Source organism: Streptomyces chumphonensis (assembly GCF_014779715.1).
Taxonomy (GTDB): Bacteria; Actinomycetota; Actinomycetes; order Streptomycetales; family Streptomycetaceae; genus Streptomyces; species Streptomyces chumphonensis.
On the sequence record NZ_JACXYU010000022.1, the window covers coordinates 1 to 47,527 of the forward strand.

The 47,527-nt window shown below is 73.2% G+C and carries 48 protein-coding genes, 1 tRNA gene and 1 pseudogene; 21 read left to right on the forward strand and 29 right to left on the reverse strand.

Translation table 11 applies throughout. The features are described 5' to 3' along the window. Nucleotides 1–284 precede the first annotated feature (284 nt). Together IF129_RS25470 and IF129_RS25475 are read left to right on the forward strand one after the other, a co-directional pair. Nucleotides 285–752, forward strand: coding sequence for an ATP-binding protein (locus IF129_RS25470; RefSeq protein WP_191212196.1), 468 nt, complete (start codon nucleotides 285–287; stop codon nucleotides 750–752). 115 nt (nucleotides 753–867) lie between these two features. Beyond that, nucleotides 868–1,821 carry a Yip1 family protein gene (locus IF129_RS25475; RefSeq protein ID WP_191212197.1) on the forward strand — a complete coding sequence of 318 codons (954 nt, stop codon included), beginning with the start codon at nucleotides 868–870 and terminating at the stop codon, nucleotides 1,819–1,821. 21 nt (nucleotides 1,822–1,842) lie between these two features. Here IF129_RS25475 and IF129_RS25480 read toward each other — a convergent pair whose 3' ends face one another. The 5 genes from IF129_RS25480 to IF129_RS25500 form a co-directional block, all read right to left on the reverse strand. Continuing rightward, nucleotides 1,843–2,382, reverse strand: coding sequence for a GNAT family N-acetyltransferase (locus IF129_RS25480; RefSeq protein ID WP_191212198.1), 540 nt, complete (start codon nucleotides 2,380–2,382; stop codon nucleotides 1,843–1,845). Nucleotides 2,383–2,424: 42 nt separating this feature from the next. Further along, nucleotides 2,425–4,644 (reverse strand): terpene synthase family protein, encoded by a 2,220-nt coding sequence (locus IF129_RS25485; RefSeq protein WP_191212199.1) that lies wholly within the window; start codon nucleotides 4,642–4,644, stop codon nucleotides 2,425–2,427. A 127-nt stretch (nucleotides 4,645–4,771) separates the two neighbouring features. After that, on the reverse strand, nucleotides 4,772–5,269 hold the full coding sequence (locus IF129_RS25490; RefSeq protein WP_191212200.1) for a phosphoribosyltransferase: 498 nt from the start codon (nucleotides 5,267–5,269) through the stop codon (nucleotides 4,772–4,774). Beyond that, complete coding sequence (gene dcd / locus IF129_RS25495; RefSeq protein WP_191212201.1) at nucleotides 5,266–5,841, reverse strand: dCTP deaminase; 576 nt, start codon at nucleotides 5,839–5,841, stop codon at nucleotides 5,266–5,268. The genes IF129_RS25490 and dcd overlap by 4 nt, the downstream gene beginning before the upstream one ends. A 66-nt stretch (nucleotides 5,842–5,907) precedes the next feature. After that, nucleotides 5,908–6,075: a hypothetical protein gene (locus tag IF129_RS25500; protein ID WP_191212202.1), complete on the reverse strand. Its 168-nt coding sequence runs from the start codon at nucleotides 6,073–6,075 to the stop codon at nucleotides 5,908–5,910. 274 nt (nucleotides 6,076–6,349) lie between these two features. On the opposite strand from IF129_RS25500, the gene IF129_RS25505 reads away from it, so the two are divergent. From IF129_RS25505 to IF129_RS26840, 3 genes are all read left to right on the forward strand, one after another. After that, a tRNA-Gly gene (locus tag IF129_RS25505) sits at nucleotides 6,350–6,423 on the forward strand. A 397-nt stretch (nucleotides 6,424–6,820) separates the two neighbouring features. After that, nucleotides 6,821–8,515, forward strand: coding sequence for an acetolactate synthase large subunit (locus tag IF129_RS25510; RefSeq protein ID WP_224755588.1), 1,695 nt, complete (start codon nucleotides 6,821–6,823; stop codon nucleotides 8,513–8,515). Nucleotides 8,516–8,709: 194 nt separating this feature from the next. Continuing rightward, nucleotides 8,710–8,865, forward strand: a complete 156-nt coding sequence (locus IF129_RS26840) for a hypothetical protein (protein WP_263576282.1) — start codon at nucleotides 8,710–8,712, stop codon at nucleotides 8,863–8,865. A 24-nt stretch (nucleotides 8,866–8,889) separates the two neighbouring features. On the opposite strand, the gene IF129_RS25520 is transcribed toward IF129_RS26840, so the two are convergent. Both IF129_RS25520 and IF129_RS25525 read right to left on the reverse strand, forming a co-directional pair. Beyond that, the gene (locus tag IF129_RS25520; protein ID WP_191212204.1) at nucleotides 8,890–9,156 is read right to left on the reverse strand and encodes a Txe/YoeB family addiction module toxin; all 267 of its coding nucleotides are present in this window, start codon (nucleotides 9,154–9,156) and stop codon (nucleotides 8,890–8,892) included. Then, nucleotides 9,153–9,431, reverse strand: a complete 279-nt coding sequence (locus tag IF129_RS25525; protein ID WP_191212205.1) for a type II toxin-antitoxin system Phd/YefM family antitoxin — start codon at nucleotides 9,429–9,431, stop codon at nucleotides 9,153–9,155. Before IF129_RS25525 ends, IF129_RS25520 begins: the two co-directional genes overlap by 4 nt. Nucleotides 9,432–9,659: 228 nt before the next feature. Here IF129_RS25525 and IF129_RS25530 point away from each other — a divergent pair, with 228 nt between their 5' ends. Both IF129_RS25530 and IF129_RS25535 read left to right on the forward strand, forming a co-directional pair. Beyond that, nucleotides 9,660–9,890 (forward strand): FitA-like ribbon-helix-helix domain-containing protein, encoded by a 231-nt coding sequence (locus tag IF129_RS25530; RefSeq protein ID WP_191212206.1) that lies wholly within the window; start codon nucleotides 9,660–9,662, stop codon nucleotides 9,888–9,890. Nucleotides 9,891–9,956: 66 nt separating this feature from the next. Then, nucleotides 9,957–10,274, forward strand: a complete 318-nt coding sequence (locus tag IF129_RS25535) for a type II toxin-antitoxin system VapC family toxin (protein ID WP_191212207.1) — start codon at nucleotides 9,957–9,959, stop codon at nucleotides 10,272–10,274. A gap of 8 nt (nucleotides 10,275–10,282) precedes the next feature. Here the strand turns inward: IF129_RS25535 and IF129_RS25540 are convergent, their stop codons facing one another. From IF129_RS25540 to IF129_RS25550, 3 genes are all read right to left on the reverse strand, one after another. Then, nucleotides 10,283–10,975 (reverse strand): 4'-phosphopantetheinyl transferase family protein, encoded by a 693-nt coding sequence (locus IF129_RS25540; protein WP_191212208.1) that lies wholly within the window; start codon nucleotides 10,973–10,975, stop codon nucleotides 10,283–10,285. Between the two features lie 11 nt (nucleotides 10,976–10,986). Next, nucleotides 10,987–11,229 carry an acyl carrier protein gene (locus IF129_RS25545; RefSeq protein WP_191212209.1) on the reverse strand — a complete coding sequence of 81 codons (243 nt, stop codon included), beginning with the start codon at nucleotides 11,227–11,229 and terminating at the stop codon, nucleotides 10,987–10,989. A gap of 83 nt (nucleotides 11,230–11,312) precedes the next feature. Then, nucleotides 11,313–12,170 (reverse strand): class-II aminoacyl-tRNA synthetase family protein, encoded by an 858-nt coding sequence (locus IF129_RS25550; protein ID WP_191212210.1) that lies wholly within the window; start codon nucleotides 12,168–12,170, stop codon nucleotides 11,313–11,315. A 236-nt stretch (nucleotides 12,171–12,406) separates the two neighbouring features. Here IF129_RS25550 and IF129_RS25555 point away from each other — a divergent pair, with 236 nt between their 5' ends. The 4 genes and pseudogenes from IF129_RS25555 to IF129_RS25565 all read left to right on the forward strand — a co-directional run bounded on the left by IF129_RS25555 (nucleotide 12,407) and on the right by IF129_RS25565 (nucleotide 17,896). Beyond that, a complete protein-coding gene (locus IF129_RS25555; RefSeq protein ID WP_191212211.1) occupies nucleotides 12,407–13,525 on the forward strand; it encodes a phytanoyl-CoA dioxygenase family protein in 1,119 nt (372 codons plus the stop codon). Then, nucleotides 13,507–14,793: pseudogene (locus IF129_RS26615) on the forward strand (DUF6271 family protein); the annotation flags it as partial. The gene IF129_RS25555 and the pseudogene IF129_RS26615, both read left to right, overlap by 19 nt. Beyond that, on the forward strand, nucleotides 14,776–16,605 hold the full coding sequence (locus tag IF129_RS25560) for a condensation domain-containing protein (protein WP_318153943.1): 1,830 nt from the start codon (nucleotides 14,776–14,778) through the stop codon (nucleotides 16,603–16,605). The pseudogene IF129_RS26615 and the gene IF129_RS25560, both read left to right, overlap by 18 nt. Continuing rightward, entirely contained in the window at nucleotides 16,592–17,896 is a 1,305-nt protein-coding gene (locus IF129_RS25565; protein WP_191212212.1) for an MFS transporter, read from the forward strand. The genes IF129_RS25560 and IF129_RS25565 overlap by 14 nt, the downstream gene beginning before the upstream one ends. 61 nt (nucleotides 17,897–17,957) lie before the next feature. On the opposite strand, the gene IF129_RS25570 is transcribed toward IF129_RS25565, so the two are convergent. From IF129_RS25570 to IF129_RS25590, 5 genes are all read right to left on the reverse strand, one after another. After that, the gene (locus IF129_RS25570; protein WP_191212213.1) at nucleotides 17,958–19,868 is read right to left on the reverse strand and encodes an alkyl/aryl-sulfatase; all 1,911 of its coding nucleotides are present in this window, start codon (nucleotides 19,866–19,868) and stop codon (nucleotides 17,958–17,960) included. Then, on the reverse strand, nucleotides 19,868–20,521 hold the full coding sequence (locus tag IF129_RS25575; RefSeq protein ID WP_191212214.1) for a sortase domain-containing protein: 654 nt from the start codon (nucleotides 20,519–20,521) through the stop codon (nucleotides 19,868–19,870). Before IF129_RS25575 ends, IF129_RS25570 begins: the two co-directional genes overlap by 1 nt. Before the next feature lie 14 nt (nucleotides 20,522–20,535). After that, nucleotides 20,536–21,306 carry a hypothetical protein gene (locus tag IF129_RS25580; RefSeq protein WP_191212215.1) on the reverse strand — a complete coding sequence of 257 codons (771 nt, stop codon included), beginning with the start codon at nucleotides 21,304–21,306 and terminating at the stop codon, nucleotides 20,536–20,538. Between the two features lie 338 nt (nucleotides 21,307–21,644). Further along, on the reverse strand, nucleotides 21,645–22,121 hold the full coding sequence (locus IF129_RS25585; protein ID WP_224755589.1) for a hypothetical protein: 477 nt from the start codon (nucleotides 22,119–22,121) through the stop codon (nucleotides 21,645–21,647). A gap of 86 nt (nucleotides 22,122–22,207) precedes the next feature. Further along, nucleotides 22,208–23,707 (reverse strand): SulP family inorganic anion transporter, encoded by a 1,500-nt coding sequence (locus tag IF129_RS25590; protein ID WP_191212217.1) that lies wholly within the window; start codon nucleotides 23,705–23,707, stop codon nucleotides 22,208–22,210. A 369-nt stretch (nucleotides 23,708–24,076) separates the two neighbouring features. Between IF129_RS25590 and IF129_RS25595 the strand changes: the two genes are divergently transcribed. Next, nucleotides 24,077–24,487, forward strand: coding sequence for a MerR family transcriptional regulator (locus IF129_RS25595; RefSeq protein WP_191212218.1), 411 nt, complete (start codon nucleotides 24,077–24,079; stop codon nucleotides 24,485–24,487). 37 nt (nucleotides 24,488–24,524) lie between these two features. On the opposite strand, the gene IF129_RS25600 is transcribed toward IF129_RS25595, so the two are convergent. The 6 genes from IF129_RS25600 to IF129_RS25625 all read right to left on the reverse strand — a co-directional run bounded on the left by IF129_RS25600 (nucleotide 24,525) and on the right by IF129_RS25625 (nucleotide 29,095). Further along, nucleotides 24,525–26,123: a peptide chain release factor 3 gene (locus tag IF129_RS25600; RefSeq protein WP_191212219.1), complete on the reverse strand. Its 1,599-nt coding sequence runs from the start codon at nucleotides 26,121–26,123 to the stop codon at nucleotides 24,525–24,527. Nucleotides 26,124–26,368: 245 nt separating this feature from the next. Then, entirely contained in the window at nucleotides 26,369–27,088 is a 720-nt protein-coding gene (locus tag IF129_RS25605; RefSeq protein WP_191212220.1) for a polyamine aminopropyltransferase, read from the reverse strand. A 90-nt stretch (nucleotides 27,089–27,178) separates the two neighbouring features. Further along, nucleotides 27,179–27,340: a hypothetical protein gene (locus IF129_RS25610; RefSeq protein ID WP_191212221.1), complete on the reverse strand. Its 162-nt coding sequence runs from the start codon at nucleotides 27,338–27,340 to the stop codon at nucleotides 27,179–27,181. A 54-nt stretch (nucleotides 27,341–27,394) separates the two neighbouring features. Then, nucleotides 27,395–27,751, reverse strand: coding sequence for a PRC-barrel domain-containing protein (locus tag IF129_RS25615; RefSeq protein ID WP_191212222.1), 357 nt, complete (start codon nucleotides 27,749–27,751; stop codon nucleotides 27,395–27,397). Nucleotides 27,752–27,879: 128 nt separating this feature from the next. After that, nucleotides 27,880–28,473, reverse strand: coding sequence for a Type-2Aa cytolytic delta-endotoxin (locus IF129_RS25620; protein ID WP_191212223.1), 594 nt, complete (start codon nucleotides 28,471–28,473; stop codon nucleotides 27,880–27,882). Nucleotides 28,474–28,579: 106 nt separating this feature from the next. Beyond that, nucleotides 28,580–29,095 (reverse strand): hypothetical protein, encoded by a 516-nt coding sequence (locus IF129_RS25625; protein WP_191212224.1) that lies wholly within the window; start codon nucleotides 29,093–29,095, stop codon nucleotides 28,580–28,582. A gap of 84 nt (nucleotides 29,096–29,179) precedes the next feature. Between IF129_RS25625 and IF129_RS25630 the strand changes: the two genes are divergently transcribed. The 3 genes from IF129_RS25630 to rpmF all read left to right on the forward strand — a co-directional run bounded on the left by IF129_RS25630 (nucleotide 29,180) and on the right by rpmF (nucleotide 30,472). Beyond that, on the forward strand, nucleotides 29,180–29,542 hold the full coding sequence (locus IF129_RS25630) for a PadR family transcriptional regulator (RefSeq protein ID WP_191212225.1): 363 nt from the start codon (nucleotides 29,180–29,182) through the stop codon (nucleotides 29,540–29,542). Beyond that, nucleotides 29,539–30,231 carry a permease prefix domain 1-containing protein gene (locus tag IF129_RS25635; RefSeq protein WP_191212226.1) on the forward strand — a complete coding sequence of 231 codons (693 nt, stop codon included), beginning with the start codon at nucleotides 29,539–29,541 and terminating at the stop codon, nucleotides 30,229–30,231. The genes IF129_RS25630 and IF129_RS25635 overlap by 4 nt, the downstream gene beginning before the upstream one ends. Before the next feature lie 70 nt (nucleotides 30,232–30,301). Beyond that, nucleotides 30,302–30,472: a 50S ribosomal protein L32 gene (gene rpmF, locus IF129_RS25640; RefSeq protein WP_191212227.1), complete on the forward strand. Its 171-nt coding sequence runs from the start codon at nucleotides 30,302–30,304 to the stop codon at nucleotides 30,470–30,472. On the opposite strand, the gene IF129_RS25645 is transcribed toward rpmF, so the two are convergent. Further along, nucleotides 30,439–31,371 carry a PaaX family transcriptional regulator C-terminal domain-containing protein gene (locus IF129_RS25645; protein WP_224755590.1) on the reverse strand — a complete coding sequence of 311 codons (933 nt, stop codon included), beginning with the start codon at nucleotides 31,369–31,371 and terminating at the stop codon, nucleotides 30,439–30,441. The genes rpmF and IF129_RS25645 overlap by 34 nt on opposite strands. A 31-nt stretch (nucleotides 31,372–31,402) precedes the next feature. Beyond that, complete coding sequence (locus tag IF129_RS25650; RefSeq protein ID WP_191212228.1) at nucleotides 31,403–32,041, reverse strand: GNAT family N-acetyltransferase; 639 nt, start codon at nucleotides 32,039–32,041, stop codon at nucleotides 31,403–31,405. A gap of 126 nt (nucleotides 32,042–32,167) precedes the next feature. On the opposite strand from IF129_RS25650, the gene IF129_RS25655 reads away from it, so the two are divergent. Continuing rightward, nucleotides 32,168–33,430, forward strand: coding sequence for a DUF418 domain-containing protein (locus IF129_RS25655; protein WP_318153942.1), 1,263 nt, complete (start codon nucleotides 32,168–32,170; stop codon nucleotides 33,428–33,430). A gap of 68 nt (nucleotides 33,431–33,498) precedes the next feature. Further along, nucleotides 33,499–33,867: an ArsR/SmtB family transcription factor gene (locus IF129_RS25660; protein WP_191212229.1), complete on the forward strand. Its 369-nt coding sequence runs from the start codon at nucleotides 33,499–33,501 to the stop codon at nucleotides 33,865–33,867. Nucleotides 33,868–33,921: 54 nt separating this feature from the next. Here the strand turns inward: IF129_RS25660 and IF129_RS25665 are convergent, their stop codons facing one another. Further along, on the reverse strand, nucleotides 33,922–34,932 hold the full coding sequence (locus IF129_RS25665; protein WP_191212230.1) for a glutathione S-transferase family protein: 1,011 nt from the start codon (nucleotides 34,930–34,932) through the stop codon (nucleotides 33,922–33,924). A 157-nt stretch (nucleotides 34,933–35,089) separates the two neighbouring features. Here IF129_RS25665 and IF129_RS25670 point away from each other — a divergent pair, with 157 nt between their 5' ends. Further along, a complete protein-coding gene (locus tag IF129_RS25670; RefSeq protein WP_191212231.1) occupies nucleotides 35,090–36,133 on the forward strand; it encodes a potassium channel family protein in 1,044 nt (347 codons plus the stop codon). A gap of 77 nt (nucleotides 36,134–36,210) precedes the next feature. Here IF129_RS25670 and IF129_RS25675 read toward each other — a convergent pair whose 3' ends face one another. Continuing rightward, a complete protein-coding gene (locus IF129_RS25675; RefSeq protein WP_191212232.1) occupies nucleotides 36,211–38,280 on the reverse strand; it encodes a PhoX family protein in 2,070 nt (689 codons plus the stop codon). A 179-nt stretch (nucleotides 38,281–38,459) separates the two neighbouring features. On the opposite strand from IF129_RS25675, the gene metG reads away from it, so the two are divergent. After that, nucleotides 38,460–40,064: a methionine--tRNA ligase gene (metG, locus tag IF129_RS25680; RefSeq protein WP_191212233.1), complete on the forward strand. Its 1,605-nt coding sequence runs from the start codon at nucleotides 38,460–38,462 to the stop codon at nucleotides 40,062–40,064. A 66-nt stretch (nucleotides 40,065–40,130) separates the two neighbouring features. Here the strand turns inward: metG and aspS are convergent, their stop codons facing one another. Then, nucleotides 40,131–41,906, reverse strand: a complete 1,776-nt coding sequence (gene aspS, locus IF129_RS25685; protein ID WP_191212243.1) for an aspartate--tRNA ligase — start codon at nucleotides 41,904–41,906, stop codon at nucleotides 40,131–40,133. Between the two features lie 200 nt (nucleotides 41,907–42,106). On the opposite strand from aspS, the gene IF129_RS25690 reads away from it, so the two are divergent. Continuing rightward, complete coding sequence (locus IF129_RS25690) at nucleotides 42,107–44,302, forward strand: SpoIIE family protein phosphatase (protein ID WP_191212234.1); 2,196 nt, start codon at nucleotides 42,107–42,109, stop codon at nucleotides 44,300–44,302. A gap of 48 nt (nucleotides 44,303–44,350) precedes the next feature. On the opposite strand, the gene IF129_RS25695 is transcribed toward IF129_RS25690, so the two are convergent. The 3 genes from IF129_RS25695 to IF129_RS25705 all read right to left on the reverse strand — a co-directional run bounded on the left by IF129_RS25695 (nucleotide 44,351) and on the right by IF129_RS25705 (nucleotide 46,784). Further along, complete coding sequence (locus tag IF129_RS25695; RefSeq protein WP_191212235.1) at nucleotides 44,351–45,325, reverse strand: pirin family protein; 975 nt, start codon at nucleotides 45,323–45,325, stop codon at nucleotides 44,351–44,353. 180 nt (nucleotides 45,326–45,505) lie between these two features. After that, a complete protein-coding gene (locus IF129_RS25700) occupies nucleotides 45,506–46,072 on the reverse strand; it encodes a hypothetical protein (protein ID WP_191212236.1) in 567 nt (188 codons plus the stop codon). Between the two features lie 169 nt (nucleotides 46,073–46,241). Further along, a complete protein-coding gene (locus IF129_RS25705; protein ID WP_191212237.1) occupies nucleotides 46,242–46,784 on the reverse strand; it encodes an SseB family protein in 543 nt (180 codons plus the stop codon). Between the two features lie 133 nt (nucleotides 46,785–46,917). On the opposite strand from IF129_RS25705, the gene IF129_RS25710 reads away from it, so the two are divergent. After that, on the forward strand, nucleotides 46,918–47,527 hold a 610-nt coding region (locus tag IF129_RS25710), incomplete at its 3' end, for an acyl-CoA dehydrogenase family protein (RefSeq protein WP_191212238.1).

The window sequence follows — 47,527 nt, forward strand, 5'->3', positions numbered from 1 at the left end:
GCCGCGGCCGCAAGCGACTCCGCCACGGGCGGCGGGGCCAAGGAGTCCGTCGAGGTCGTCGACGTCGCCCAGCTCCTCCTGCGCGCGCTCGTCAGGGAATCCGAGCCGACGTCGGGGGCCGCAGGGTCGGCGTGACGGACAAGGACGGGCAAGGAGGCAGTCACGCCCCGCCTTCGGTCAAGTTCAGTCCAATTCAGATCGTTTTCAGTCAGCTGTTGCGAGTTTCAAGACGCCATGTGCACCGGTCTGTCGGGCAGGGGGTGGCCACCCCTAGCCTCTGCCCTATGCCCGTTGACATGGCGGCTCCCTCCCGCCCCGGACGGCCGGAACAGCAGTTACTCAAACAGCGGTTCACGGCCCGCACGCTGCCTCAACTGAGGGTCGGCGTCGAGGTGTGCGCCGCCTCGGCCGGGCTCACCGAACCCCGCCGGGGCGACTTCGTCCTCGCCGTGGACGAAGTGCTGACCAACGCCGTCGAGCACGCGGGCGGCCACGGCACGCTGCTCCTGCGGCGCGTCGGGCACGAGCTGGAGGCCCAGGTCAGCGACGCGGGCCCCGGCTTCACCGCCGACGTCATCCCCGAACTGCTCCCCGGCCTCGACGGCTGTGCCGACGGCCGCGGACTCTGGCTGGCCCGCCTCACCACGGACCGGCTCAGCATCACCGCGGCCGACCCGGACGCCGTGGGCGCCGGCACCGTCGTCACCCTGGCCGTCGCACTGCCCGGCACCGGGACGACGCCCCGCCCGTGAACCGTCCCCTCCCCTTAGGGCGTGCACCTACGGGATGTACCGAACCCGCCACAAGCAGCGCCGATACCCGGCCCTCGCGCCCCGCCCGCCCACCGGACGCGGTACGTTCGAGGGCGTGGCTGGATTCAGGATGGGACGCGGCCGGGACGCGCGCAACGCACAGCAGGGGCAGCAACCGCCTCCCCACGGGCACCCCCCGCAGGCGCCCCACGGACGGGGCAGGGCGGGGCACGGGCAGCAACCGGTGACGTGGGGACAGCCCGCCCAGCCGGGCGCGGACCAGGGCGGACCGTACGGTTCCGGCCCGCAGCACCCCACAGCACCCGGCCACGGCCCGCAGGGGCGGGGTGGCGGGCCGGCCTACGGCGAGCCCGAGTACCTCAGTGCCCCGGGCCCTGCGGACCCGTACGCCAACAACCCCGGGCACACCCGGCAGTTCAGCATCCACGACGAACCGGACGGCGCGTCGGGACCGGACTACGGCGGCGGCTCCACGTACGCCGCAGGCCGCACCGGCCCCCCGTCCGGCCCCCGCCCGCACTGGAAGCAGCTGCTGTCCGGCATCGTCCTGCGGCCCAACGCGACCTTCTGGCAGACGCGCGACCACGCCGTGTGGGGCCCGGCGATCGCGGTCACCTTCCTCTACGGCCTGCTCGCCGTCTTCGGACTCGACGACGCACGGGAAGAGGTGCTGGCGGCTCCGCTCGGGAACGCGATCCCCCTCGTGCTCATCACGGGCCTCGCCGTCGTCCTCTCCGGACTCGTGCTCGGCTCGGTGACGCACACGCTGGCCCGACAGTTCGGGGGCGACGGCACCTGGGCCCCGACGGTCGGCATGGCCATGCTGATCGCCTCGCTCACCGACGCGCCCCGGCTGCTGTTCGCCCTCTTCCTCGGCGGCGACGCGACGTTCGTCCAGGTCGTCGGGTGGCTCACCTGGGCCGCCGCGGCCGCGCTGTTCACCTCCATGGTCAGCCGCTCGCACGACCTGCCGTGGCCGAAGGCGCTGGGCGCGTCCGCGATCCAGCTCCTGGCCCTGCTCTTCCTGATGAAACTCGGCACGTTCTAGCTCAGACACCGATCGAGCCCGCTACCCCGGCCCGTCGGCGGGGAGCAGGGAGAGGTGCGCCTCGACGGCTTCGGCCGTGACCGCCGTACGGGCGCCGAGGGCCGCGAGCAGCCGGCGGGCGCCCTGGTTGTCCGGCGTCGTGGCGGCGACGACGCCGGACCGGCCCGCGGCGCGAGCCTCCTCCACCAGCAGCCGGAACGCGGCCCCGCCCACGCCCGTCCGCCGGACCGAGCGGCCGAGCCACAGCCCGGCCTCCGCCTCCCCGTCGCCGGACGGCACGGGACAGAGCCGCGCGGCACCGACCACACGCCGCCCGCCCGAAGCCTCACCGTCCGGCCCGGTCAGGAGCACCGCGTACGTCGCCTCCACCGGGTCCGCCGCGAGGCCCTGCGCACGTCCCCGGTGGAAGCGCAGGAACGCCTCGCGCCGCGCGTCGGTCCAGCCCGGCGGGCCGGGCACGGGCGGCATGACCTCCTCCGGGTCGGCGTCGGCCACCGCCGCCTCCAGCAGGGCGGACAGGAGCGCCGCGTCGAGCGGCCGCAGCTGGACGTCTCCTCGCATGCCCGTAGCCTGCCCCACCGGCACGGCCCGCCGCACCGGGTTTCAGGCCCCGCGCAGCGCCTCCGCGAGCCGGACGGCCGCCGTGCCGATGCCGCGCGGCGTCGGGGGCGTGAAGGGCCGGTGCAGGTCCTCCTCCCGGTAGCGCCGGCAGTCGCGGTGCCACACGTGGATGCCGGAGAGCCAGTTCTCCAGGTCCCGCACGTAGGCGTCCAGCCCCGCACGCTGTTCCGTGCCGAGGTCGAAGTCGTCGCAGACCACGGGGAGCTGCGTGCGCACGATGTGCTGGAACTGGCTCATCCTGCCGCGCATCAGGTCGTCGATGATGCGCAGCCCCGCCGCGTAGTCGCAGTCGAAGAAGTTCTGCACGACGAGGATGCCGTTGTGCACCTCGCCCTCGACCTCGATCTCCTTCTGGTAGGAGAAGACGTCGTTGAGCAGCATCGCGTAGTCCGCCGCCGAGTTCTCCAGCGACCGGACGACGCCGCTGCGGTACACCTCGTCCGGCACGCTCAGCCCCCGGCGCAGCCGGCACAGGCTCATCGTCATGTCGGAGCCGAACGTGAAGCGGCGCATCTCCAGGTAGTCGACGGGGTCGGGCACGCGGTTCTGCGCCTGGTTGGCCAGCTCCCACAGCCAGCTGTCCGTCATGTCCTCGACCGACGTGCGGAACCGCCGCCGCGCCGTCGGCGTCATCGGCCCGGCCGTGCGGGCCCACAGGTCGGCCAGCCCCCGCTCCAGCGCGTTCACCGGCTCCTGCGCGGCGGCGGAGGCGGGGTCGTCCAGTGGCATGAACAGCCGCAACCGGTCGGTTGCGGCCTTCGCCCCGACGAGGTCGCGCGGCGCGCCGAAGACGACCGGGTAGTAGTCGTCTCCGTAGGTGCCCCAGGCCAGCCAGGCCGAGGAGAGGTCGAGCTCCTCGGGCGAGGAGTCGGGCCCGATGCCCGCCGCGCACAGCGGCAGGTCGATGTCGCGAATCCGCTGGTGGTCCCAGACGCCGGAGGTCGGGTAGCCGGGCTGCGGCTCCAGGATGCCCATCCGGTCCGCCCACTCCACGACGTGCTCGCGGGCCCGGTCGAGGTGGGGGCTGAGCCGGGCCGGGAACGGGATGTCGAACTCCGGCAGCCGCGACGGCCCCACCCGCTGGAACGGCGTGTGCGTGAACGTCCGCGCCCGCGCCCGCTCCGCCCGCCGCGTCGTCAGCCGGACGTCCGCGGCCGAGGTGCCGAGCCCCCTCGGGCCGAGGAAGAGCTGGCCGCTCCCGGACCCGTCCCCGGCGCCGTTCATGTAGCGGCTGGAGCGCATGTGCCACTCGTGCCCGCCCGACTGCCAGTCCTGCAGCCCCTTCACGTACGCCGCCACGTCCGCGCACTGCCCGGGCGTCAGGCCGTGCTCGGCGCAGAGCGCGGGCAGTTCGGTGAGCGCGGTGTTCTCGAACTGCTGGACGCGGGACGTCAACAGGTCGTTGACGGCCTCCGCGGCCTCCTGCGTCGAGCAGTTCAGGAAGTGCTCCAGGACGAGCACGCCGTTGCTGAGCTCCCCCTCCTCCTGCGTCTCCCGCTCGTAGGAGAACAGGTCGTTGCGCAGGTGGACGCCGTCGGAGAACGCGTCCCGCAGCACCCGCAGGGGGCGCGACGCGGCGACGACCTCCGGCACCTCGGCGCGCGCCGCGTACTCCACGAGCCCCGCCGACCACGGCGCGCCGCCGACCTTGCGGCGCATCTCGATGTACTCCACCGGGTTCGGCACCCGGCCGATGTTGATGTTGGACAGCTCCCACAGCGACTCGTTGAGCAGGTTCTCCGTGCTCTCCGCGAACCGGGCCCGCCACTGAAGGGACATCGAGGGCACCGTCCGCTCCCACAGGTCGGCCAGGCCCGCCTCCACCGGGTTCGTCGGCTCCGGCATGCCGACGGACCGGTCCATCGGCATGAACGCCGGCAGCCGGTCGAGGTACGCCTTCCCGCCCGCCCGGTCCTGGGAGCGCTTGAAGCACTCCAGGAAGTGGTCGTCGAAGAAGAAGACCCACACGTACCAGTCGGTGACGAGCGACAGCGCGGGGCCGTCGGCGTCGGGGTGCGTGTAGGCGCAGAGCAGGGCGTAGTCGTGGGCGTCGAGGTCGCTCTGCTCCCAGATGCCCGACCCCTCCAGCATCCCCATCCGGCGGGCCCACTCCGAGGCGTGCGCACGCGCCTCCTCCACGTGGGGATTCAGCCGCGCGGGGTACGGCGTGTAGAAATCGGGCAGGACGAACGGCTGTGACACGGAACCCTCTCCCGGCGGTCAACGCAACCCGGACGGCCCAGCCCTACCCCGCTCCTCCCCCGCAATCCGCCGACTCACTCAAACCACCGGTACGAGTGAATTCCGTTCGTGGGCAACGGAGTTGACCTCAGGCGTCGAGCACCTGGCCGGTCCGGCGCACCACCGGCGGTTCCGTCGACCACGGGAAGTTGATCCACGCGTCGGTCCGCTTCCACACGTACTCGCAGCGCACCAGCGACTGCGGCTTCTCGTAGATCACCGCGCTGCGGACCTCCGCGACGTGCCCCGCGCAGAAGTCGTGGATCAGCTTCAGCGTCTTGCCCGTGTCCGCGACGTCGTCCGCGATCAGCACACGCTTGTCGGAGAAGTCGACGACGTTCGGCACCGGCGCCAGCATCACCGGCATCGGCAGCGTCGTCCCCACGCCGGTGTAGAACTCGACGTTCACCAAGTGCAGGTTCTTGCAGTCCAGCGCGTAGGCGAGCGCCCCCGCGACGAACACCCCGCCGCGCGCCACCGACAGCACGACGTCCGGCTCGAACCCGTCGTCGGCGACGCTCTGCGCCAACTCCCGGACCGCGCCCCCGAACCGCTCGTACGTCAGCTCCTCGCGCTCGTCGCTCATACCTGCGTCCGGTCGAAGTTCAGGTAGGAGCGCGACGGCGTGGGGCCGCGCTGGTTCTGGTACCGCGAGCCGTACCGGGCCGCGCCGTACGGGTGCTCCGCCGGCGACGACAGGCGGAACATGCACAGCTGGCCGATCTTCATCCCCGGCCACAGCTTGATCGGCAGGGTGGCGACGTTGCTCAGCTCCAGCGTCACGTGCCCGGAGAAACCCGGGTCGATGAACCCGGCCGTCGAGTGCGTCAGCAGCCCCAGACGTCCGAGCGAGCTCTTCCCCTCCAGCCGCGACGCGATGTCGTCCGGCAGCGTCACGATCTCGAAGGTGGACGCCAGCACGAACTCGCCCGGGTGCAGGATGAACGGCTCGTCCCCCTCCGGCTCCACCAGCCGCGTCAGGTCCGGCTGCTCGACCGCCGGGTCGATGTGGGGATAGCGGTGGTTCTCGAACACCCGGAAGTAGCGGTCCAGCCGGACGTCGATACTCGACGGCTGCACGAGCGCCGCGTCGTACGGCTCGATCCGCACCCGGCCCGTGTCGATCTCGGCCCGGATGTCCTTGTCTGAGAGAAGCACCCCCCGAGGGTACGCGCACGGGCGGGACCAGGCGCAATCACCCCCGGCCCCGCCCGCGCGCCCGGCTCAGTGCCGATGACCGCCCTTCACCGGGACGGCCTGCCGCAGCCGCGCACAGCGCGGACACCGCAGCAGCCGACCCGGCCCGATCCGCTCGCTGCCGAGCTGCTGCATCGGGAACGTGCTGGTGCTGAACACATGGCCTTCGGCACAGCGCACGACGGTGGACTCCATCGTTCCCTCTCCCCAAGTACGTGGACGACGCGAGGACGAAGGCCACCATAGGGGACGAAACGGGCCACGCGACGACCGCCGCACCCGACCCCACCGTACGCCCCAACTCCCCCTCCCCGAACCTCACCCGCACCCCCGGCCACCACGGCCCCGAGCACGACGAAGGACCCCGCGGCCTGTGCGCCGGGGGTCCGGGATGAGGTACAGTGTCCCGCGATGAGCAAGCCGCCCAGGACGGTCCCGACGGACCTTCCCACCGGCGGCCTCGCTTCTCGCGGGCGTAGTTTAATGGTAGAACATGAGCTTCCCAAGCTTATAGCGCGGGTTCGATTCCCGTCGCCCGCTCCACGACAAACCCCCAGGTCACAGGCCCGGGGGTTGTTTGTTGTCTGGACCTCCTCACCGCCCGCGTGCCCGCTCCGACTTCCAGATTCACGGCCGCACCGCGCTGTGGAGTCCAGTGCGTCCGCTGATTCACCGACATCGACGGCAAGCACCAGCCCAACCTCACCGAAGTCGCACCGAGTCGCCCGGGGCTGAGTGATCCATAGGGGCAAGGGACATGAACCGCTCGAGGACCGGGTCGTATTCGCGGCTGTGAGGTGGACCAATCCAGCGCGTCGCTGTCATCGGTGCTGCCGACGGAAGTGCGGTTGCCAGGCGCTGTCGGCGACAGGGGCGGGCCGTCACCCGGTCAGCAGTGGCCGCGTGGCCGTGCAGCCATCCTGTCCCTAGCTTCGAAGGCATGGACACTCGATCCGCCCCCGGACCGCGAGACTCCGACGCGACGACGGACGACGTTGCCCACATGCTGGTCCGCTGCCTGGAGGCGGAGGGGGTGGAGTACGTCTTCGGCATCCCTGGTGAGGAGAACATCCACTTCGTCGATGCTCTGAACGGTTCCGGGATCCGGTATGTACTGGTCCGACACGAGCAGGGCGCCTCGTTCATGGCCGAGATCTACGGCCGGCTGACGGGCCGGGCCGGGGTGTGCTCGGCCACCCTGGGGCCCGGCGCGATCAACCTGCTGCTGGGCACGGCGGACGCCATGACCAACAGCACGCCGCTGGTGGCCCTGGCCGCACAGGGCGGGCTGAACCGTGTCCACAAGGAGTCCCATCAGGTCATCGACCTGGTGGCGATGTTCGCCCCGGTCACCCAGTGGGCGGCGCAGGTGCTGATCCCCGAGGCAGTGCCCGAGATGGTGCGGAAGGCGTTCAAGACGGCCGTGAGCGAACGCCCGGGCGCCGTCTTCCTCGCCGTCCCCGAGGACATCGAGGCGGAGCGGTGCGGCCTACCCCTCCAGCCGCTCCCCCGCGACGTGGTCCACGCCGACACGCCCTCGCCGTCCCAGATCGCCCGCGCCGCGGAGGTCCTGGCCACGGCGCGACGGCCCGTGGTCCTCGCCGGGCACGGCGCCGCCAGAGGGCGGGCGTCCGAGGCACTGGTGCGTTTCGCCGAGCGTCTGAACGTGCCGGTGGCGACCACGTTCCACGGCAAGGGCGTCTTTCCCGACGACCACCCCAACGCCCTCGGGGCGGTCGGATTCATGCGCCACGACTACTCCAACTTCGGCTTCGACACCGCGGACGTCGTGATCTGCGCGGGTTACGAGGTGCAGGAGTTCGACCCGGTGAAGATCAATCCCGAGGGCGACAAGCGCATTCTGCACCTCCATCGGTTCCCGGCCGAGGTGGATGCGCACTACGCCGTCACGGTCGGCGTCGAGGGCGACATCGGGCCGACACTGGACGCCCTCGCGGACGCCGCCCCGCGCGCGTTCGACGACGAAGGACGCACCGGTGCCCGCATCCGGACGCTGCTCGCCGAGGAGCTGGAACGAGGACGCGGCAGCGAGGCGTTCCCGATGCTCCCCCAGCGCGTGGTCGCCGATGTGCGCGCCGCGCTGGGGCGCGAGGACATCGTGCTCGCCGACACGGGCGCCGGGAAGATGTGGATGGCCCGCCTCTACCCGGCGTACGAGCCCAACACCTGTCTGCTCTCCAACGGGCTGTCGACCATGGGGTTCGCCCTGCCCGGGGCGATCGCCGCGAAGCTGGCCCGCCCGGAGCGGCGCGTGCTCGCGGTGATGGGTGACGGTGCGTTCCTGATGAACGCCCAGGAACTGGAGACCGCGGTGCGCGAAGGCATCCCGACGACGGTCCTGGTACTGGTGGATCAGGAGTACGGGTTGATCACATGGAAGATGGAGCTGGAGCTGGGCCGTCACAGCCACACGCGCTTCACCAACCCGGACTTCGTGACCTTCGCCGAGAGCTTCGGTGCCCGCGGCCACCTGATCACCGCGCCCGGCGAGCTGTTGCCGACCCTGGAGCGCGCGCTCGACGACGCGGCCGTCTCCGTGATCGCCTGTCCCGTGGACTATGCGGAGAACCTGCGGCTGACCGACCGGCTCGGAGCCCTCCACGGCCCCTTCTGATCCAGGCCGGGCGAGCTCGTCGCCATGACCTCGCAGCTCCGAGGCGTACTCCTCTCGCGCCATCCGTGCGCACCTGCGCAAACGTGGAATCGCGCGGTCATTCCTGGGCCTTACGCGTGCTCGGCGGACGAACCCACCACCCCGACACCCACCCGCCACGCCACACCCCTACGTCGTGAGCAGTTGCCTCCGCCGTGGACGCCGACACGGTCGGCCGACGTGTGCTCCCCGCCCACGGCAGGGGCGTCCTGGTCGTGGCCGCGAGCTATGGCAGCCATCTGACCATCGGCAACGTCAACCATCGCGCCCTACTCCCGCACGTCGTCGGCTTCGCCCACCCGTCTCCTTGAAGCCGTGTGCCTTCCCGTGGTCGTTCAGTGGTCGCTGTAGTGGAACCGAGCCTTGATGATCTTCACTGCTTTGTCGTCGAACCGGTAGACGATGCGGTTTGTGTCATCGATCCGCCGGGACCAGTAGCCCGAGAGGTTGCCCTTGAGGGGTTCCGGCTTACCAATGCCTTCGGCGGGGGTGCGCTGGAGGTCCTCGATGATGCGTACGATCCGGCGCAAGGTCTTGCGGTCCTGACCCATCCAGTACGCAAGGTCGTCCCAGCCTTCCGGGCTCCACGTGATGTCCCTCACGCAGCACCCTCGGCCATGTTCCACAGCTCGTCCATGGTGGTGGTGACCGTGGGTTCCTGGCCTGCCTTGTCGCGGGCCACGGCAGCAAGCAGGCGGGCGGCGTTGGCGGGCGTGGACAGCAGGTACATGGTTTCCTGCCAGGCCTCGTAGTCGTCCTCGGACATGAGCACGGCGTTGCCCTGCTTGGAGCTGATACGGACGGGGGCGTGGTCCTCGTTGACCTGCTTGATGAGCGGGTAGAGGTTGGTGCGCGCTTCGCTGGCGCTGATCGTCATCGAGGTCTCTCCTTCTCCCGATCCTTGCCGGTACTAGATACAGTACCAGTGTCGTACGAAATAACGTACCGGTGGGTGGCGGGTTGGCGGCTCCCGCCGTCAAGCCGAGTTCCCCCGCGCTGAGCCACATCAGCCCGGTGCGCTTCCGCTGCCACCGCCGAGGCCCCGACGCAGCGCTGGCCATCGGTGGTGAATGCATCATGACTGCATCGACGTGAGAAAGCAGTCATGACTTCACTCACCATCCGCGAAGTGCCTGACGATGTTGCTGCCCGGCTGAAGGTCCGCGCCGCTGAAGCCGGTCAGCCCCTCCAGGCGTACCTGCTCGGCCTCGTCACGCGGGAGGCCACCCGGCCCACCCTTACCGAGATCGCGCAGCGTGCCGAGCGGTACGCCACCGACGAGGTCGACAACGGCGAGGTCCTCGGCCTTGTGGACGAGGGGCGAGCCGCGCGGTGATCGTTATCGACTCCTCAGCCGTCGCCATGTTCGGCACCGACGGCTGAGCCATCGGTCGGCAGCTCCGTGTCCACATCGCCCGGGACGAGGTGCTGCACGCTCCTCGGGTTCTGGACACCGAGGTCGTGGGACGGCGTCCCGAAGCTCGGGAAGGCGGTTCTGGACGAGCACATCAAGACGTACACCGCCCTGCGTGTGGAGCGGCACGAGGCGATGTCCCTGCTGCCGCGCGTCCGCGTGCTGCACGCGAACCTCAGTGCGTACGACGCCACTTATGTCGCCCTCGCGGAGACGCTCGGGGTTCCCTTCGTCACCACGGACGCCAGGATCAAGCGTGGTGTGCAGCGGCCGCGCTGCGTGATCGACGTGGTCGGTGGCGTGTAGTCGGCTGTTCAGGCGTGCCCGGGCGACGGCGTGTGAGGCGGGCAGTCGCGGGCCGGCAGGGCCGTGAGGGTGGCGAGGGCGGTGCGGGTCGGCGACGGGCCGGTGGTGGCGGTGGTGGCGGTGCGGTGGGGGTCGGTCCACTCCAGGAGGGGGAGGTCGTCGCGGCCCGCTTTCAGTCGGGCCTCCCGGCGGACCCAGAGGCGAAGGAGTGCGGGGCCGGGGTCGGGGTGGGCGGTGGCGGCGCGGAGGTCGGCGGCGGGGAGGACGCGGGCGAGCATGCGCAGGGGGGCGGGGCGGCGGGTCGAGGGTTCGACGTCGATGCCGACGGGGCCGGGGCCGACGGCCGCCGCGACCAGGCCGTCGGCGTGGCTGAGGCTGACGCCGAGGTCCGGGTGGTCGGGCAGGTACGGGCGGCCGTGGCCGTCGCGTCCGCAGGTGGGGCAGTGCTGGGACGGACTCAGCTCGTGTGCGGGCCGGGCGGTGACGTGGGCGGCGCACAGGCGCAGCAGGAGGCGTGCCGCGGTGACGTCGTCGCGGCGGTGGGGCAGTCGGATGCGGGCGAGGCGGGCCTGCTCACCGGGGGTGAGCAGGCCCGCCTCGCCCGCGGGGTGGGCCAGGACCTCGGCCGTGGTCGCGACGACGGCCACCGTGCCGGAGCCGCCGGGGCCGCCTGCGAGGGCCGGCGACGGGGTGGCGGTCATGGCCGGGCCGCCTACGCCTTCGCCGCCTCGGAGGGCTTCAGGAAGCGCTCGCGGATGCGGTCCAGGGTGCGGAAGTCGTCGATGGTGATCGTCTGGAGGTCGATCGTCCGGCCGGAGAGGGACTCCAGCAGGTCGATGAACTCCAGGAAGTCCATCGAGTCGATGAGTCGGGCCTCGATGAGGTCCTCGTCGGGGGCGATGGGGCCGTCGAGGCCGGGATTGCGCTCGTGCAGCCACGCGGTGATGCGTTCCATGGTGCCGTGCCGTTCCTTGTCGGTGACGGGCCTGCGAGGGCGGGTCCTGGGGGTCTTCGGAGGCGTCGGGGCGGGCGGGGTGGTCAGGGCAGGGCGTCCCGCAGCCGGTGCAGGGCCTGTTCGGGGGTGCCGTGGGCGAGGGTCATGGCGTGGACCCAGCGCTCGACGCCGAAGGCGACGCAGGCGCTGTGGGCGGGGCCCGTCGGGCCCGCGCTGATGTCCAGGCGTTCGCCGAAGAAGTTGCGGTGCCGGTTGACGGAGGCGATGGCGGTGCCGTCCGGGGCGCTGAACTCGTGCTTGACGGGGTCGAGGGCCATCAGCCGGGCGCGGGAGCCGCCGCGGTCGTAGAAGGGGTCGTCGGCGGGGGCGCGGGTGAGGGCCAGGCCCAGGCGGTCGGCGAGGTCGGCGATGAACTCCGCGCCCTGTTCCAGGTGTTGGGCCGCGCCCTCCCGGGTGCCGAGGTACAGGACCTCGCGCATGTGGAAGCCCCACAGGCGGCGCAGCCCGTCGTAGTGGGTCTCGTTGCGGAAGCACCGTCCGGACGCCGAGAGCCGCGTCCCGTCCGCGCCGACGTCGGCGCCTTCCAGGGAGAGCAGCAGTCCGTAGCAGGTGGCGGACGGCAGCAGGTGTCCGCTGGGGCGCAGCGGCAGGTCCGTCGGGGGCTCGCCCGCGGCCAGGCCGTCGAGGGCTTCGGGGTGGAAGCGGCCGGCGGAGACGCCGAGGTGGGGGAAGTTGCGGAAGTAGTCGAGCCGGGTGAGGCCCTCGGCGGGGAGCAGCGGGGGGCCGAGCACTTCGGGGGCGGCGAGCCGGGTGGCCAGACCGGTGAGCAGGTCGTCGAGGCCGCGCAGGAGGGCGGTGTGGACCGGGTCCAGGGTGACCAGGCCCGCGCCGGGGCTCCGCAGGCCGGGGACGGGCGCGTCCGTGGTGCTGGGGGTGCTCATGGAACCGCTCCCGAGGGCGTCGGCCGGGTGGGCAGGAGGAGGCGTACCGCGACGTTTCGGAGACTAGTCAGCCGTCCGACCTCTTGTCTAGACCAAATGGACCAGACCAATTTGGGCACCGGGCACGGCCCGGACGGAAGGGGCGTACGGGTTCATCCGGCCGCCACCGAACGGCACTTGACAGGGGCTATGGTCTGGACCAATTGTGCTGAGGGCATCCGCTTGGAGGGTTCCGCATGACGACATCCGCCCCGCCCCGCCGCTCCCGACGTCCGTTCCTCCACCGAGCCGCCTCGGACACCCCGTACTTCAGCGCGGACGGCGAGAGCTACCTCGCGCAGACCACGCTGCGGGAGCTGCGCAAGACCCGGCCGCTGCGGGTGCTGTCCGAGCAGGACTTCGCCCACTGGCAGACCTACGGGTACGTCATCGTGCGGGAGGCGATACCGGCCGCGGCGGCGCGCCGTCTGCTGGACTTCACCTGGGACTTCTCCGGCCTCGACCCCGACCGGCCGGACACCTGGCACGAGGACCGGCCGTTCCGCTCCGAGCTGGACCGCCAGCTGCACATCTACGGCTTCGTCGAGGCCTACCACCACCAGCTCCTGTGGGACAGCCGCCAGACGCAGCGGGTGTACGACGCCTTCGTGGACGTCTGGGACTGCGAGGAGCTGTGGGTCACCCTCGACCGGCTGAACCTCAACCCGCCCAACACCGGCAACCGGGACCGCGCCCTCATCGAACCCACGGAGCAGGGGTTCGACATCGAACTGCACTGGGACATCGACACCACGCTCGGCGTCCCGCCGCAGCGCGTGCAGGGCATCATCGCCCTCAACGACACCCGGCCGGAGACGGGCGGCTTCCAGTGCTGCCCGGACCTGTTCCGGAGGTTCGAGGAGTGGAAGGTGGGCCGGCCCGCCGACCGCGACCCGCTGCGGCCCGCCGTGGACCGGGAGGAGTTCCCCGTCTTCCGGCCCGAGCTGCACCCTGGCGACCTGCTGATCTGGAACGGCCTGCTGGCCCACGGCGTGGCCCGCAACGCCTCCCGGGACGGGGTGCGCGCCGTCCAGTACCTCGCGATGATGCCCGCGCTGGAGGAGCACCGGACGCTGCGCACGTCCCGCGTCGAGTCCTGGCGGCACCTGCGGACGCCCCGCTGGAACCGGACGCTGGTCGGCGACCCGGTCCGGCCCGAGGCGCAGCGGTACGAGACCGCGACGCTCGACGCGCTCGGCTCGAAGCTGCTGGGGCTGACCTCCTGGCACGACGCGGACGGCGACGCGGCGACGGCCGCGCGGCCCACCGGCGTCCCGGCGACGAGCGGAGACGCCGCGTGCGCCGGATCTGCCTGACGCTCCCCACCAACCGTCCCTGCGCCGGGGCCCTCACGGCGGTGGGCGCCGAAGCGGCGTACGCGGCACGGCACTTCGACGTCGAGGTGTGCCTGCTCGTGCTGGACTCCGCCGACGCCGCGGCCCGCGCCGAGCACCGCGCGGCCGTCCTGGCGCTGCCTCCGGCGCCCGGCGTCACCGTGCACCACCTCGACGAGGCGGAGCAGCGCGCGTTCCTGCGCGAGGTGATCGCCCGCTCCGGAGTCGCCGAACCGGAGCGCGTGCTCGCCCTGATGCTGCCGTCGGAGGTGTCCTACGGCGCCTGCACCAACCGCGCGTTCCTCCTCGCGGCGGCGCTCGGCTGCACGTCCGTGCACCGCCGCGACTCCGACAGCGGCTACCGGACGCGGGACGGCGAGCCGGTCTTCCCCGTCCACGCGGAGCTGGAGTTCCTCGGCCGACGGGCCGCCGACGTCGCCGGGCGGGCCTCCCGCACCCGGCTCGACCCCGCGTGCGCGGACCGGCGGGTGGCGTTGGTCGGCGGCTCCTTCACGGGCGAGATGTCGGTGGACCTGGCCCAGATGCGCGGGCTCGATCCGGCGGCGTACGAGGAGGTCGTCGGGCTGTCGATCCCCGCCGACTGCCCGCCGCCGTGGCGGGCCAACGCGATCGGGGAGGCGTTCCGGGGCGCCGGGGACGGGCCGTTCACCGGCGACCGGACGACGCTCACCCGGGTGAGCCCGACGCGGGTGGACATGTGCAACATCGCGTTCGACCGCGCGGTGTACGGACGCGTCCCGCTGCCGCCCGCCACCGACACCATCGGCAGCGACTACTTCCTGATCCAGCTCGTCCACGACGCGCGGCTGCCCGGAGTGGAGCACGACCGCCACATCGTCAACCACATCACCGGCGAGCGCCGCACCGACGCCGGATTCCTGGCCTACCAGCGGCGGTTCGTGAAGTTCCTGCTGTCCAAAGGCGGTGACCACGCCGTGCAGGCCGCGACGGCGAAGGCGGGCGACGCGCTGCTCGACGACGCGGGCGGGCTGCGCCCGTCCGCCGTGGCCGCGCTCGTCCGGGACGCGGCCGGGGCGGGCCGGGACGAGAACACCGAGCGGCTGGCCGTCGTGGACCGCGCCTACCGCAGGCTCGGGGGCCGCTACGCGACGGTGGCGGAGATGCTGGCCGGGCAGGGCGAGCGGCTGCTGGCGGAGGCCGAGCGGGACCTGGCGGACTTCGCCGCGCTGATCGACGCCTGGGGGCCCCTCGTGCGGGCCGCCGAGGACACCCCGGCGGGTGGCGTCGGCGCCCCGGCGAGCAGCGCCCGCACCGTCGCGGTCCGCTACGCGGGCGGGGTGGCGCGGCGCGGCCCGCTCACCCTGGGGCAGGCCAACATGATCCGCTGCATGCTGCGGGACGACCCGGCGTACATCAACATCCACGCCGTGTGGCCCGTGCCCGAGGGCGTGGCGACGCGGGCGGTGATCGACGCCTTCCGGACGCTGGTCGTGCGGCACGAGGCGCTGCGCACCACCTTTCCGCACGGGCCGGACGCCGCCCCGCGCGAGCAGGTCGTCGCGGCGGAGGGACGGTTCGCCGTCACCGTCGTCGACCACGCGGAGCCACCCCCCGACGCGGAGCGGTACGCCGACGCCGAGCGGTACGCGGAGGCGGTGGCCGACCGCGACCGCGTCCGACGCTTCGGTCTGGCCGAGGAGTTCCCCTTGCGGATCTCCGTGCTCACCCGGCGCGGCACGCCGACCTTCGTGGCGCTCGCCGCCAGCCACGCCGCCACCGACGCGGGGGCCCTCGCCGTCCTGCACGAGGAGTGGCGCACCCTGCTCACCGGAACGGAGCTGCCCCCGCTGGAGGCCGTCACGCCACTGGAGTTGGCCGCCGAGGAGGCGAGCCCGGCCGGGGTGCGGAAGTCCGACGCCTCGTTGGGGTACTGGGAGCGGATTCTGCGCACGGGCCCGCAGGCGATGTTCGCGGAGCCGCACGCCGTCCCGCCGGAGGGACGCCAGCCGCAGCTCACGCTCCGCTCCCGGCGGGGCGCGCGGGCGCTCGCGCGCGCGGCGACGCGCACCGGCAACGCGCCGTCCACCGTGCTGTTGACGGCCTGGTGCGCGCTGCTCGCCCACCGCGCCGGGCAGTCGGCCTGCGTCATCGCCCTCCCGACGTCGAACCGCTTCACGCGTCGGCTCACCCGGGCCGTCACGACGGTGTCGCAGGACGCGCTGCTGCACCTCGACGTCCGGGTGCCGTCCTTCGACGCGCTGCTGCGCACCGCGTTCGGCGGGGTGCTCGACGCCTACCGGCACAGCCGGTTCGACGCGCTGCGGCTGTGGGAGATGGTCGAGCGGGTCACCGACGAGCGCGGCAGCCACTTCGCGCGGGACGCCGTGTTCAACGACGTCAGCGCGCTGGCCCCGGCCGCGCGGGACGCCGCCCCACCGCCGGAGCCGGGCACGGGGCCGGAATCGGGGCCGGAGCCGGGGCCGGAGCTCGAACTGTGCTGGGGGCCGGGTCAGGAGCTGCCCACCCGGGCCCTGGCGTTCGCCTACGCGACGACGCCCCTGCTCCACCTGAGCCTGTGGGCGGACCCCGCGCTGTTCCCGCGCGCGGAGGCGGAGGGCTTCCTCACCGGGGTGGTCCGGCTGCTGGAGGCGGTCGCCGCGGAGGACGTGCCGCTGAGCGCGCTCGGCGCGGTGACGGGCGTCCGGTCGGCCGAACGCGGCCCGCGGTGGCGGCGCGTGGACGGGTGCTGGGTCTCGCCGCCCGCCGTGGCGGACGCCCTGGGCCGGGCGCTGGACGGCCGGCCCGTCCACGTCACCGTCGACGAGGCCCCGGACGGGGGCGCGGGGCCTCGTCTGACGGCGTACGTCGCCGCCGGTGGCGACCCGCTCACGCCCGAGCGGGCGCACGCCGGGCTGCGGGACGTCCTCCCGGGGCGGCCGGGGCTGCTGGCCCCGCACCGGTACGTGATCGTTCAAGGCCCCCCGCCGGACGGCGGCCCGGGGAGCGCGTGGACCGGGCGACCCGTCCTCGCGGAAGGCGACGGCAGGAAGAAGCGGCAGGTGCGGCATGACGGTCGATGAGGTGCGCGTCCCCGGGCAGCCGGAGGAGAAGCCGGCGGCGCTGCCGAGCCCGTGGCGGTCGGGCCGCTTCCGGCTGTTCTTCACCGCCCGCAGCGCCTCGCTGCTGGCGGACGGCATGCTCATGGTCTCGCTCACCACCGCCGTGCTGGGGGCGGGCTACGGGGCCGGGGGCGTGGGCTACGCGCTGGCCGCGTGGATGGCGCCGATCGCGCTGCTCGTCCTGTTCGGGGGCGTGCTGGCCGACCGGTTCACGCCGCAGGTGATGATGGTGGGCGCCGACGTGGCGCGGATGGTGGCCATGCTCACCCTCGCCGCGCTGCTGCTCGGTGGGGACGTGCCGCTGTGGCAGATCATGGCGCTGATGGCGCTCAGCGGCGCCGCGACCGCCATGTTCCAGCCGGGACTGGCGAGCATGGTGCCCCGCGTGGCCGAGGACATCCAGCGGGCGAACGCGCTGCTGCGGGTCTCCGAGGCGATGAGCGCGCTGATCGGGCCGGGGCTCGCCGGGCTCCTGGTGGCCTACTGGAACGTCGCCGGGTCCTTCGCGGTGATCGCGGGGGCGTACGCGCTGAGCGGGCTGGTCCTCGCGCCGCTGCGCAGGCTCAGCGTCACCCGGGACGAGAGCGACGACCCGATGTGGCGCCGACTCGTCACCGGCTGGCACGAGTTCCGGTCGCGCTCCTGGCTGTGGGGCGTCATCGTCATCTGGGCCGTCTACGGCCTGTTCGTCTTCGGTCCGGCGATCCCGCTGGGCGCGGCGCTGATCTCGGAGCAGCACGGGGCGAGCGGGTACGGCTGGATCGCCTCGGCCGACGGCGCGGGCACGATCATCGGCGGCCTGATCGGCATGCGGGTGCGGCCCCGGCGTCCGCTGGTCGCGGGGGCCTGCGCCATGCTCTTCTTCGCCCTGAACCCGCTGGCGCCCGCGCTGGGTTGGTCGTTCACCGCCACGGCGCTGACCAGCGTGGCGGCCGGGTGCGGCTTCGCCTTCTGGGGGGTGATGTGGGCGACGAGCGTCCAGTCCCACATCCCGCTGGCCGTCCTCAGCCGGGTCTACGCCTACGACGTGGCCGGGTCGATCATGGTGATCCCGCTGGGCCGGGCGCTGTCCGGCCCGGGCGCCGAGGTCTTCGACGCCGACCGGGTGCTGCTGTTCTCCTCGGTCATGGCCGTGGTCTGCATCCCCGTCATGCTCTGCGTGCCCGCCATCCGCCGCCTGGGCCGCACGCCGAAGCCCGTCGACGGGACGGCGGGCACGGCCGCGACGGCCGCGACGGCGCCCTCCGGCTGACGCGGCCGGGCTGACGCGGCCGGGCTGACGGGCGCGGCGCGGGCGGGTGCGGCGCGGGCGGTCAGGGGGTGACGAGGGGGAAGTCCTGGTCGCCGGGGTCGAGGACGGCGGCGAGCCGGTCGAGGACCGTCGTGTCGCCGTCGACCCGGATGCCCGCGTCGGTGAGCGCCTGCGGCGTCAGGTCGCCGAGGGCGAGGGCGGGCAGGTGGCGGGTGGTGGTGGTCAGGGTGGCGTCGGCGGTGTCGCGCTGCGGGGCCGCCGTGTGGCTCAGCACGCCGTTGGCCAGGCGCACCCGGAGGGTCTCGCCGGTGTCGGTGAGGGCGATGTCGAAGGTGAGCTGTTCGTCCCAGGCTTCGGGGCCGTTGATCTGGACGGCGAGTGCGTCGAGCAGGAGCCGGGGGCCGAGGTTGGCGATGATGTCGGCGGAGGCGGTGACGGTGGGGGTGCCGAACCGGCCCCGGCGCAGTTCGGTCGCGCCGGAGAGGAAGAAGTTGCGCCAGGTGCCGTTCTCCGATCCGTAGCCGAGCTGTTCGTAGGTGTCGGCCAGCAGGTCGCGCGCCGGGGCGTGGTCGGGGCGGGCGAAGACGACGTGGCTGAGGACTTCGGCGGTCCAGCGCAGGTCGCCCGCCGCGAAGGAGGTCCGGGCCTTGGCGACCACGGCGTCGGCGCCGCCCATGAACTCCACGTAGCGCTTGCCCGCCTCGGTGGGCGTGTGCTGCCACAGGTGCGCCGGGTTACCGTCGAACCAGCCCATGTAACGCTGGTAGATCGCCTTGAGGTTGTGGCTGACCGAACCGTAGTAGCCGCGCGTGGACCACGCGTTCTCCAGCGCCGGCGGCAGTCGGAGGTGCTCGGCGATCTCGGTGCCGGTCCAGCCCTTGTTGATCAGCCGCAGGGTCTGGTCGTGGAGGTAGCCGTACAGGTCGCGCTGGACGCTCAGGAAGTTCCGGACCCGGTCCCGGCCCCAGGTGGGCCAGTGGTGCGAGGCGAACGCGACGTCCGTGGTGTCGGCGAACAGGTCGATGCACTCCGTGAGGTAGCGCGACCAGTTGTGCGGGTCCCGGACGACGGCGCCGCGCAGCGTCAGGAGGTTGTGCAGCGTGTGCGTGGCGTCCTCGGCCGTGCACAGCGCTCGCAGGTCGGGGAAGTGGATGAGCATCTCCGAGGGGGCTTCGGTGTCCGGGGCCATCTGGAAGACCATCCGGACGCCGTCGACGGTCTCCTCCTGACCGGTCGTCGTGATCTCCACGGTCGGCGCGATGAGGCTCACGGTGCCCGTCGCCGTGGTCTGGCCGAGACCCGCGCCGACCTGTCCCCGGGGGCCGGGGGCCAGGGCCGCGCCGTACATGTAGGCCGCGCGGCGGGCCATGGCCGTGCCCGCGTACACGTTCTCCGCGACCGCGTGCGCGGTGAAGCCCTCCGGCGCGAGCACCGGGACGCGGCCCGCGTCGACGTCCCGCTGCGTGGTGACGCCCTTGACCCCGCCGAAGTGATCGGCGTGGGAGTGCGTGTAGACGACGCCCGTGACCGGGCGTTCCCCCCGGTGCTCGCGGTAGAGCGTGAGTGCCGCCCCGGCGGTCTCCGTCGACAGGAGGGGGTCGATCACGACGACGCCGGTCGTCCCCTCGACGAACGTCACGTTCGACAGGTCCAGGCCCCGCACCTGGTAGATGCCCTCGACCACTTCGAAGAGGCCGTGCCGCGCGACGAGCTGGGACTGCCGCCACAGGCTCGGGTTGACGGTGTCGGGGGCCTCGTCCTCCAGGAACGCGTAGGCGTCGTTGTCCCACACCACGCGCCCGTCCGCGTCGGTGACGGCGTTGGGCTCGCGGCGCGCGATCAGCCCCCGCGCCGCGTCCTCGAAGTCCTGCCGGTCCGCGAACGGCAGGCGCTCCCGGACCTCGGCCTGCCGCCGGGCGACGAACGGCTGGGCGGGCTGGGAAGGCTGGGCGGGCTGGGCGGGTGGAGCCATCACGACACCTCTGTCCTTGGTCCGCTTCCGTCGGGGACCCGCGCCAGGCGGGCGGTGAGCACGAGGTTGGCGCGGTAGGAGCGCCGTTCGGCGTCCCAGCCCGCGCAGGTGATGAGGGTCAGGCGCGGCTGCGTGCTCGGCCCGTAGACCTCGCCGGAGGGGAAGGCGTCCCGGTCGTACACGGTGGCCGTGGTGACGGTGAACTCCGCTCCGGGGCCGTGGGCCCGTTCCACGACGACGCGGTCCCCCGGGCGGACGGCGCTCAGGCCGTGGAAGGCGGCCGGTCCGGACGCGGAGTCGACGTGCCCGACGAGGACCGCGTTGCCGCGCTGGCCCGGCGTGGGGCCGTGGGTGAACCAGCCCGCGTGGTCGGGGTCGTCCGGCAGGGCGACGGAGCCGTCGTCGTCGAGGCCGACCGGCGTGGTGACGACGTCCAGGCCGAGAGCGGGCACCCGCACGCGGCGCGGTCGGGCCGGGGGCAGGGGGCGCGCGGTGCCCTCCGGCGACGCCGCCCGGGGTGCGGTCGGTGGCCGCTCCGGCGGGGGCACCGCGCCCGTGGTGGGCAGACCGAGGGCGATGAGGACGCCGCCCGCCGCCGCGCAGGCGGTGGCCGCCGCGGTGCGCGCACCGCGGCGGCCACCGGCCCTGGACACGGCCCGGTTCCCGTTCAGGCCGCGCGACCGGGGCGGCGGCGCAGGAGGAACACGCCTCCCGCAGCCGCGAGCAGCCCGGCGCCGCCGGCCACGGCGAGCGTGTTGCCGTCGGTGCCCTGGCTGCCGCCCAGGCCGCCCTTGACGGGGCCCTTGGCGGCCTGCGTCAGGGGCCCGCACAGCGCGGGGTTGGTGGCCTCGGCGGGGAGCTTCGGGTCGAGGTCGGAGGGGCCGAGCACGTCGTCGTACTTCCCGTTGCCGTTGACGTCCGTGCCGTGGACGACGACGACGGCCGTGCCCGCCCGCAGGCTCTCGGCGGCCTCCGCGCTGACGGTGATGGTGCGGTGGTAGGTGACGTCGGGGCCGACGGGGAAGCGGTCCACGGCCAGGCCGGAGGCGGGGCTCGTGTCGCCCTTCGTGGTCAGGGACGTGCCGATGCCGCCGTAGAAGGGGGCGCCGTCGGTGGTGAAGACGGACTTCATGCCGTTCACCGTGCGGGCGGCGGAGGCCGGCGGGCACTGGCCCTTGGCCGCGATGTGGAAGTGCTGGGCGTGCGGGGCTCCGGCCAGCAGGCCGTGCGCGGTCACGCTGACGGTCGCCCGGTGGCCCGTGAGGGTGACCGTGGCGGTGCCCGAGCCCTTGACCTTGCTGAAGGGCACCGGGTCCAGGTGCGCCTGGAGGCGCAGGGTGTCCCGGGTGCCGGAGTCCGCCGAGGCGGCCGGGGCCAGGGCGCCGCCGGACGCCACGAGGGCGAGGGTGGCCAGGGCGACGGCAGGGGTGCGGTTCATCATGTCTCTTTCCGCCGAGGGAGGTTCGGCGCGCGACGGCGAGGGGCTGTGAGAGCGCGTCGCGTCGGGGTCTGCACGCCGTGAAGGTCTGCTCGCTCAGCGTGGGGGCTTCGGCGGGACGCCGCCACCGCGAGCCACCGCTCCGGCCGACCGGCCGGCGCCCCGGCACACCCGGGCGGTGCGGGCGCAACGCCGCTTCCGTGGCGGGCCGTTGGGTGGTCCGTGACCGGTGGACGTGCCTCCCGGAGCCGGGTCGCCCGCCGCTCGTCCGAGCGGGTGAGACGACCGGCCCCGAGGGCCGGCCGGACCGGCGTCCGGGTGGGCGACGGGGCACGGGCTCAGGTCGCGGTCCAGGGGAGGGGCGGGCGGCGCTTGTCGGAGCCGGAGCCCGGGCCCGGGCGGCTGTTCCACATCAGGAGCAGGTCGCGCACGTGGAAGCGGGCCCTCGGATACCACCGCAGGCCGTCGACGGTGTTCGGCAGGGTGTCGGGGCGGTCGTCCTTGATCTGCGTGACGCTGCGGCCGTCCACGCCGATGAGTTTCGCGAAGCCGACGAGCGTCACCTCGCGGTCGAGCAGTTCCTCGGGCAGTTCGACGGGGCGGGGGCGGCGCGGACGGAAGGGTTCCAGCTCGGCCGGGTCGTACAGGGCGCTGCCACCGCCGCCGCCCCGGTCGGTGACCCCGCGACGCCGCCGCTTGGGGGCGGGGAAGTCCGGGTAGGCGCGCGGCATCACGTGGACGACGTAGCCGTGGGTGTACCCCACCTCCGCGGCCCACTCCCTCAACGTCACCCAGTCCTCGTCCGGTTCGACCACGGCGCTTCCCCTCTCGGCCCGGTTGGACGACATGATGAGGCGCCCGCCGGGAGCCTGTCACGCGCCGTCGGGCGCCGGTGGGCGGGTCAGTGGCCGGCGAGTTCGCCGGCGAGCTTGTCGTGCATCGCGGCGCTGGGCTGGTTGAGGCCGATGATGGTGACCTTCTTGCCGCGTGCCGCGTACTTGGTCTCGATGGCGTCGAGGGCGGCGACGGAGGACGCGTCCCAGATGTGGGCGTCGGAGAGGTCGATGACGACGTCGTCCGGGTCGCCCGCGTAGTCGAACTGGTAGACGAGGTCGTTGGAGCTGGCGAAGAACAGCTCGCCGGTTACGGCGTAGACGGCCTGCCTGCCGTCCGGGTCGACGACACCGGAGACCTCGGCCAGATGGGCGACGCGGCGGGCGAAGGCGATCATCGCGGTGAGGACGCCGACGATCACGCCGATCGCGAGGTTGTGCGTGGCGACTACGACGGCGACGGTGACGGCCATCACGACGGTCTCGCTGACCGGCAGCTTCTTCAGCGTCCCGGGCCGGATCGAGTGCCAGTCGAAGGTGGCCACGGAGACCAGGACCATCACGGCGACCAGGGCGGCCATGGGGATGTCGGAGACGATCGGGCCGGTCACGACGACGAGGACGAGCAGGAGGCTGCCGGCGAGGAACGTGGACAGGCGGGTGCGGGCGCCGGACGCCTTCACGTTGATCATCGTCTGGCCGATCATGGCGCAGCCGCCCATGCCGCCGAAGAAGCCGGTGACGATGTTGGCGATGCCCTGGCCGATGGACTCGCGGGTCTTGTTGGAGTGGGTGTCGGTGATGTCGTCGACCAGCTTGGCGGTCATCAGCGACTCCATGAGCCCGACGAGCGCGAAGGCGAAGGCGTAGGGGGCGATGACGCCCAGGGCCTCCAGCGTCAGCGGCATGTCCGGCAGGCCCGGCACCGGCAGGGAGGACGGCAGCTCGCCCTTGTCGCCGACGGTCGGGACGGCGATCCCGGCGCCGACGGTGATGAGCGTGAGGATGACGATGGAGACCAGCGGCGCGGGCACGGCCTTGGTGAGCCGGGGGAAGAACACCATGAGCGCCAGCCCGCCGACGACGAGCGGGTAGACGGCGAACGGGACGTTCTCCAGCTCGGGCACCTGGGCGAGGAAGATCAGGATGGCCAGGGCGTTGACGAAACCGACCATCACCGAGCGCGGCACGAACCGCATGAGCCGGGCGACGCCGACCGCGCCGAGCACGACCTGGAAGACGCCGCCCAGGATGACGGCGCCGACGAGGTAGCCGAGCCCGTACTCGTGGTTCAGGGGGGCGATGACGAGGGCGATCGCGCCCGTCGCCGCCGAGATCATCGCCTTGCGTCCGCCGACGATCGAGATGACGACGGCCATCGTGAAGGAGGCGAAGAGGCCCACCGCCGGGTCGACGCCCGCGATGATGGAGAAGGAGATCGCCTCGGGGATGAGCGCGAGGGCGACCACGAGGCCGGCCAGCACCTCGGTGCGGAACACCTTCGGGGAGGCCAGGAAGTCCGGGCGGGACAGGCGCGGCTTGGCAGCGGCGGGCAGCGTCGAGGACATGCGACCGTTTCTGTTTCGGGCGCGCGGAGACGGCCGCGCGCGCTGCGTGCGTCGACGGCGGGCCCCTCCGTGCGGGGCGTGCCGGTCGGCCTCGGAGGCCGGTCGGGCATCATGGCCCGGAAGTCCGTGGGCGCCGCGGGGCCCCGGGCGGGGCCGCTGCGCAGCGGCGGTGGCTGTGGCCTGGCCGCCACCGGTGCACGGCGGTTCGGACCACGTCACAACTCTACCCTGACGTAAGGGCAGAGAGCGCCTCGGAAGCTGTGAATCCCAGGTGAACAGGCGCCCACACCTGGTGATTCGCGTCACGTACGGGGTTTCGTTCGCCCGGTGCTCAGCACCGGCACAGAAGTCGAGGGAGAGCGGCAGACGATGGCGGAGCGGCAGATGCAGATCGGTGAGGTGGCCGAACGGACCGGCCTGTCACTGCGCACGATCCGCCACTACGAGGAGGTGGGACTGGTCACCCCCTCCGCCCGCAGCAAGGGCGGTTTCCGGCTGTACAACGAGGCGGACGTCGAGCGGCTGATGGTGGTGCGGCGGATGAAGCCGCTGGACTTCTCCCTGGAGGAGATGCGGGACCTGCTCGCCGCCACCGACGCCCTGCACGCCGACGACGCGCCGCGCGGCGAGGAGCTGGGACGCCTGCGGGAGCGGGTCGAGGCGTACCGCGAGGTGGCCGAGGCGCGGTGCGAGGCGCTGCGCGCGCAGCTGCTCGCGGCCGAGGACTTCGCGCGGACCCTGCGCCGTCAGCTCGACGAGGCCGACCGCCACACGGCGTGAGCGACGGCGCGGCGCCTTGGCCCCCGGCCGCCCGTCGTCAGCCGTGGGCCGCGACCAGGGGGTCGAGGCGGGCGTCCGGGAACTCGCGGGCGAAGGAGTTGGCCTGCCACAGGTCGGGGAAGAGGGCCAGCACGTCCTTGTCCCGCAGCCGCGTCATGGCCTCGCCCCGCACCAGGCGGGAGCGGTTGAGCTGCTCGGCGCCGGCGGCGTCGGTGGCCCGGGCCAGGTGGTAGGGCAGCGGTTCCAGCCGCACCGGGGCCGAGAACTCCCCGGCCATCCGGTGGGTGACGACGTCGAACTGCATGGGGCCCACGGCCGCCAGCACGGGCGCCTGCTCGCCGCGCACGTCCGAGACGAGGACCTGGACGACACCCTCCTCGTCCAACTGCGCGATGCCGCGCCGGAACTGCTTGGTGCGGCTGATGTCGGCGGGCCGGGCGACGGCGAAGTGCTCCGGGGCGAAGGTGGGCATGCCGGGGAAGACGGCGGGCCGTTCGGCGTAGAGCGTGTCGCCGACGCGCAGCGCCGAGGCGTTGACGAGGCCGACGACGTCGCCGGGGTAGGCCGTCTCGACGGCGGAGCGGTCCTGGCCGAAGACGCTGTGGGCGTACTTCGTGGCGAACGGCTTCCCGGACGCCGCCCGGGTCACCGTCATGCCGCGCTCGAAGACGCCGGAGCACACGCGCAGGAAGGCGATGCGGTCGCGGTGCGAGCGGTCCATGTTGGCCTGCACCTTGAAGACCAGGCCGGAGAACGACTCCCCCACCGCGCGGGTGCCGCCGCCCTCCAGGGGCCGGTCGCCGGGCGGGGGCGCGAGGTCCACGACGGCGTCCAGCAGGAGGCGCACGCCGATGTTGGACAGGGCGGCGCCGAAGAAGACGGGGGTGCTGCGCCCGGCCAGGAACGCCGCGTGGTCGTGCACGGCGTCGTCCGCCGCGAGGAGTTCCAGCTCCTCGACGGCCTGCTCCCAGTCGGCGCCCTCCTCCAGGGCCGCCCGCTCGGCCGGGACGCTCTCCTCGACGGCCTCCTTGGCGCCGCCGGGGGCACGGGTGTAGCGCAGGAGCGTGCCGGGCTCGCGGACGTCGACCAGGCCGCGCAGGTGTCCCGCGATGCCGACCGGCCACGTCACCGGGGTCGGCTTCAGCCGGAACTCCTGCTCGATCTCGTCCAGCAGCTCCAGGGCCTCACGGCCGGGACGGTCCCACTTGTTGACGAAGGTGATCACCGGGATGCCCCGGTGGCGGCAGACGTCGAAGAGCTTGCGGGTCTGCTCCTCCAGGCCCTTGGCCGCGTCGATGAGCATGACCGCGCAGTCGACGGCGGCCAGCACCCGGTAGGTGTCCTCGGAGAAGTCGGCGTGGCCGGGGGTGTCCAGCAGGTTCAGCACCTGGCCCCGGTGGGCGAACTGGAGCACGGCGGAGGTCACCGAGATGCCCCGGGCCTGCTCCATCTCCATCCAGTCCGACGCCACGCCGCGCCGGTTGCCCTTGCCGTGCACGGCCCCCGCGGAGGTGATGGCCCGCGCGTGCAGGGCGAGCGCCTCGGTCAGCGTCGACTTGCCCGCGTCGGGGTGGCTGATCACGGCGAACGTCCGCCGCCGCGCCGCCTCGGCCCCGGCGGTCGTGGCGGCGCTCATCGCGCGCCCTCCGGCCCCGCGGCCGTCACCCGGTCCGGTGTCGTCCCGTTCGTGCGCAAGCTCGCCACCCACTCGTCCCGCTCGTCGTGCGTCCGTCGTCTCCGTGGGGCCGGGGCGTCCACTCCCCCGTAGTGTCGCACCGCGTGGGCGGGTCGCGTCACGCGTCCCCGCCCGGCCCCCGGCCGCACGACAAAGCTACCCTCCCGTGAGGGGAGGTTCGCACCGCCGGAGCCGGCGCCCCCGGGTCAGGCGGCGGGGGTGCGGGCGACGTAGACGGTGTTGGTGGCGGTGCCGCCCTGGAGCGGGTTGTCGAAGGCGACGACGTGGGCGGCCGACTGCGCGAAGACCTCCGCGAGGACGCGGCCGAAGGACTCGCTGGGCGGGTCGTTCGACCACAGCGCGAAGACGCCGCCGGGGCGCAGGCGGGCGGCGAGGGCGCGCAGCCCGGCGGGCTCGTAGAACGGCGCGTGGTCCGGGTGCAGGACGTGGTCCGGCGCGTGGTCGACGTCGAGGAGGACGGCGTCGAAGCGGCGGCCCGGCGCGTCGGGGTCGAAGCCGGCGTCCTCCACCATGGCGAAGAAGTCGCCGTGCACCAGCCGGCAGCGGGCGTCGGCGGTGAGCTCGGCGCCCAGCGGCACGAGGCCGCGCTCGTGCCAGTCGATCACCTCGCCGAGGGCGTCGACGACCAGCAGCGACCGGACCCGGGTGTCCTCCAGCGCCGTCCGGGCGGTGTACCCGAGGCCCAGGCCGCCGACCACGACGTCCAGCTCGGCGCCGCGCGCGGCCTTGAGCCCCAGCCGGGCCAGCGCCTCCTCCCCGGCGGTGAACAGGCTGGACATGAGGAACTCCTCGCCCAGCTTCACCTCGTACACCTCCACGCCCGAGACCGGCTCGCGACGTCGGCGCAGGCTGATCTCGCCCTTGGGCGTGGGACGCCAGTCGATCTCCTGGAAACGCGCGCTCACGCCGCTCTCGCTCTCTGCCGGTACCGCTGGGGCGGGACGGGGACCGTCACCGCCGCGCCCGCACCGTACCGGTTCCGGCGCGGCGACCGCTCAGCGCGGCGTCCTGCGGCGCCCCATGCGCAGGCCGAGGATCAGCACGGCGCCCAGGAAGACGACGACGCCGATGATCAGCAGGTAGAACAGCCCGTCGATGAGGACGCCGAGGAAGCCCAGCACGACGGCGATCAGGAGGAGGAACAGGAAGAGAGACATGCGGTGTCCCTTCCGGGTGAGGGGGTCCCGGCCGGCCGGGACCCCGGGGGCGGGTCAGCGCCGGGCGAGGCGGCGTTCGCCACCGCTGCCCGGCCGGTGTTCGAGTCCGTAGTGCTGGAAGACGGCGGGTTCGTCCTCCGCGAGCAGCTCCCCGTCGACGTCGATGCTGGGCGCGGTCTTCACCTGCTTCTTCTCCACGGCGACCTTGAGGTACTCCGGGCCGACCCGGGCCTGCGCCAGCGGGACGAAGACGAGGCGGTGCCGGGTGGGCAGGCCGGTCTTCACCGTGCAGAAGGCGGGCGCGTCGGAGGCCGTGTCGACGTAGACGGCCTCCAGCGTGCCGACCTTGTCGCCCTTCACGTCGACGACGTCCCGGCCGCGCCACTCCCGGATGTCGGTGCTGGGGATCACGGGCACTCCTCTCCCTGCGGGTCACCGCACGCGGTACCCCGGAAGCGGCGCGTCATGCCGGGCCGGGAGGGCCAATCCGACGGCGGGGCCGCCGCCCCGGCGGCACCGTGACGCCGGGGCGGCGGGTCTCACGCGGCGGGCGGCTGCTGCCGGAGGGCGATCGCGTTGAGGCGGACGGTGAACCGCGCGGTGTCCTCGACGCCCAGGGCCCGGACCCGCTCCCCGTCCGACGCGACGCGGACGTCGAAGCAGAGGGCGACGGCGTGGACGGCGTCTCCGGTCTCCTCGTCCTGGAGTGCGAGCAACAGGTTGTAGTAGTAGCTCGTGCGCTCCGGGGTGTCCTCGTAGAAGGAGAGGTGGGTGCCCTCCTGTGTCCCCAGGCCGACGAACACGCCGGTGAGCGCCTCCTCGACCCGCGCCCGGAAACGGGCGTTGGTGAACGGCTCCGGGAGGGCCTGGCGCACGGCCTCCATGAGCGAGAGGACCACGACGCTGACGGGGACCGTCTCCTGAAGACCCCAGCCGCGCACGTTGCGCACCGTCGTCGCGTCGGGGACGCGGCTCGCCGCCCGGCTGATCTCACCGAAGTCGAAGTCCACGGTGGCCGGGGCGATGGCGTGCTGGAAGGTGTCGGCGATGCCCTGCGCCCGGCCCTGAGCGGCCGGGCCCACCTCGAAGAGGGTGGTGAACGTGGTCTTCTCGGCGGCGGGCTGGTCGATCATGTGCGTCTCCTCGCTTCGGAACCGATCGCGCCCAGTGGGGAGGAGTATGCCGCCGCACGCCGGGGCGCCCGCAGCCGGGCGGACGCCGCTCTTTTCGAAGCACCCTCTACGCGGAGCCGGGCCGGGCGATCATGAGGACGACCACGATCGCCCACAGCAGGTTGAAGACGCCGGTGCGCATCGCCAGGCTCGCGGCGGTCGCGGCCGGCGTGGGGCGCGGCGTCCCGCCGTCGCTGTCGGGCGGCGGGCCGTCGGCGGGGTGGCCGAGCAGGTGCCGCTGGACCGGGAGGATCGCCAGCGCCAGCAGCAGCGCGGCGGCCGTGGTCAGGAGCATCGACGCGATCAGCCAGGCGTCGGTGAGGACGCCGAGCGCGGACCCGGTGGCCATGCCGAGGACGGGCACGGCGAGCCCGGCGACGGCGTAGGTGCGGCAGACGCGGTGGAGGAACGCCGCGACGCCGGCGGCACGCTCCCGGCCCTCCTCCGCTACGTCCTCCCCCGCTCCGCCCCGCGCCCGCAGCGCGTAGCGGGGGAAGAGGGAGGCCGCGACCGCCAGGGTGCCCACGGCCAGGATGGCGGCGAGCACGTGCAGGGACAGCAGGAGCGTCGGGAACGCGGCCATGGGGCACCTCCGAGGAGTACGTCGGCAACATATTGGCTCCCAATAGATAACATGCCTACCTTCTGCCGGGTAGAGTGGCCCGCCATGAGGACAGACGCGGTGCGCGGCCACCTGGACGGAATCCTCCTGGCCGTGCTCGAACCGGGCCCGCTGCACGGCTACGCGATCATCACGGCCGTGCAGCGGCGCAGCGGCGGCGTGCTGGAGTTGCGGACGGGGACGATCTACCCGGCCCTCCAGCGCCTGGAGCGGCTGGGTCTGCTGCGGAGCCACTGGGACGCGGTGGGCGAGCGGCGGCGGCGCTGCTACGCCCTGACCGACGCGGGCCGGGCCGCGCTCACCGAGGAGCGTTCGGCCTGGCGGGAGTTCACGGCGGCGATCGGCGCCGTCCTCGATCCGGCCACCCCCGGGGCCGCGGGCGGCCCTGCGGCCGGCCTCGCCACGTGACCGCCCCCGCCGAGGCGCCGGACCCCGTCGACGCCCACGTCGCCGCCCTGTCGGGCCTGCTGCGGGGGCCCCGGCGGCTCACCACCCGCATGCTGGACGAGCTCCGGGACGGCCTGACCGACGCCGTGGCGGCGCACCGCCGCGACGGGGTTCCGCCGAGGCGGGCCGCCGAACTGGCCGTCCGCGCGTTCGGCGCGCCGGAGGAGCTCGCCCCCGCCTTCCAGCGGGAACTGACGATCGCCCAGGCCCGGCGCACCGCGCGCTCCGCCGCACTGGCCGTGCCGTTCGCGGCGGCCTGCTGGCTGCTGCTGCGGACGGCCGGCTCCGGCGCCTGGGCCGCCACCTCCGGAGCGTCCCACGCCCTCGCGCTGACGTCCGGGCTCCTCCTCGGCGTGGCCGCCGCCGCGTCCGCCCTGGCCGGCGTCGGCCTGGCGCTGAGCGGACCCCTGGGGCGCCGGCTGCCCACACCCGCCCGACTGCCGAGCATGGTGGCCTGGGCCGGCACGGCGGCGGGCCTCGCCCTGGCGGGGGCCACCGTCGCCCTGGCGCTGCTCGCGCTCCTCGGCGCCACCTGGCCCGCGGCGGTGGCCGCCGGGGCGGTGGCCGCCGCCTCGCACGGGGTCGTCGCGTCGTCGGCCCGCGCCTGCCGCCGGTGCGCCCGGCTGCCCGTGCAACCCGTGCACACATGACAATCGTTTTCAGTTAACCTCGACGGGTCACCCACCCGGCCGTCCGGCCGGTCGTCGAGGAGGTTTCGCCATGGCCGTTCCCAAGCGGAGGATGTCCCGCAGCAACACCCGGCACCGCCGGGCGCAGTGGAAGGCGTCCACGCCCGCACTCGCCCCCGTCACCGTGGACGGGTCGACGTACCTCGTTCCGCAGCGGCTGCTGAAGGCCTACGAGCGCGGGCTCCTGCGCCCCGAGGGCTGACCCGCGCCCCGGGCGGCGGCCTCGGCGAGGACGGGACCGTAGGCACGGAAGAGCCGTGGCCCGGTGGCCGGTTCCGGCGGTGTCAGCCGGGACCAGCAGGCGGCGGTGAGCTCCCGGGCCCGGGGGCCGGGCCACCGGGCGGGGAGCAGCTCCGGGGGGAGGAGCGGGTCGGGCTCGTGCGCCCGGGTGAACTCGCTGATCAGCGCGACGGCCATGGCCAGACGCTCGGCGCCGTCCGGCGCCGGGCCCGCGTCGAGGCGGTCGAGTTGCCACCGGGCGAGCGCGGCGAGCCGTTCGTGGCGCGGGGCGATCTCCTCCAGCGGCCAGAGCCCGGCGGCGAGGTCGCGAGGCTCGGTCAGCGCACCGACCCGCAGGTCACGGCTGGTGAGGACGGTCAGCCCGGCGGCCGCGCCGAGCCGCTGGGCGGCCTCCTCGACGAGCGCCGTCACGGCGTTGGCGCAGACGTACAGGCCGCCCTGTACCGCCGCGGCACCCAGGTACACCAGAGTGGAGCGGAGTTCGTCGCGCACGGCGCGGGCCGACTCGGGGATGGCGAAGGCGAACAGCCGCCAGGTCCCGTCCCAGGGGGCCAGGCCCTGGTCCTGACGGTAGGCGTGGCGGACGAACTCCAGGTTGACGGCGAGGGTCTCGGCGGTCCCCGGAGAGGCGTGCAGGACCGCCCTGCGGCCCCGGCCGTGCTGACTGAAGCGACCCTCGGCGACCAGCCGTTTGACACACAGCCGCACCTGCTGGTCGGTCATGCCCAGGGCCCCGGCCACGGCGTACAGCTCGTCGGCGGGCACCGTGGAGTCCGGGCGGACCAGGGCGTGCACCAGCATCCGGGTGGAGACCTCGGGGACGGGGGCCTCGGGGACGGATTCCGTGCGCGGCGTGGGCATGGGGTGAGGATAGGCGGGCCGCCGGGCCGGTTCAGCCGTGGCCATCGGCCCCGCGGCCCGTCGGGCGGCCGTCGGTGGAGCGGCGCATGGTCGTGACGGCGGTGAACCCCATCAGGCGGCGCAGGTACGGGGTGCGCTGGGTGGGCCCGGCGGTGAAGCCGCGCCGCTCGTAGAGGGCGCGGGCCCGCGGGTTGGTGTCGATGACGTCGAGCCGGACGGTGGAGCGGCCGTGGTCGGCGGCGAGCCGGACCACCTCCTCCAGCAGCATGCCGCCGATGCCGCCGCCCCGGTGCCCGGCGTCCACCGCGATCCCGTCCATCACCAGTTCCCCGGCGGCGGGGGTGCGCTCCAGGAGGGCGAGCAGCGCCAGGCGCGGCAGCCCCCGGAAGAGGCCGTAGGCGTCCAGGACGGCCCGGGTGTCGCCGCCGGTGAGGCCGCGTCCGTCGAGCTGGTATCCGGCCACGCCCACGACCGCGCCGCCGACCAGGGCCACGACGGCGCGGTCCCGGTGCAGATGGGCGGCGAGGAAGCGCCTCCCGGCCTCCGGGGGTCCGAGGGCGGGCCCGAGTTTGCGCCCGAAGGCCTCCCAGTACAGCTCGGCCACCCGTTCCTCGGCGCCGGCCGGCACCTCGCGTCCGATCACGATCGGCCCGCCTGTCGCCTCCGCCATGACCCGCCCTTCCTCGTTCCGCTCACCGCGGCTGGTTTCCGCTTCCATGATGACAGCCAAACTATCACTGCGCTACGTTCGTTCCGAAAACGATCGTAGCGAGCATGAGCGAAAACAGGAGGGGATGTGCTGCCCGCACCCCGCACGAAGCCGACGGAACCCGCCACCGCGCAGGCGGAACCGCGCCGACTCGTCCACCTGGACGCCCTGCGCGGATTCGCCCTGTTCGGGATCCTGATGGTGAACATCACCTACCTCGCCTCGACCTACCACGGCGGAGCGGTGCCGGACCCCGCCTTCACCGGCGCCGTGGACCACGTCACCCGCTTCCTCGTCACGATGCTGTTCGAGGCCAAGTTCTACCTGCTGTTCTCGTTCCTCTTCGGGTACGGCTTCACCCTGCAACTCAACTCCGCCGCCCGCTCCGGAGCCCGCTTCACCCCCCGGTTCCTGCGCCGCCTCGGCGGGCTCTACGTCCTCGGCACCCTGCACGCCGTGCTCCTCTTCCCCGGTGACATCCTCACCACGTACGCCGTGCTCGGCCTGGTGCTCCTGTGGCTGCGCCGGCTGTCCCCGGCGGCGGCGGTCCGGATCGCCGTCGGCCTCTTCGCCTGCGCCGCGCTCCTCTACCTGGCCCTGGGGACGTACCTGGCGGCCACCGGCGCGGGCGGCCCGGCCCCGGCCGAGGTCGCCGCCGCGTCCGAGCAGGCCGCCGAGGCCCTGCGGGGCACTCCGGCCGAGGTGGTCGGCGCCCACCTGGACCAGCTGCCCGACGTCGCGTTCCTGCTCCTCTTCTTCCAGATGCCCGCCGCCCTCGCCTGCTACCTCCTGGGCCTGGCCGCCGGACGGCGCGAGCTGCTCGCCGTGATCACCCGCCACCGGCGCACCCTGGCCCGCGTCCAGTGGGTCGGCTACCCGGTGGGCCTGGCGGGGGGCGCCTTCTACGCCTACGCCTCCCTGCACCGCGGCGACGACGCCGCCCACCTGCTCGCCCTCGGGGTGGACATGATCACCGCCCCCGTGCTCGCCGCCGCCTACGGGGCCACCGTGCTGCGGCTGCTCTCCACCCTGCGCGGACGCCGGCTGCGCAGGGTGCTGGCGCCGGTCGGCACCATGACGCTGACGCACTACCTCACCCAGTCGCTGGTCTGCGCCCTGCTCTTCACCGGCTACGGCGCCGCGCTGGTGAACAGGGTCTCCCCCCTCATGCTGGTCGCGGCGGCCGTCGCGCTGTTCGGCGCCCAGGCGCTCGCCAGCCGCCGGTGGCTGCGACGCCACCGCTACGGGCCCGCCGAGTGGCTCCTGCGCGCCGTCACCCTGGGCGCCAGGCCCCCCGGCCGGGGCCGTCACGCGACCCGCCCCGGCGGCGGAAGCGGCACCGGGGCGTAGGAGCGCGGTGCGGACGTCCGGCCGCCGGGGTCGGACCGGCCCGGCGCGGATCATGGGAAACTGGCCGCATGACGAAGGCCGAGGCACGGGTGCGGGCGCCCGAGGAGTCCGGACAGGACGCCGCCCCGTGCTGCCCCCCGCTGAGCGAGCGCCCCCTCACGGCCGAGGAGGCCGAGACGACGGCGGCGATGTTCAAGGCACTCGGCGACCCCGTCCGGCTGCGGCTCTTCTCCCTCGTCGCCTCGCACCCCGGCGGGGAGGCCTGCGTGTGCGACATCTCGGACGTCGGCGTCTCCCAGCCCACCGTGAGCCACCACCTGAAGAAGCTGCGCCAGGCCGGGCTGCTGACCGCCGAACGGCGCGGCACCTGGGTCTACTACCGGGTGGCCCCCGCCGTCCTGGCCGCGCTGTCCGGCGCCCTCACCCCCCGCCCCTGACCGACCCCGCCGCCGCGCCACCGGCCGCCCCGCCGGGACGGCCGGTGGCGGGGGTCAGGGGTGGTGGTCGGAGGGGATGCGCTCCTCGGCGGGCGGCGGGCCCGGCGGCGTCCCGTCGCCGAAGGGGCGGCCGCCGAGCTGTTCGCGGTGGTGGGGGGTCGTCCAGCCGGAGAGGTCGGGTCCGGCCGGGAGGATGCCGGTCGGGTTGATGCCGGTGTGCACGAGGTAGTAGTGCCGCTTGATGTGGTCGAAGTCGACCGTGTCACCGAAGCCGGGCGTCTGGTAGAGGTCCCGCACGTACGCCCACAGCACCGGGTCCTCGGCGAGCTTGGAGCGGTTGCACTTGAAGTGGTTGTGGTAGACGGCGTCGAAGCGCACCAGGGTGGTGAACAGCCGGATGTCGGCCTCGGTGAGGGTGTCGCCGACGAGGTAGCGGCGGTCGCGCAGCCGCTCGGAGAGCAGGTCCAGCCGACGGAAGACGTCGGCGTACGCCGTCTCGTACTCGCCTTGCCGCGTGGCGAAGCCGGCGCGGTAGACGCCGTTGTTGACGTCGCGGTAGACGCCGTCCATAACCGCGTCGATCTCCTCGCGCAGCGGCTCCGGGTACAGGTCGGGGGCGCCGGGCCGGTGCAGGGCCGTCCATTCGGTGGCGAGGTCGAGGGTGATGCGCTGGTAGTCGTTGGTGACGAGCCGCCCGCTGGGGACGTCGACCACCGCCGGGACGCTCACGCCGCCCGTGTACTCCGGTTCGCGGGCGTGGTAGGCCTCGCTGAGGAAGCGGATGCCGAGCACGGGGTCGCGGCCTTCGGGGTCGAGGGTGAAGCGCCAGCTCCGGTCGTCCTGGATCGGGTCGGCGACGGCGAGCGGCAGGGCCGCCTCCAGGCCGAGGAGCCGCCGGGACACCAGGGCGCGGCTCGCCCACGGGCAGGCGCGGCTGACGACGAGCCGGTAGCGGCCCGCCTCCACGGGCCAGCCGTCCTCACCGGCGGCCGTGATCCGGTCGGTGAAGTGGCTCGGCGCCCGCTTGAACGCCTTCCGGCCGTACTCCGTGTTGCCGTCCGTCATCGGCCGCCCTCTCCTCTGCGCTGTACGGGATGGTCCCGGTACGTGTTGCCCGGCGGCGTGACGTGACACATGGAAGCGGAATCCGTCCTGCCGTACGATGCGGTCCGGTCCGTCCCGCCTCGCCCGTGCCGCGGGTACGCCCAGCCCAGGAGTACAGGTGCCGATCTTCCTCGCCCGCTTCGTGTCCGTACTGCGGGCCCGGCTGCGCGGCTGGCGCGCCGCGCTCACGGTCGCGCTCACGGTCTTCGGCACGAGCTGGATCGCGATGGAGCTCGTGGAGCCGGAGGCGAACGGCATCACCGCGCCGGGCACCTACTGGTGGTGGTTCCTCATCACCGCCTCGACCGTCGGGTACGGCGACTTCTTCCCGGAGTCGGCGCCCGGCCGGATCGTCGGCGCCTACGTCATCATCGGCGGCATCGCCACCCTGACGATCCTGTTCACCGAACTGTCCACCCACATCCAGACGCTGCGGAGCAAGCGCTTGAAAGGCATGGTTGACGTGGACCTCAGCGGCCACATCGTCGTGCTCGGCTACCTGCCGGGCCGCACCGAGCGGATCGTGCACCAGCTGCGGGTCGAGGACGGGCACGCGGTGGTGCTGTGTGCGTGGGACGAGGTCGCCGAGCACCCCATGGCCGGGGAGGACGGGGTGGCCTTCGTCCGGGGCGACCTGGGGGACGCCGCGACGCTGGAGCGGGCGGGCGTCGGGCGCGCCCGGACCGTCGTCGTCGACGCGCGGGACGACAACGAGGCCCTCGCCCTCGCCGTGACCGTCGACCACCTGGCCCCGGACGTCCACCTGGTCGTGGCCCTGCGGGACATGAACCGCTGTGAGCGGCTGCGCTACGTCAGCCCGAAGGTCCAGTGCGTGCAGTGGCACATGCCGAACCTGGTGGCGGACGAGGCGCTCGACCCGGGCATCACCGAGGTCTACAGCGAACTGATGGACAGCTCCGGGGGCGGCAACACGTACTCCGTGACGCTGCCCCCGGCGCTGGAGGGCCGCACGTTCGGCGCGTGCCAGGCCCACTTCGGGGAGCGGTACGACGCCACGGTGATCGCCGTCCGCCAGGGCGACCGCACGGCCGTCAGCCCGCCCTGGAACGAGCCGCTCCGGCCCGGGGCACTGCTCTACTACCTGGCCGAACGGCGCATCGACGTCGGCGGCCTCACCGGCGCCGCCCCCGGCCGCCGCTGATCCCACCACGGCGACGCGCCCGGCTCCCCGTCGGGGGCCGGGCGCGGGCGCCGGGCGCCAGGTCGGGCGGGCGGGTGTCAGCGGCCGATGGCGCCGCCGTCCTTGCGCCAGACGGCGACGACCGAGGGACGGTTGAGGCGGCCGGGGCCGTCGGGCCACTGCGAGAGCGGGTTCTCCGCCGAGGCGCCGTCGATCTCACCGGGGTGCTGCACGGCGACGAGCACCCGGCGCTCCTGCACGATCGGACCGCAGGTCTCGGCCCCGGCGGGGACGGTGAGGAACTGCTTCACCTCGCCCCGGTCGCGGCCGTGCGTGGCCACGCCGAAGAGGCCGTCGTGGTTGCCCAGCGCGTTGCCGTCGGTGGAGATCCACAGGTTGCCGTAGGCGTCGAAGGTCAGGTTGTCCGGGCAGGAGATGGGGCTGACCCGGTCCTTGGGGAAGCCGCCGTAGTACGTCGACTCGTCCGCCGGGTCGCCGCAGACCAGGAACAGCCGCCAGGAGAACCGTTCCGCCCCCGGGTGGTTCCAGTGCTCCGCCAGCTCCAGGACCTGGCCGTGCTTGTTGCGGTTGCGCGGGTTGGCCTCGTCGGGTCCGGGACGGCCGGCGGTGCCGCGCTGGGAGTTGTTGGTCAGCGCGACGTAGACGCGGCCGGTGCGCGGGCTGGGCTCGACGTCCTCGGGCCGGTCCATCGCGGTGGCGCCCACCTTGTCCGCCGCGAGGCGGGTGAAGACGTACACCTCCTCGGCCGTCATCCCCTCGACGTAGGAGCGGTCGCCGGAGGCGAGCTTGATCCACTCCCCGGAGCCGTCGAACGCGCCGTCGCGCGGGAGTCCGCCGTCGCCGTCGATCTCGCCGGGGCTGTCGCCGGTGAGCCGGGCGACGTAGAGGGTGCCCTCGTCGAGCAGCGTCATGTTGTGCTCGCGGGCCCAGCGGCTGTTGCCCCGGCGCATGCGCTTGCTGGAGACGAACTTGTACAGGTAGTCGAACCGCTCGTCGTCGCCCATGTAGACGACCGGCCGGCCGTCGGCGGTGAGCTGCGGCTCCGCACCCTCGTGCTTGAAGCGGCCCAGCGCGGTGCGCTTGCGCGGCGTGGACTCGGGGTCGTACGGGTCGACCTCGACGACCCAGCCGAAGCGGTTGGCCTCGTTGGGCTCCTTGGCGAGGTCGAAGCGGTCGTCGAACCGCTCCCACTTGCGGCCGGTGGTACCGCCGGTCATGCCGTAGCGGGCCAGCCGCTCCTTGGTGGCCGGGTCGGTGACCGAGGCCGCGTTGGCGAAGTACTGGTTGAAGTTCTCCTCGCCGCTGAGCACGGTCCCCCACGGCGTGGTGCCGCCCGCGCAGTTGTTGAGCGTGCCGAGGACGGTGCGGCCCCGCCGGTCGGCGGAGGTCTTCAGCAGCGCGCTGCCGGCCGCCGGGCCGGTCAGCTCGAACGGCGTGCCGTTGTGGAAGCGGCGGTTCAGCCGGTGCCGCCGGACGGGCGTGAGGCGGCCGGAGCGGCGCTCCTCCTCCACGACGACGACCGACAGGCCGTGGGCGGCCCAGGCGATCTCCACCTGCTCGCGGGTGGGGTTCTCCGGGTCGTACCCGGCGAACATGATCTCCTCGTTGGTGTACTCGTGGTTGGCGAAGAGCACCTGGCGGTGCCGCTCGCCGCGCAGCGGCAGCAGGGTGAGGAAGTCGTTGTTGTAGCCGAACTGGCCGGCCTGCGCACGGGCCGTCTGACGGTCGGGGTCGAAGGCCGGCGCGCCGCGCAGGATCGGGTCGCCCCAGCCGATCACGAGGCCCTGCTCGTACCCCTCGGGGACGGTGACGGCGTCCCGCGTGTTCGGGGCCACCGGCTCGAACCGCAGGCCCTTCGCCCCGTGGCCCCGCCCTCTCCCCGGCCATCCGCCGTCGCCACCTCTCCCGTGCGCGACGGCCTCCGGGGCGGCGCCCAGCGTCGCGCCCCCGGCGGCCGCGGCGACGGTGGCCACCGCCCCCGCACGCAGCATCGAGCGCCGGGAGAGGCCGGCGACGATGTCGCCGAAGTACGCGTTCCCGCTCCGGTTCGGCACCTCCTGGAAGCAGGCGTCCCCGCAGCGGTAGTGACAGGTCATGGCGGACCGACCGCCGGGGTGGGTGGTGAGCAGCGGCAGTTGCTTGCGCATGGGCAGACCTCTCCGTCTTCAGCCGTACTCGGCGGAAACTAGGTCCTCACCCCTACCCCCGGGCGTGGTGGCGGTGAACCCGCCGTGAACCGGAACCGGCCAACGCCGCCCCCGGGAGGCGCCCGGCCGCCTCTTCGGAGCGCGCGGGCGCGCCGTCGCGGACCGTTAGGATTTCGCATATGGCGGCCACTGGAACAGAGCAGCGGGGCGGGGCGTACTACGTCACGACCCCGATCTACTACGTGAACGACGCTCCCCACCTGGGCCACGCCTACACGACCGTCGCAGGCGACGTGCTCACCCGCTGGCACCGCCAGCGGGGCGAGAAGGTGTGGTACCTCACCGGCACGGACGAGCACGGTCAGAAGATCATGCGCACCGCCGAGGCGAACGGCGTGTCGCCCCAGGAGTGGTGCGACAAGCTGGTGGAGGAGGCGTGGAAGCCCCTCTGGCAGCACCTGAACATCGCGAACGACGACTTCATCCGGACGACCGAGCCGCGGCACACCGCGCGCGTCCGGGAGTTCGTGCAGGACCTGTACGACAAGGGCGAGATCTACCGCGGCGGCTACGAGGGCCCCTACTGCGTCGGCTGCGAGGAGTACAAGGCCACCGGCGACCTGCTGGACGGCGAGGACGGCGCCAAGCTGTGCCCGATCCACAAGAAGCCCGTGGAGATGCTCCAGGAGGAGAACTACTTCTTCAAGCTCTCCGAGTACGGCCCGAGACTGCTGGAGCACTACGAGCGGAACCCCGGCTTCATCCAGCCGGAGTCGGCGCGCAACGAGGTCGTGCAGTTCGTCCGGCAGGGGTTGCAGGACCTGTCGATCTCCCGGTCCACCTTCGACTGGGGCGTGCGCGTCCCGTGGGACGAGAAGCACGTCATCTACGTGTGGATCGACGCCCTCCTCAACTACGCGACGGCCGTGGGCTACGGCGCGGACCAGGAGAAGTTCGAGGGCACCTTCCCCGCCGACGTGCACCTCGTCGGCAAGGACATCCTCCGCTTCCACGCGGTGATCTGGCCCGCGATGCTGATGGCGAACGGCCTGCCCCTGCCGCGACGGATCGCCGCCAACGGCTGGCTGATGGTGGGCGGCGAGAAGATGAGCAAGTCGAACCTGACGGGCATCTCCCCGCACCAGCTCACCGACCACTTCGGCGTCGACGCCTACCGGTGGTACTTCCTGCGGGCCATCGCCTTCGGCAACGACGGCTCCTTCTCCTGGGAGGACTTCTCCGCGCGGTACACCTCGGAACTGGCCAACGACTACGGCAACCTGGCCTCCCGCGTGGCGGCCATGGTCGGCAAGTACTTCGGCGGGACGCTGCCGGAGGCGACGGCCCCCGGGGCGGCCGAGCGGCCCGTCGTCGACGGCCTCGCCCACGCGGTCGCCGAGGCCGACCGGCGCATCGGCGACGAGATGGACTTCGCCGGCGGCATCGCCGCGGTCTTCGACTTCGTCAAGCAGGTCAACGGCTACCTGACCGAACAGGAGCCGTGGAAGGTCGCCAAGGACGACTCCGAGGCCGCGCGCGCCCGGCTGGCGACGATCCTCTACACGGCCGCCGAGTCGCTGCGGGCCACCGCCGTCCTGCTCAACGCCGTCATGCCGGAGACCTCGCAGAAGCTGTGGGAGTCGCTCGGCGCCGAGCCGCACCTCGGACCGCTCGCCGACCAGCGCGTGCGGGACGCCGGCCGCTGGGGCCTGCTGCCCCCGGGCGCCACGGTCACCAAGGGCGCGGTGCTCTTCCCCCGGCTGGAGGAACCGGCCCGCGCCTGACCCCCGCCGCACGCACACCGCGGGGGCGCCCTCCCGGGCCGGGAGGGCGCCCCCGCGGCGCGTCGGTCAGCTCTGCGGCGGCTTCCGCGTGGGCTGCCGCGTGGAAAGGTGCAGCTCCTTCAGCCGCGCCTCGTCGACCTCGCTGGGCGCGCCCATGAGCAGGTCCTGGGCGTTGCCGTTGAGCGGGAAGGCGATCGTCTCGCGGATGTTCGGCTCGTCGGCCAGCAGCATGACGATGCGGTCGATGCCGGGGGCGATGCCGCCGTGCGGCGGGGCGCCGAAGGCGAAGGCGCGCAGCATCCCGCCGAACTCGCGCTCGACGTCCTCCTTGGTGTACCCGGCGATCTCGAACGCCTCGTACATGATCTCCGGCTCGTGGTTCCGGATCGCGCCGGAGGAGAGCTCGACGCCGTTGCAGACGATGTCGTACTGCCAGGCCAGAACGTCCAGCGGGTCCTTCGTGCGCAGCGCCTCCAGACCGCCCTGCGGCATGGAGAACGGGTTGTGGGAGAACTCGATCCGCCCCGTCTCCTCGTCCCGCTCGAACATCGGGAAGTCGACGATCCAGCAGAACCGGAAGACGTCCTCCTCGAAGTGACCGGCGCGGCGCGCGGCCTCGACGCGGACGGCGCCCATGATCTTCGAGACGTCGTCGAAGTCGCCGGCGCCGAAGAAGACGGCCGTCCCGGGCTTGGCGTCGAGCGCGCCGAGCAGCGCGGTGACGTCGTCCTCGGTGAGGAACTTCGCGATCGGCCCGGTCAGTGCCGAGTCCTCGCCGACGCGCACCCAGGCGAGGCCCTTCGCGCCCTGCTCGACGGCGAACTCACCCATCTGGTCGAAGAACTTCCGCGGCTGGTCGGCGGTGTCCGGCACGGCCAGCGCCCGCACGTGCTTGCCCGCGAACGCCTTGAACTCCGAGCCCTCGAAGACGTCGGTGACGTCCACCAGCTCCAGCCGGGCCCGCAGGTCCGGCTTGTCCGAGCCGTACTTCAGCATGGCCTCGCGGAACGGGATGCGCGGGAACGGCGAGGTGACGTGCCGCCCGCCGCCGAACTCCTCGAAGAGGTCGGTCATCACCTTCTCGATGACCTGGAAGACGTCCTCCTGCTCGACGAAGCTCATCTCCATGTCGAGCTGGTAGAACTCGCCCGGCGAGCGGTCGGCGCGGGCGTCCTCGTCACGGAAGCAGGGCGCGATCTGGAAGTAGCGGTCGAAGCCCGCGATCATCAGCAGCTGCTTGAACTGCTGCGGCGCCTGCGGCAGCGCGTAGAACTTCCCGGCGTGCAGGCGGGAGGGCACCAGGAAGTCCCGGGCGCCCTCGGGGGAGGTGGCCGACAGGATCGGGGTGGCCATCTCGTTGAAGCCGAGCGCCGTCATCTTCTGTCGGATCGCGGAGATCACGGCGGTGCGCAGCAGGATGTTGCGGTGCATGCGCTCGCGGCGCAGGTCGAGGAAGCGGTACTCCAGCCGGCGCTCCTCGTTCACCCCGTCCTCGGTGTTGATGGTGAACGGGATCTGCTCGGCCGCGCCGAGCACCTCGACGTCACCCACCTCGATCTCGACGTCGCCGGTGGGCAGCTCCGGGTTGACGTTGTCGGCGCCGCGCGAGGCCACCGTGCCGTCGATGCGGACGACGGTCTCCTTGGTGAGGTGGCTCAGCGCCTCGTTGGCCGGGGTGCCGGGCCGGGCCACGAGCTGGACCAGGCCGTAGTGGTCGCGCAGATCGATGAAGAGGATGCCGCCCAGGTCACGACGATTGTGCAGCCAGCCGCTCAGCCGGACGTCCTTGCCGACGTCCTGCGATCGGAGCTCGCCGCAGTGGTGGGACCGGTACCGATGCATCATTCATCCAAGTCGTCAGAGCCGGGTCGTACGGGATTCGGGAGAAGGCCGCGCTGTACCGGCCTCCCGGCGCCCTTCAGCGTACCGTCCGAGCCCGGCCCGCCGCCCCGGCCCGAGGACGCCCGCCGGGCACGCCCGACCCCACCGGACGGCCCCGGTCCGCCGGGCGGGAGGAACGCGGTCTTCCTACAGTGGGGCACATGCGCACCGACCAGGGCGCCTCCCCGCCACAGGTGGACGAGGTGCTGGACGCGACCGGGACCGGCATGTGGCGGTGGGACCACGTGGCCGGCCTGGTGACCCTCGACGCGCGGGCCGCCCGGCTCATGGGGCTGAAGCCGGAGCCGGCCACGGTGCCCACGGCCGCCGTCCGGGCCCGGCTGCACGCGGTGGACTTCGTGGAACTCGACCGCATCATCACCCTGGCCGCCGCCGAGGGCGGCATCGCGGAGGAGCGGCTGCGCGTGGTCGGCGACGACGGGGGCGTGCTGCGCACGGTCCGCGCGCGGCTGCGCTACCTGAACACCCGGACGAACGGTCCGCGACGCCGGGGCGCGGGCGCGGGGGCCGTCCTGCTGGGCACGCTGGTGGAGGCGCCCGAGAACGCCTCCGGCCAGTCGGCGGTCACCGGGGACTGGCGGCGGGCGCGCGAGGCGTTCCTGCTGGACGCGGGCCGGGCGCTGGCCGAGGCCCGCTCCACGACCGAGGTGCTGCGCGTCGCGGCGAACCTGGCGATGCCGGGCTTCTCCCCCGACGGGATGGCCGTCTTCGGCGTCAGGGGCGACCATCTGTCGGTCATCGGCCACCACGGGCACGGCCCCGGCTCCGAGGCGGCCTTCACCGACATGCCGCTGACGACGCCGTACCCGGCGACGGAGGTCGTGCGCACGGGCCGGGCGGTCTACCTGGCCGGCCCCGCCGAGTACGAGCGCCGCTTCCCCGTCACCTGGCCGCTGGCGGCGCCCTTCGGCCGGCAGTCCTGGGCGTTCCTGCCGCTGGTGGCGGCCGGGCGCACGGTGGGGGCCTGGATGGCGGCGTTCGGCTCCCGGGTGACGTTCACCCCGGACGAGCGCTCGGTGCTGAGCACCGTCGCGCGCATGCTGGCGCAGGCCCTGTCGCGGGCGTACGTGCGCGAGTCCGAGCAGGAGCTGGCGGCCGGCCTGCAACGCACCATGCGCCCCGTGCACCGGCCGGACATCAAGGGCATGACGGTCGCCGCGCGCTACGTGCCGACCGGCGGCGGTCTCCAGGTGGGCGGGGACTGGTACGACGTCATCCCGCTGCACAGCGGACGCACCGCCCTGGTCATCGGCGACGTGCAGGGGCACGACGTGCGGGCCGCCGCCCTGATGGCGCAGCTCCGCGTGGCGCTGCGCGCCTACGCCTCCGAGGGGCACAGCGCGGAGGCCGTGCTCTCCCGCGCCTCCCGCTTCCTGGCCGGCATGACCCGCGACCACGTGGCGGACGCGGAGGCCGACGCCGGTGACGGCGGGGGCACGGGGGCGGACGGCTCCGTGGCGGACGGCCGGGACGACGCCCGCTTCGCCACCTGCCTCTATATCGAGGCGGACCCGGTGAACGGCACGCTCGACATCGTCCGGGCCGGCCATCCCGACCCGGCCGTCCGGCTGCCCGACGGCACGCTCATGGTCCGGCCGACGGCGGGCGGGCTGCCCCTGGGCATCGACCCGGACACCGACTACCCGACGACGCGGCTGGCGCTCGGCCCCGGCGAGACGCTGATGATGTGCACCGACGGCCTCATCGAGACGGGCGGGCACGACATCGAGAGCGGCTGGGCGCGCATCCGCGCGGTCTTCGCCGAGCGACCGGACGCCGACCTGGAGGAGCTGGCCGACGCCCTGGTGCAGGCCGTCCACGGCCCGCCGTCCCACCACTACGCCGGCCCGCTGACCGACCGCCGGGACGACGACGTCGCGCTGCTCCTCCTCAGCCGCGACGACGTGGTCGGCGTGCCCCGGGGCACCGGGCGCCGGACGGTGCTGAGCGTCGCCCAGACCGACGCGTCCCGCATCGCCGACGCCCGGGGGCAGCTGCGCGACCTGCTCTACGACTGGGCCGCCCCGGACCAGGTGGACGGCGCGGTGCTGATGCTCTCCGAGATGCTGACCAACGTCCTCGTGCACACCGACGGCGACGCCCTGCTGGTCGCCGAGGTCACCGGCGAACGCGGCGGGCGGCGGCTGCGGGTGGAGGTCGCCGACCAGAGCGACGAGCTGCCGCACCGCCGCAACCCCGGCGAGCTGGCCTCCTCGGGGCGCGGGCTCATCCTCATGGACATGCTCGCCGGCTCCTGGGGCGTGGACCCCAGGGGCGAGGGCAAGGCGATCTGGTTCGAGGTCGACGAGGACGCCCCGCCCCCGCACTGGGGCTGAGCGGCTCCCTCCGTGGGGCCGCCCCGACCCGCCGTGGGCGCCGGGCCGTCAGCCTTCGGTGGCCACCGTCCGGGGCGTGGCCGGTATCCGGCCGAGCCGCCCGGACTGGAAGTCCTCGAACGCCTGCACCAGCTCGGCGTGGCTGTTCATGACGAACGGCCCGTAGTGCGCCATCGGCTCGCGGATCGGCTGCCCGCCCAGGAGCACCACGTCGAGGGTGGCGTGGTGGGAGTCCTGGACGTCGTCGGCCCGCACGGTGATCGTCTCCCCGGAGCCGAAGACGGCGGTCTGGCCCAGGTGGATCGGCCGCCGCTCGGCGCCGACGGTGCCGCGCCCGGCCAGCACGTAGGCCAGCGCGTTCCAGTCCCTGCGCCAGGGCAGCGTGACCTGCGCCCCGGGGCTGACGGTGGCGTGGAGCATCGTGATGGGCGTGTGGGTGATGCCGGGCCCCTGGTGGCCGTCCAGGTCACCGGCGATGAGGCGCAGCAGCGCGCCGCCGTCGGCCGACGTCAGCAGCTTGACCTCGCCGCCGCGGATGTCCTGGTAGCGGGGGTCGGTCATCTTCATGGCGGCCGGGAGGTTCACCCACAGCTGGAGGCCGTGGAAGAGGCCGCCGTTCATGACGAGCTCCTCGGGCGGCGCCTCGATGTGCAGCAGCCCGCTCCCCGCGGTCATCCACTGGGTGTCGCCGTTCTGGATCGTGCCGCCGCCGCCCTCGGAGTCCTGGTGCACGAAGGTGCCGTCGATGAGGTAGGTGACGGTCTCGAAGCCGCGGTGCGGGTGCCAGGGGGTGCCCTTCGGCTCGCCCGGCGCGTAGTCCACCTCACCCATCTGGTCCATCATGATGAACGGGTCGAGGTGGTCGTACCGGATGCCGGCGAAGGCACGGCGCACGGGGAAGCCCTCGCCCTCGAAACCGCTGGGCGCCGTGGTGACGGCCAGCACGGGCCGCGCGGCGGACGGCTCGGCCGACGCGGTGACGCGCGGCAGGGTGAGCGGGTTCTCGACGGTGATCGCGGGCATGACGGGCCTCCTCGGACGGTACGTCCAATCTAGTTGAAGCTTGAACGTCTGCCAATGCCGCGTCATTCCCCGGCCGTGCCGGGGTCGGGTGGTCGGCCCCCGCCGGTGGCCGTCGGGCGGGGCCCGCGAGGCCCGCCCGACGGCCGCGCCGCGCCGGACCCGGCGCCGCGCGAGGGCCGGTCAGGCGCGGGAGACGCGCCAGTCGGCGACGTCGGCCGCGCGGTTGTAGTAGGCGTTGGTGCACACGTCGTACTTCCCGCCCGCGGGGCCCACGCCGTTGGTCTCCAGGAACCCGCCGTTGCCGCCGTACACGTTCCACAGGTGGACGGTGTCCCCGATGTGGACGTCGGTGTCCTGGGGGTCGGACGTGCGCGCGAAGATCCGCCACTCGGCGGTGCCCGTGCCCCGGTCGTCGCTCTTGGCGGTGTGGACGTCGTACTTGGCGCCGGCCTTCTTCTGTGCGGCGGAGGCGACCCCGTTGGTGTCCAGGTAGCTGCCCGCCGAGTAGAGGTTGCGCAGAGTGATCAGGTCCCCACTGGCGACGGGCGTGCCGACCGCCTTGCCGGTGGCCGAGGCGACCTCCCAGGTTCCGGTGCCCTGCCCACGGTTCGGGGTGTCGGCGGTGGAGACCCCGTAGACGCCCCCGGTGGCGGAGCTGGCGCCGTTGGTGTCCAGGTAGCCACCGCCCCACGCGTTGTAGGCGTTCTGGAGGTGGATTCGGTCGCCGTACTTGAGCGTCTCAGCCATGAATGGGGTCCCGTTTCTCTGGTCGATGACACACGGCCACCCGTTCACGGGTGGCGCAGTCGATCATTCCGAAGCGAGGAGGGACGGGGAGGGCTTGGCGAGCGGTTCACTCCATCGAGTGATTAACGTCGTCGCGTTGACCGCTCGCGTGCGGGGCGGCCCGGTGCGGTCAGCCGTACATGCTGTGCATCGCGAAGTCGACCATCTCCTCGACGGCCTTGGCGTCGAAGACGACCCGGTGGTCGCCCTCCATGTCCAGGACGAAGCCGTAGCCGGTGGGCAGCAGGTCCAGGACCTCGGCGCCGGTGATCACGAAGTAGCGGGACTCCTTCCCCGCGTACGCGCGCAGCTCCTTCAGCGAGGTGAACATGGGGATGACCGGCTGCTGCGTGTTGTGCAGCGCCAGGAAGCCGGGCGTCTCACCCCGGGGGCAGTACACCCGGGCGTTGTGGAAGATCCCCTGGAAGTCCTCCGGGGAGAGGGCACCGGTGGCGAAGCCGCGGACGGCGTCGGCCAGGGACGGCGGTGACGGCTCCGGGTAGTGCTGCGCCGGCGGCTGGGCGTGCGGCGCCCCGTGCTGCGGCGCCCCGTGCTGGGGCGCTCCGTGCTGCGGCGGGACGCCGTGCTGGTGCGGCGCACCGTGCGGCGGGGGCGCCCCGTAACCCGGCGGTGGCGGCGGCGCCCCGTAGGCGTTCTGCTCGTAGCCGTACATGATGAGAAGGGTAACGAGTCACATCCGGCCGGTTCGGGCTTGCTTGTTATTACCGGCGGGTAGCATGATGGGGTTACTAACTGGTACGCATCCGGAGGACCCAGCCCTCCCCGTCCCTACGGAGCCAGCGCCCATGGGCCACTACAAGTCGAATCTGCGCGACATCGAGTTCAACCTGTTCGAGGTCCTCGGCCGCGAGTCCGTGTACGGGAGCGGGCCGTTCGCCGAGATGGACGTGGAGACCGCCAAGAGCGTGCTCTCCGAGATCGCCCGCCTCTCCGAGAACGAACTGGCCGCCTCCTTCGAGGACGCGGACCGCAACCCGCCCGTCTTCGACCCGAAGACGAACACCGCGCCCGTCCCGGAGTCCTTCAAGAAGAGCTACAAGGCGTACATGGACGCCGAGTGGTGGCGCCTCGGCATCCCGGAGGAGATCGGCGGCACGACGGCCCCGCGCTCCCTGCTGTGGGCCTTCGCCGAGACGATCCTCGGCGCCAACCCGGCGGTGTGGATGTACGCCTCCGGCCCGGCGTTCGCCGGCGTCCTCTTCGAGGAGGGCACCGAGGAGCAGGCCAAGATCGCCCAGTGCATGGTGAACGGCCAGTGGGGCTCCACCATGGTGCTGACCGAGCCGGACGCGGGCTCGGACGTCGGCGCCGGCCGCGCCAAGGCCGTCCGGCAGGAGGACGGCAGCTGGCACATCGAGGGCGTGAAGCGCTTCATCACCTCGGGTGAGCACGACA

Bases quoted from the DNA above. Each gene is read 5' to 3' on its own strand.
- IF129_RS25500 (WP_191212202.1), bottom strand. From the start codon at position 6,075: ATGGAGTCCACCGTCGTGCGCTGTGCCGAAGGCCATGTGTTCAGCACC.
- IF129_RS25610 (WP_191212221.1), bottom strand. From the start codon at position 27,340: ATGTCTCTCTTCCTGTTCCTCCTCCTGATCGCCGTCGTGCTGGGCTTC.
- IF129_RS25490 (WP_191212200.1), bottom strand. From the start codon at position 5,269: ATGAGCGACGAGCGCGAGGAGCTGACGTACGAGCGGTTCGGGGGCGCG.
- IF129_RS25540 (WP_191212208.1), bottom strand. From the start codon at position 10,975: ATGACCGCCACCCCGTCGCCGGCCCTCGCAGGCGGCCCCGGCGGCTCC.
- IF129_RS25675 (WP_191212232.1), bottom strand. From the start codon at position 38,280: ATGCGCAAGCAACTGCCGCTGCTCACCACCCACCCCGGCGGTCGGTCC.
- rpmF (WP_191212227.1), top strand. From the start codon at position 30,302: ATGGCCGTTCCCAAGCGGAGGATGTCCCGCAGCAACACCCGGCACCGC.
- IF129_RS25565 (WP_191212212.1), top strand. From the start codon at position 16,592: ATGACGGTCGATGAGGTGCGCGTCCCCGGGCAGCCGGAGGAGAAGCCG.
- IF129_RS25645 (WP_224755590.1), bottom strand. From the start codon at position 31,371: ATGCCCACGCCGCGCACGGAATCCGTCCCCGAGGCCCCCGTCCCCGAG.
- aspS (WP_191212243.1), bottom strand. From the start codon at position 41,906: ATGCATCGGTACCGGTCCCACCACTGCGGCGAGCTCCGATCGCAGGAC.
- IF129_RS25530 (WP_191212206.1), top strand. From the start codon at position 9,660: ATGACTTCACTCACCATCCGCGAAGTGCCTGACGATGTTGCTGCCCGG.
- IF129_RS25595 (WP_191212218.1), top strand. From the start codon at position 24,077: ATGGCGGAGCGGCAGATGCAGATCGGTGAGGTGGCCGAACGGACCGGC.
- IF129_RS25570 (WP_191212213.1), bottom strand. From the start codon at position 19,868: ATGGCTCCACCCGCCCAGCCCGCCCAGCCTTCCCAGCCCGCCCAGCCG.
- IF129_RS25660 (WP_191212229.1), top strand. From the start codon at position 33,499: ATGACGAAGGCCGAGGCACGGGTGCGGGCGCCCGAGGAGTCCGGACAG.
- IF129_RS25705 (WP_191212237.1), bottom strand. From the start codon at position 46,784: ATGTACGGCTACGAGCAGAACGCCTACGGGGCGCCGCCGCCACCGCCG.
- IF129_RS25525 (WP_191212205.1), bottom strand. From the start codon at position 9,431: ATGACGATCAGCGCCAGCGAAGCGCGCACCAACCTCTACCCGCTCATC.
- IF129_RS25650 (WP_191212228.1), bottom strand. From the start codon at position 32,041: ATGGCGGAGGCGACAGGCGGGCCGATCGTGATCGGACGCGAGGTGCCG.
- IF129_RS25545 (WP_191212209.1), bottom strand. From the start codon at position 11,229: ATGGAACGCATCACCGCGTGGCTGCACGAGCGCAATCCCGGCCTCGAC.
- IF129_RS25630 (WP_191212225.1), top strand. From the start codon at position 29,180: ATGAGGACAGACGCGGTGCGCGGCCACCTGGACGGAATCCTCCTGGCC.
- IF129_RS25555 (WP_191212211.1), top strand. From the start codon at position 12,407: ATGACGACATCCGCCCCGCCCCGCCGCTCCCGACGTCCGTTCCTCCAC.
- IF129_RS25665 (WP_191212230.1), bottom strand. From the start codon at position 34,932: ATGACGGACGGCAACACGGAGTACGGCCGGAAGGCGTTCAAGCGGGCG.
- IF129_RS25695 (WP_191212235.1), bottom strand. From the start codon at position 45,325: ATGCCCGCGATCACCGTCGAGAACCCGCTCACCCTGCCGCGCGTCACC.
- IF129_RS25480 (WP_191212198.1), bottom strand. From the start codon at position 2,382: ATGCGAGGAGACGTCCAGCTGCGGCCGCTCGACGCGGCGCTCCTGTCC.
- IF129_RS25590 (WP_191212217.1), bottom strand. From the start codon at position 23,707: ATGTCCTCGACGCTGCCCGCCGCTGCCAAGCCGCGCCTGTCCCGCCCG.
- IF129_RS25690 (WP_191212234.1), top strand. From the start codon at position 42,107: ATGCGCACCGACCAGGGCGCCTCCCCGCCACAGGTGGACGAGGTGCTG.
- metG (WP_191212233.1), top strand. From the start codon at position 38,460: ATGGCGGCCACTGGAACAGAGCAGCGGGGCGGGGCGTACTACGTCACG.
- IF129_RS25580 (WP_191212215.1), bottom strand. From the start codon at position 21,306: ATGAACCGCACCCCTGCCGTCGCCCTGGCCACCCTCGCCCTCGTGGCG.
- IF129_RS25470 (WP_191212196.1), top strand. From the start codon at position 285: ATGCCCGTTGACATGGCGGCTCCCTCCCGCCCCGGACGGCCGGAACAG.
- IF129_RS25700 (WP_191212236.1), bottom strand. From the start codon at position 46,072: ATGGCTGAGACGCTCAAGTACGGCGACCGAATCCACCTCCAGAACGCC.
- IF129_RS25625 (WP_191212224.1), bottom strand. From the start codon at position 29,095: ATGGCCGCGTTCCCGACGCTCCTGCTGTCCCTGCACGTGCTCGCCGCC.
- IF129_RS25620 (WP_191212223.1), bottom strand. From the start codon at position 28,473: ATGATCGACCAGCCCGCCGCCGAGAAGACCACGTTCACCACCCTCTTC.
- IF129_RS25550 (WP_191212210.1), bottom strand. From the start codon at position 12,170: ATGAGCACCCCCAGCACCACGGACGCGCCCGTCCCCGGCCTGCGGAGC.
- IF129_RS25510 (WP_224755588.1), top strand. From the start codon at position 6,821: ATGGACACTCGATCCGCCCCCGGACCGCGAGACTCCGACGCGACGACG.
- IF129_RS25600 (WP_191212219.1), bottom strand. From the start codon at position 26,123: ATGAGCGCCGCCACGACCGCCGGGGCCGAGGCGGCGCGGCGGCGGACG.